This is a genomic window from Pseudomonas sp. LBUM1678 (genome assembly GCF_059695575.1).
Genome location: NZ_CP166775.1, coordinates 6,229,169 through 6,286,839, shown reverse-complemented (window position 1 = coordinate 6,286,839; position 57,671 = coordinate 6,229,169). Strand labels below are relative to the sequence as shown.

50 protein-coding genes (2 of these 50 running past the window's edge) are annotated in these 57,671 nt (G+C 60.1%); 29 read left to right on the top strand and 21 right to left on the bottom strand.

All coding sequences use genetic code 11. The annotated features are described in order from the left end of the window. Positions 1-472: the 5' portion of an SDR family oxidoreductase gene (locus ACA070_RS28670; RefSeq protein ID WP_497449236.1), read on the bottom strand. 353 nt of this gene lie to the left of the window's left edge; 472 of the gene's 825 nt are visible here — the first part of the coding sequence; its start codon is at positions 470-472; its stop codon lies beyond the left edge, outside the window. Positions 473-713: 241 nt separating this feature from the next. Further along, positions 714-1,754, bottom strand: coding sequence for a threonine aldolase family protein (locus tag ACA070_RS28665; protein WP_010467030.1), 1,041 nt, complete (start codon positions 1,752-1,754; stop codon positions 714-716). Between the two features lie 133 nt (positions 1,755-1,887). Between ACA070_RS28665 and ACA070_RS28660 the strand changes: the two genes are divergently transcribed. The 9 genes from ACA070_RS28660 to ACA070_RS28620 all read left to right on the top strand — a co-directional run bounded on the left by ACA070_RS28660 (position 1,888) and on the right by ACA070_RS28620 (position 12,896). Further along, entirely contained in the window at positions 1,888-2,604 is a 717-nt protein-coding gene (locus ACA070_RS28660; RefSeq protein ID WP_497449235.1) for a TraX family protein, read from the top strand. Between the two features lie 284 nt (positions 2,605-2,888). Beyond that, positions 2,889-4,142, top strand: a complete 1,254-nt coding sequence (gene glyA, locus ACA070_RS28655; RefSeq protein ID WP_497449234.1) for a serine hydroxymethyltransferase — start codon at positions 2,889-2,891, stop codon at positions 4,140-4,142. Positions 4,143-4,165: 23 nt separating this feature from the next. Continuing rightward, on the top strand, positions 4,166-5,416 hold the full coding sequence (locus ACA070_RS28650) for a sarcosine oxidase subunit beta (RefSeq protein ID WP_007947735.1): 1,251 nt from the start codon (positions 4,166-4,168) through the stop codon (positions 5,414-5,416). A 14-nt stretch (positions 5,417-5,430) separates the two neighbouring features. Beyond that, positions 5,431-5,760: a sarcosine oxidase subunit delta gene (locus ACA070_RS28645; RefSeq protein WP_131060659.1), complete on the top strand. Its 330-nt coding sequence runs from the start codon at positions 5,431-5,433 to the stop codon at positions 5,758-5,760. After that, positions 5,757-8,774, top strand: a complete 3,018-nt coding sequence (locus ACA070_RS28640) for a sarcosine oxidase subunit alpha (RefSeq protein ID WP_497449233.1) — start codon at positions 5,757-5,759, stop codon at positions 8,772-8,774. The genes ACA070_RS28645 and ACA070_RS28640 overlap by 4 nt, the downstream gene beginning before the upstream one ends. A gap of 150 nt (positions 8,775-8,924) precedes the next feature. Continuing rightward, positions 8,925-9,557, top strand: coding sequence for a sarcosine oxidase subunit gamma (locus tag ACA070_RS28635; RefSeq protein ID WP_497449232.1), 633 nt, complete (start codon positions 8,925-8,927; stop codon positions 9,555-9,557). A 205-nt stretch (positions 9,558-9,762) separates the two neighbouring features. Next, the gene (purU, locus tag ACA070_RS28630; protein ID WP_497449231.1) at positions 9,763-10,620 is read left to right on the top strand and encodes a formyltetrahydrofolate deformylase; all 858 of its coding nucleotides are present in this window, start codon (positions 9,763-9,765) and stop codon (positions 10,618-10,620) included. A 203-nt stretch (positions 10,621-10,823) separates the two neighbouring features. After that, positions 10,824-12,023 (top strand): formaldehyde dehydrogenase, glutathione-independent, encoded by a 1,200-nt coding sequence (gene fdhA / locus ACA070_RS28625; RefSeq protein WP_007947729.1) that lies wholly within the window; start codon positions 10,824-10,826, stop codon positions 12,021-12,023. Between the two features lie 318 nt (positions 12,024-12,341). Beyond that, complete coding sequence (locus ACA070_RS28620; protein WP_497449230.1) at positions 12,342-12,896, top strand: DUF2780 domain-containing protein; 555 nt, start codon at positions 12,342-12,344, stop codon at positions 12,894-12,896. A 1-nt stretch (position 12,897) separates the two neighbouring features. On the opposite strand, the gene yihG is transcribed toward ACA070_RS28620, so the two are convergent. Beyond that, entirely contained in the window at positions 12,898-13,785 is an 888-nt protein-coding gene (gene yihG, locus ACA070_RS28615; RefSeq protein WP_497449229.1) for a 1-acylglycerol-3-phosphate O-acyltransferase, YihG family, read from the bottom strand. 336 nt (positions 13,786-14,121) lie between these two features. Between yihG and rloA2 the strand changes: the two genes are divergently transcribed. The 4 genes from rloA2 (at position 14,122) to creD (ending at position 18,360) form a co-directional block, all read left to right on the top strand. Beyond that, a complete protein-coding gene (gene rloA2 / locus ACA070_RS28610) occupies positions 14,122-14,628 on the top strand; it encodes a retropepsin-like aspartic peptidase RloA2 (RefSeq protein WP_176457736.1) in 507 nt (168 codons plus the stop codon). Positions 14,629-14,687: 59 nt separating this feature from the next. Then, positions 14,688-15,368 (top strand): two-component system response regulator CreB, encoded by a 681-nt coding sequence (creB, locus tag ACA070_RS28605; protein WP_497449228.1) that lies wholly within the window; start codon positions 14,688-14,690, stop codon positions 15,366-15,368. Next, on the top strand, positions 15,368-16,786 hold the full coding sequence (creC, locus tag ACA070_RS28600) for a two-component system sensor histidine kinase CreC (RefSeq protein WP_497449227.1): 1,419 nt from the start codon (positions 15,368-15,370) through the stop codon (positions 16,784-16,786). Before creB ends, creC begins: the two co-directional genes overlap by 1 nt. Before the next feature lie 203 nt (positions 16,787-16,989). Then, positions 16,990-18,360: a cell envelope integrity protein CreD gene (creD, locus tag ACA070_RS28595; RefSeq protein ID WP_497449226.1), complete on the top strand. Its 1,371-nt coding sequence runs from the start codon at positions 16,990-16,992 to the stop codon at positions 18,358-18,360. Between the two features lie 210 nt (positions 18,361-18,570). Here creD and ACA070_RS28590 read toward each other — a convergent pair whose 3' ends face one another. The 8 genes from ACA070_RS28590 to ACA070_RS28555 form a co-directional block, all read right to left on the bottom strand. Further along, positions 18,571-19,200: a glutathione S-transferase gene (locus ACA070_RS28590; RefSeq protein ID WP_497449225.1), complete on the bottom strand. Its 630-nt coding sequence runs from the start codon at positions 19,198-19,200 to the stop codon at positions 18,571-18,573. Positions 19,201-19,479: 279 nt separating this feature from the next. Further along, positions 19,480-19,659 (bottom strand): hypothetical protein, encoded by a 180-nt coding sequence (locus ACA070_RS28585; RefSeq protein WP_497449224.1) that lies wholly within the window; start codon positions 19,657-19,659, stop codon positions 19,480-19,482. Further along, on the bottom strand, positions 19,656-20,786 hold the full coding sequence (locus ACA070_RS28580) for a PepSY-associated TM helix domain-containing protein (RefSeq protein WP_497449223.1): 1,131 nt from the start codon (positions 20,784-20,786) through the stop codon (positions 19,656-19,658). Before ACA070_RS28580 ends, ACA070_RS28585 begins: the two co-directional genes overlap by 4 nt. Before the next feature lie 73 nt (positions 20,787-20,859). Next, entirely contained in the window at positions 20,860-23,286 is a 2,427-nt protein-coding gene (locus tag ACA070_RS28575; RefSeq protein ID WP_497449222.1) for a TonB-dependent siderophore receptor, read from the bottom strand. Between the two features lie 272 nt (positions 23,287-23,558). After that, positions 23,559-24,530: a FecR domain-containing protein gene (locus ACA070_RS28570; RefSeq protein ID WP_497449221.1), complete on the bottom strand. Its 972-nt coding sequence runs from the start codon at positions 24,528-24,530 to the stop codon at positions 23,559-23,561. Continuing rightward, entirely contained in the window at positions 24,527-25,045 is a 519-nt protein-coding gene (locus tag ACA070_RS28565; RefSeq protein ID WP_497449220.1) for an RNA polymerase sigma factor, read from the bottom strand. The genes ACA070_RS28570 and ACA070_RS28565 overlap by 4 nt, the downstream gene beginning before the upstream one ends. 225 nt (positions 25,046-25,270) lie before the next feature. Then, positions 25,271-25,978: a 3'-5' exonuclease gene (locus tag ACA070_RS28560; protein ID WP_497449219.1), complete on the bottom strand. Its 708-nt coding sequence runs from the start codon at positions 25,976-25,978 to the stop codon at positions 25,271-25,273. Continuing rightward, positions 25,975-27,915 (bottom strand): putative nucleotidyltransferase substrate binding domain-containing protein, encoded by a 1,941-nt coding sequence (locus ACA070_RS28555; protein ID WP_497449218.1) that lies wholly within the window; start codon positions 27,913-27,915, stop codon positions 25,975-25,977. The genes ACA070_RS28560 and ACA070_RS28555 overlap by 4 nt, the downstream gene beginning before the upstream one ends. Positions 27,916-28,170: 255 nt before the next feature. Between ACA070_RS28555 and ACA070_RS28550 the strand changes: the two genes are divergently transcribed. Then, a complete protein-coding gene (locus ACA070_RS28550) occupies positions 28,171-28,632 on the top strand; it encodes a response regulator (protein WP_497449217.1) in 462 nt (153 codons plus the stop codon). 58 nt (positions 28,633-28,690) lie between these two features. Here ACA070_RS28550 and ACA070_RS28545 read toward each other — a convergent pair whose 3' ends face one another. Continuing rightward, complete coding sequence (locus ACA070_RS28545; protein WP_497449216.1) at positions 28,691-30,868, bottom strand: malate synthase G; 2,178 nt, start codon at positions 30,866-30,868, stop codon at positions 28,691-28,693. 602 nt (positions 30,869-31,470) lie between these two features. Here ACA070_RS28545 and ACA070_RS28540 point away from each other — a divergent pair. Continuing rightward, entirely contained in the window at positions 31,471-31,989 is a 519-nt protein-coding gene (locus ACA070_RS28540; protein ID WP_497449215.1) for a glycine cleavage system transcriptional repressor, read from the top strand. 215 nt (positions 31,990-32,204) lie between these two features. Here the strand turns inward: ACA070_RS28540 and rarD are convergent, their stop codons facing one another. The 5 genes from rarD to ACA070_RS28515 form a co-directional block, all read right to left on the bottom strand. After that, positions 32,205-33,092 carry an EamA family transporter RarD gene (rarD, locus tag ACA070_RS28535; RefSeq protein ID WP_497449214.1) on the bottom strand — a complete coding sequence of 296 codons (888 nt, stop codon included), beginning with the start codon at positions 33,090-33,092 and terminating at the stop codon, positions 32,205-32,207. Positions 33,093-33,295: 203 nt separating this feature from the next. Then, positions 33,296-34,270, bottom strand: a complete 975-nt coding sequence (locus ACA070_RS28530; RefSeq protein ID WP_109635384.1) for a serine/threonine protein kinase — start codon at positions 34,268-34,270, stop codon at positions 33,296-33,298. Positions 34,271-34,452: 182 nt separating this feature from the next. After that, complete coding sequence (locus ACA070_RS28525) at positions 34,453-36,354, bottom strand: PhoX family protein (protein WP_497449213.1); 1,902 nt, start codon at positions 36,352-36,354, stop codon at positions 34,453-34,455. A 57-nt stretch (positions 36,355-36,411) separates the two neighbouring features. Continuing rightward, the gene (locus ACA070_RS28520; RefSeq protein WP_497449212.1) at positions 36,412-37,176 is read right to left on the bottom strand and encodes a TOBE domain-containing protein; all 765 of its coding nucleotides are present in this window, start codon (positions 37,174-37,176) and stop codon (positions 36,412-36,414) included. 187 nt (positions 37,177-37,363) lie between these two features. Then, complete coding sequence (locus ACA070_RS28515) at positions 37,364-38,104, bottom strand: ComF family protein (RefSeq protein WP_497449211.1); 741 nt, start codon at positions 38,102-38,104, stop codon at positions 37,364-37,366. A gap of 94 nt (positions 38,105-38,198) precedes the next feature. On the opposite strand from ACA070_RS28515, the gene bioB reads away from it, so the two are divergent. From bioB to ACA070_RS28465, 10 genes are all read left to right on the top strand, one after another. Then, on the top strand, positions 38,199-39,254 hold the full coding sequence (gene bioB, locus ACA070_RS28510) for a biotin synthase BioB (protein ID WP_131060957.1): 1,056 nt from the start codon (positions 38,199-38,201) through the stop codon (positions 39,252-39,254). Positions 39,255-39,374: 120 nt separating this feature from the next. Next, a complete protein-coding gene (gene bioF, locus ACA070_RS28505; RefSeq protein ID WP_497449210.1) occupies positions 39,375-40,553 on the top strand; it encodes an 8-amino-7-oxononanoate synthase in 1,179 nt (392 codons plus the stop codon). After that, positions 40,546-41,277 carry an alpha/beta fold hydrolase gene (locus tag ACA070_RS28500; RefSeq protein ID WP_497449209.1) on the top strand — a complete coding sequence of 244 codons (732 nt, stop codon included), beginning with the start codon at positions 40,546-40,548 and terminating at the stop codon, positions 41,275-41,277. The genes bioF and ACA070_RS28500 overlap by 8 nt, the downstream gene beginning before the upstream one ends. After that, positions 41,270-42,082 (top strand): malonyl-ACP O-methyltransferase BioC, encoded by an 813-nt coding sequence (gene bioC / locus ACA070_RS28495; RefSeq protein ID WP_497449208.1) that lies wholly within the window; start codon positions 41,270-41,272, stop codon positions 42,080-42,082. The genes ACA070_RS28500 and bioC overlap by 8 nt, the downstream gene beginning before the upstream one ends. Beyond that, positions 42,079-42,759 carry a dethiobiotin synthase gene (gene bioD / locus ACA070_RS28490; protein WP_497449207.1) on the top strand — a complete coding sequence of 227 codons (681 nt, stop codon included), beginning with the start codon at positions 42,079-42,081 and terminating at the stop codon, positions 42,757-42,759. Before bioC ends, bioD begins: the two co-directional genes overlap by 4 nt. A gap of 107 nt (positions 42,760-42,866) precedes the next feature. Beyond that, positions 42,867-43,163, top strand: a complete 297-nt coding sequence (locus ACA070_RS28485; protein ID WP_497449206.1) for a pyrroloquinoline quinone biosynthesis protein PqqE — start codon at positions 42,867-42,869, stop codon at positions 43,161-43,163. 278 nt (positions 43,164-43,441) lie between these two features. After that, positions 43,442-45,247, top strand: coding sequence for a phenylacyl-CoA dehydrogenase (locus ACA070_RS28480; RefSeq protein WP_497449205.1), 1,806 nt, complete (start codon positions 43,442-43,444; stop codon positions 45,245-45,247). Between the two features lie 240 nt (positions 45,248-45,487). Further along, positions 45,488-46,777 carry a GGDEF domain-containing protein gene (locus tag ACA070_RS28475; protein ID WP_497449204.1) on the top strand — a complete coding sequence of 430 codons (1,290 nt, stop codon included), beginning with the start codon at positions 45,488-45,490 and terminating at the stop codon, positions 46,775-46,777. A 90-nt stretch (positions 46,778-46,867) separates the two neighbouring features. Continuing rightward, positions 46,868-48,664, top strand: a complete 1,797-nt coding sequence (locus tag ACA070_RS28470) for an acyl-CoA dehydrogenase C-terminal domain-containing protein (RefSeq protein WP_497449203.1) — start codon at positions 46,868-46,870, stop codon at positions 48,662-48,664. Positions 48,665-48,850: 186 nt separating this feature from the next. Further along, positions 48,851-50,629 carry an acyl-CoA dehydrogenase C-terminal domain-containing protein gene (locus ACA070_RS28465; protein ID WP_497449202.1) on the top strand — a complete coding sequence of 593 codons (1,779 nt, stop codon included), beginning with the start codon at positions 48,851-48,853 and terminating at the stop codon, positions 50,627-50,629. Positions 50,630-50,855: 226 nt separating this feature from the next. Here ACA070_RS28465 and ACA070_RS28460 read toward each other — a convergent pair whose 3' ends face one another. Further along, complete coding sequence (locus ACA070_RS28460) at positions 50,856-51,785, bottom strand: LysR family transcriptional regulator (RefSeq protein WP_497449201.1); 930 nt, start codon at positions 51,783-51,785, stop codon at positions 50,856-50,858. Positions 51,786-51,954: 169 nt separating this feature from the next. Between ACA070_RS28460 and ACA070_RS28455 the strand changes: the two genes are divergently transcribed. The 4 genes from ACA070_RS28455 to ACA070_RS28440 all read left to right on the top strand — a co-directional run bounded on the left by ACA070_RS28455 (position 51,955) and on the right by ACA070_RS28440 (position 54,364). Continuing rightward, positions 51,955-53,196 (top strand): aspartate aminotransferase family protein, encoded by a 1,242-nt coding sequence (locus tag ACA070_RS28455; protein ID WP_497449200.1) that lies wholly within the window; start codon positions 51,955-51,957, stop codon positions 53,194-53,196. Positions 53,197-53,450: 254 nt separating this feature from the next. Next, positions 53,451-53,807 (top strand): type II toxin-antitoxin system RelE/ParE family toxin, encoded by a 357-nt coding sequence (locus ACA070_RS28450; protein ID WP_497452036.1) that lies wholly within the window; start codon positions 53,451-53,453, stop codon positions 53,805-53,807. Beyond that, positions 53,800-54,120: a helix-turn-helix domain-containing protein gene (locus tag ACA070_RS28445; protein WP_497449199.1), complete on the top strand. Its 321-nt coding sequence runs from the start codon at positions 53,800-53,802 to the stop codon at positions 54,118-54,120. The genes ACA070_RS28450 and ACA070_RS28445 overlap by 8 nt, the downstream gene beginning before the upstream one ends. Before the next feature lie 85 nt (positions 54,121-54,205). Beyond that, positions 54,206-54,364, top strand: a complete 159-nt coding sequence (locus ACA070_RS28440) for a YqaE/Pmp3 family membrane protein (RefSeq protein WP_003211049.1) — start codon at positions 54,206-54,208, stop codon at positions 54,362-54,364. Positions 54,365-54,482: 118 nt separating this feature from the next. Here ACA070_RS28440 and ACA070_RS28435 read toward each other — a convergent pair whose 3' ends face one another. The 3 genes in view from ACA070_RS28435 to pqqD are tightly spaced (at most 4 nt apart) and all read right to left on the bottom strand, a layout consistent with a single transcriptional unit that may run on beyond the window. After that, the gene (locus tag ACA070_RS28435; RefSeq protein ID WP_497449198.1) at positions 54,483-56,309 is read right to left on the bottom strand and encodes a S9 family peptidase; all 1,827 of its coding nucleotides are present in this window, start codon (positions 56,307-56,309) and stop codon (positions 54,483-54,485) included. After that, on the bottom strand, positions 56,275-57,417 hold the full coding sequence (pqqE, locus tag ACA070_RS28430) for a pyrroloquinoline quinone biosynthesis protein PqqE (protein WP_497452035.1): 1,143 nt from the start codon (positions 57,415-57,417) through the stop codon (positions 56,275-56,277). Before pqqE ends, ACA070_RS28435 begins: the two co-directional genes overlap by 35 nt. Positions 57,418-57,421: 4 nt before the next feature. Beyond that, on the bottom strand, positions 57,422-57,671 hold the 3' portion of the coding sequence (gene pqqD, locus ACA070_RS28425) for a pyrroloquinoline quinone biosynthesis peptide chaperone PqqD (protein WP_131060972.1). Its footprint extends 26 nt past the window's final position; the window shows 250 of its 276 coding nt (coding positions 27-276); the start codon falls outside the window, past its right edge — the gene reads right to left on this strand; it ends in the stop codon at positions 57,422-57,424.

Below are 57,671 nucleotides of genomic sequence, written 5' to 3'. Positions count from 1 at the left end.
GGGCGAACCACTGGGTCGCCAGATTCAGCGGCGGCGACAGGTTGAGGATGTGGCCGCTGCTCTTCTTCAAGTAAGGCAGCGCCGCCTGGCTGCACAGCAACACGGCGCGGGTGTTGATCTGGTGCATCAGGTCGAAGCGTTTGAGCTCGATGTGTTGCACCCCGATCAACTTGATCGCCCCGGCATTGTTGATCAGCGCATCGATACCGCCGAAATGTTCGTTGGCCTGGGCCAGTGCTTCACGCACCGCAACTTCATCGCGCACATCCACCTGCAAAGCCAGCGCCTTGCCGCCCGCCGTTTCAACTTCCTGCGCCACGCTGAAAATCGTCCCCGGCAATTTGGGATGGGGCTCGGCGCTTTTGGCGGCAATTACAATATTGGCCCCGTCCCGCGCGGCCCGCAGCGCGATCTCACGACCAATCCCACGGCTGGCGCCGGTGATGAACAGGGTTTTGCCTTGTAATGACATGCGTACGCTCCTGATTATTGTTATCTGAGCGGATAGAGCGGCTCGCAAGACAATGTAGACCAAGACGCTGTGATGAGTGGCGAGGGAGCTTTTGTGGCGAGGGAGCTTGCTCCCGCTGGGCTGCGAAGCGGCCCAAAATACTGAGGATGCGGTCTGTCAGGCAGACCGCATTGGCTGGTTTTACGACTGCTGCGCAGCCGAGCGGGAGCAAGCTCCCTCGCCACAGGGGATCGGGTTGCGGCTAGTGGGACATGACTTCGCGGATATCCGCCGCCAATTCACGGACGCGTTCTTCTTCGGTGTCCCACGAGCACATGAAGCGTGCGCCGCCGTTGCCGATGAAGGTGTAGAAGCGCCAGCCTTTGGCGGTCAGTGCGGCGATGGCTGGTTCCGAGAGTTGCAGGAACACGCCGTTGGCCTGCACCGGGAACATCAGCTCTACGCCTGGAATGTCGCTCACCAGTTCAGCCAGCAGCTGCGCGCAGTGGTTGGCGTGGCGGGCGTATTTGAGCCAGGCGTCGTTTTCCAGGATCCCGACCCACGGTGCGGAGAGGAAGCGCATCTTTGACGCGAGCTGCCCGGCCTGTTTGCAGCGGTAGTCGAAGTCTTCGGCCAGTTTGTGGTTGAAGAACAGAATCGCCTCACCCACCGCCATGCCGTTTTTCGTGCCGCCGAAGCACAGCACGTCGACGCCGGCTTTCCAGGTCAGGTCGGCTGGCGAGCAGCCGAGGAATGCGCAGGCGTTGGAGAAGCGCGCGCCGTCCATGTGCAGGTTCAGGCCCAACTCTTTGCAGGTGGCGCTGATGGCGCGGATTTCTTCCGGGGTGTAGACGCTGCCGACTTCGGTGGCCTGGGTCAGGGTCACGACGCGGGGTTTCGGGTAGTGGATGTCCTGGCGCTTGAGGGCGACTTCGCGGATCGATTCCGGGGTCAGCTTGCCGTTTTCGGTGCGGGCAATCAGCAGCTTGGAGCCGTTGGAGAAGAATTCCGGCGCGCCGCATTCGTCGGTTTCGACGTGGGCGGTTTCCGAGCAGATCACGCTGTGGTAACTCTGGCACAGCGACGACAGGGCCAGCGAGTTGGCCGCGGTGCCGTTGAAGGCGAAGAACACTTCGCAGTCGGTTTCGAACAGTTTGCGGAAATCATCGGACGCGCGAGCGGTCCATTCATCGTCGCCGTAAGCGCGCTGGTGGCCGTGGTTGGCCTGTTCCATGGCCGCCCAGGCTTCAGGGCAGATACCGGAATAGTTGTCGCTGGCGAATTGTTGGCTCTTATCGGTCATGGCCCTGCTTTCCGTGGTCGGGACGCTTATGGTGAAGCGTCTCGTGGTCAATGATGGTGCGCACTTTACCGAAGATCATCCGGGGAGCACACGGGATGCGTCTGACAGAACAATACAAAGACGACGGGCAATTATGCACATGACGCAAAGGGATGGGGCACTGGATCTGCTCAAGTGGCTGGCGCTATTGAGCATGGTGCTCGATCACCTGCGATATGTCGGTTATTCCGTCGATCTGCTGTATGTGCCAGGGCGGATGGCGTTTCCGTGGTTCTGCTTGGCGATGGCCGCCAACTTGTCGCGCACCCGGACGGTGTCGACCGACGGCCAGTGGCGATACCTGGTTTGGCTGCTGTTGTTCAGCGCCATCAGCGAAATCCCCTACCGGATGTACATTCCAGATCCCGACACTTTGAACGTGATGCCTACGTTGGCGCTGGGGTTGTTGGTGGCGCGTGGCTGGCAGGACAAGGCGCTGCAATCGCGACTGCTCGCGGTCGGCGCCCTGGTGTTGGCGGCACTGTTTCCGGAGTGGCTGATGTTTGGTTTCTTCGGCGTGCTGCTGCCGCTGGCGATGTTGCTGGTGATCAAGCGGCCCTGGTATTACAGCCTGTTGCCGGGGTTGGTGTGCCTGGCGGCGAATCAATGGGAAGTGCTGTTTTACTCGGCTCGACTCGGTAACAGTGCAGCCATCCTTGGGATCGCCACTTGTCTGATTGCGCCATTGCTGGGAGTGGTCTTGTTGCGACATGCCCGGTCTCTCAAGCCACCACCGATGCGCCGTTGGGCGTATGCCTTGTATCCGCTGCATTTTCTACTACTGCTCGCAGTGCGACAGACAATCGCCTGACCCCTGTGGGAGCTAGCCTGCTAGCGATGAGGCAGTCCCAGCCGGCATTGAGGTTGCCTGACCCAACGCTATCGCGAGCAGGCTCGCTCCCACAGGGGGTCTTCGCTGATTTAAGGAGTGTGTTCGGCATGCCATTTCCCGCCATGTCGTAAACGCACCTTTGCGTGGCGTCCGTAGGCATTTGACCTGTCTGCGCCGGTCATACCATCGCATCAAAGGGCACTGTCGAAACACCGGTGCCTTACCGAGACGAATGGCGCATAGATGCCGCTGGGAGAGACGCGATGTTCAGCAAGCAAGACCAGATCCAGGGTTACGACGATGCACTGCTGGCGGCGATGAATGCCGAGGAGCAACGCCAGGAAGATCACATCGAGCTGATCGCGTCAGAGAACTACACCAGCAAACGCGTCATGGAAGCGCAAGGCAGCGGCCTGACCAACAAATACGCCGAAGGCTATCCGGGCAAGCGCTACTACGGTGGCTGCGAGCACGTCGATAAAGTTGAAGCGCTGGCCATCGAACGCGCCAAGCAGCTGTTCGGTGCTGATTACGCCAACGTCCAACCGCACTCCGGTTCCTCGGCCAACAGCGCCGTGTACCTGGCCCTGCTGCAAGCCGGCGACACCATTCTCGGCATGAGCCTGGCCCACGGTGGTCACCTGACCCACGGTGCCAAGGTGTCGTCCTCGGGCAAGCTGTACAACGCCGTGCAGTACGGCATTGACACCAAAACCGGGCTGATCGACTACGACGAAGTCGAGCGCCTGGCCGTCGAGTGCAAGCCGAAGATGATCGTTGCCGGCTTCTCGGCTTACTCCAAGACCCTCGACTTTCCGCGCTTCCGTCAGATCGCCGACAAGGTCGGTGCGTTGCTGTTCGTCGACATGGCCCACGTGGCCGGTCTGGTCGCTGCCGGCCTGTACCCGAACCCGCTGCCGTACGCCGATGTGGTCACCACCACCACCCACAAGACCCTGCGCGGTCCGCGTGGCGGCCTGATCCTGTGCAAGTCCAACGAAGAAATCGAGAAGAAGCTCAACTCGGCAGTCTTCCCGGGTGCCCAGGGCGGCCCGCTGATGCACGTGATCGCCGGTAAGGCCGTGTGCTTCAAGGAAGCGCTGGAGCCTGGTTTCAAGGCTTACCAACAACAAGTGATCGACAACGCCCAGGCCATGGCCGGCGTGTTTATCAAACGCGGCTACGATGTAGTGTCCGGCGGCACCGATAACCACCTGTTCCTGGTCAGCCTGATCCGTCAGGGCCTCACCGGCAAAGAGGCGGATGCAGCACTCGGTCGCTCGCACATCACCGTGAACAAGAACGCTGTCCCGAACGATCCACAGTCGCCGTTCGTGACCTCCGGCCTGCGCATCGGCACCCCGGCGGTGACCACTCGCGGCTTCAAGGTTACCCAGTGCGTCACGCTGGCCGGCTGGATCTGCGACATCCTCGACAACCTCGGCGACGCCGATGTCGAGGCCAATGTCGCGCAGCAAGTGTCGGCACTGTGCGCGGACTTCCCGGTTTATCGCTGAGCGCGGTTTTGGAGTAAATGACTATGCAACGCTACTCAGGCTTCGGCCTCTTCAAACACTCCCTCAGCCATCACGAAAACTGGCAGAAAATGTGGCGCACGCCGACCCCTAAAAAGGTCTATGACGTGGTCATCGTCGGCGGTGGCGGGCATGGTCTGGCGACCGCCTATTACCTGGCCAAGGAACACGGCATCACCAACGTGGCCGTGGTCGAGAAAGGCTGGCTGGGCGGCGGTAACACCGCGCGCAACACCACCATCGTTCGCTCCAACTACCTGTGGGACGAGTCGGCGCACCTGTATGAACACGCGATGAAATTGTGGGAAGGCCTGTCCCAGGACCTGAACTACAACGTGATGTTCTCCCAGCGCGGCGTTTACAACCTGTGCCACACCCTGCAAGACATTCGTGATTCCGAGCGTCGGGTCAGCGCCAACCGCCTCAACGGCGTGGACGGCGAACTGCTCGATGCCAAACAGGTAGCCGACGAGATTCCGTACCTCGACTGCTCGAAGAACACCCGCTACCCGGTGATGGGCGCAACCGTCCAGCGTCGCGGCGGCGTGGCCCGTCACGATGCCGTGGCGTGGGGCTTTGCCCGTGCCGCTGACGCACTGGGCGTAGATTTGATTCAACAGACCGAAGTGATCGGTTTCCGCAAGGAAAACGGCGTGTGCATCGGCGTTGAAACCAACAAGGGTTTTATCGGCGCCAAACGCGTCGGTGTCGTGACCGCCGGTAACTCCGGGCACATGGCCAAACTCGCCGGTTTCCGTCTGCCGATCGAATCCCACCCGCTGCAAGCGCTGGTGTCCGAGCCGATCAAGCCGATTATCGACAGCGTGATCATGTCCAACGCCGTACACGGTTACATCAGCCAGTCCGACAAGGGCGACCTGGTGATCGGTGCCGGTATCGACGGCTACAACGGCTACGGCCAGCGTGGTTCGTACCCGGTGATCGAACACACCATCCAGGCCATCGTCGAGATGTTCCCGGTGTTGTCCCGCGTACGCATGAACCGGCAGTGGGGCGGCATCGTCGACACCACGCCGGATGCCTGCCCGATCATTTCGAAAACCCCGGTCCCGAACATGTTCTTCAACTGCGGTTGGGGCACCGGTGGCTTCAAGGCAACACCTGGCTCGGGCAACGTGTTTGCCGCGAGTCTGGCCAAGGGTGAAATGCACCCATTGGCTGCACCTTTCTCCATCGACCGTTTCCACAACGGTGCGTTGATCGATGAACACGGCGCTGCTGCGGTTGCCCACTAACAGGAGAAATCCCCATGTTGCATATCTTCTGTCCTCACTGCGGCGAGCTGCGCTCCGAAGAGGAATTCCACGCATCCGGCCAGGCGCATATCCCGCGTCCACTGGATCCGACGACCTGCACCGACGAGGAGTGGGGCGACTACATGTTCTTCCGCGATAACCCTCGCGGTCTGCACCACGAGCTGTGGGATCACGTCGCCGGTTGCCGTCAGTACTTCAACGCCACCCGCGACACCGTGACCTACGAGATTCTCGAGACCTACAAGATCGGCGCCAAGCCGCAGTTCACCGACAAGACCGATAGCCCGAAAGCGGCCACGACGGCTCTGGGAGAGAAGGTATGAGCCAGATCAATCGCCTGTCCAACGGCGGACGGATCGACCGCAACAAAGTGCTGAGCTTCACCTTCAACGGCCAGGTCTACAAAGGCTTTGAAGGCGATTCTCTGGCCGCGGCCTTGCTGGCCAACGGCGTCGACATCATCGGTCGCAGCTTCAAATATTCCCGTCCGCGCGGCATCTATGCTGCGGGCGCCGAAGAGCCGAACGCCGTGCTGCAGATCGGCGCGACCGAAGCCACGCAAATCCCGAACGTGCGCGCCACACAACAAGCGCTGTATCAAGGTTTGGTCGCCACCAGCACCAACGGCTGGCCGAGCGTGAACAACGACATGATGGGGATTCTCGGCAAGGTCGGCGGCAAGCTGATGCCGCCGGGCTTCTACTACAAAACCTTCATGTACCCGCAATCGTTCTGGATGACTTACGAGAAGTACATTCGTAAGGCAGCAGGTCTTGGCCGTTCGCCGACCGAGAACGATCCGGACACCTACGACTACATGAACCAGCACTGCGACGTGCTGATCGTCGGCGGTGGCCCTGCTGGCCTGGCCGCCGCACTGGCAGCAGCTCGCAGCGGTGCCCGCGTGATCCTCGCCGATGAGCAGGAAGAGTTCGGCGGCAGCCTGCTCGACTCCCGCGAAAGCCTCGACGGCAAGCCGGCTACCGAGTGGGTCGCCAGCGTCATCGCCGAACTGAAGGACACCCCGGACGTGCTGCTGTTGCCGCGCGCCACGGTCAACGGTTACCACGACCATAACTTCCTGACCATTCACGAACGCCTGACCGATCACCTCGGCGACCGCGCACCGATTGGCCAGGTGCGTCAGCGCATCCACCGGGTTCGCGCCAAGCGTGTGGTGCTGGCGACCGGCGCTCACGAGCGTCCACTGGTTTACGGCAACAACGACGTGCCGGGCAACATGCTCGCCGGCGCTGTGTCGACTTACGTTCGTCGTTATGGCGTGGCACCGGGCAAAAAACTGGTGCTGTCGACCAACAATGACCACGCCTACCGCGTCGCGCTGGATTGGCTCGACGCCAGCCTGCAGGTCGTGGCCATCGCCGATGCACGCAGCAATCCGCGCGGTGCGCTGGTTGAAGAAGCACGCGCCAAAGGCATTCGTATCCTGACCGGCAGCGCCGTGATCGAGGCCCGTGGCAGCAAGCACGTGACCGCCGCTCGCGTGGCCGCGATCGATGTCAAGGCACACGCTGTGACCAGCCCTGGCGAGTGGCTGGATTGCGACCTGGTCGCCACTTCCGGCGGTTACAGCCCGGTGGTTCACCTGGCTTCGCATTTGGGCGGCAAGCCGATCTGGCGTGAAGACATCCTCGGTTTCGTACCGGGCGAAGCACCGCAGAAACGCGTGTGCGTCGGTGGCATCAACGGCGTCTATGGCCTCGGCGATTCGTTGGCCGATGGTTTTGAAGGCGGCGCTCGCGCAGCCAGCGAAGCCGGTTTCAGTGTGGTCGAAGGCACGTTGCCGAAAGCCCTGAGCCGTCTCGAAGAGCCAACCTTGGCGCTGTTTCAGGTGCCGCACGAAAAAGGCACGACACGCGGACCGAAGCAATTCGTCGATCTGCAGAACGACGTCACTGCGGCCGGCATCGAACTGGCGACCCGCGAAGGCTTCGAGTCGGTTGAACACGTCAAACGCTACACCGCACTGGGCTTCGGCACCGACCAGGGCAAGCTCGGCAACGTCAACGGCCTGGCCATTGCCGCCCGTTCGCTTAACGTGACCATCCCGCAAATGGGCACCACGATGTTCCGTCCGAACTACACGCCGGTCACCTTCGGCGCCGTGGCCGGCCGTCACTGTGGGCACATCTTCGAACCTGTGCGTCACACTGCGCTGCATCACTGGCACGTAAAGAATGGTGCCGAGTTTGAAGACGTCGGTCAGTGGAAGCGTCCTTGGTACTTCCCGAAAAACGGTGAAGACATTCACACCGCCGTCAAACGCGAATGCAAAGCCGTGCGCGACAGCGTGGGCCTGCTGGACGCATCGACGCTCGGCAAGATCGACATCCAGGGCCCGGATGCGCGTGAGTTCCTCAACCGCATCTACACTAACGCCTGGACCAAGCTCGACGTGGGCAAGGCCCGTTACGGCCTGATGTGTAAAGAAGACGGCATGGTCTTCGACGATGGCGTAACCGCCTGTCTCGCCGACAACCACTTCGTGATGACCACCACCACGGGCGGCGCGGCACGCGTGCTGCAATGGCTGGAAATCTACTCCCAGACCGAATGGCCAGAACTGAAGGTGTACTTCACGTCCGTGACGGATCACTGGGCAACCATGACCCTGTCCGGGCCGAACAGCCGCAAGCTGCTCAGCGAAGTCACCGACATCGACCTGAGCAACGAAGCCTTCCCGTTCATGACCTGGAAAGAAGGTCTGGTCGGCGGTGTGCCGGCGCGGGTATTCCGGATTTCGTTTACCGGTGAGCTGTCGTACGAAGTCAACGTGCAGGCCGACTATGCGATGGGTGTGCTCGAGAAAATCGTCGAGGCCGGCAAGCAATACAACCTGACCCCGTATGGCACTGAAACCATGCACATTCTGCGGGCCGAGAAGGGCTTCATCATCGTCGGTCAGGACACCGACGGCTCGATGACCCCGGACGACCTGAACATGGGCTGGTGTGTCGGTCGCACCAAACCGTTCTCGTGGATCGGCCAGCGAGGCATGAACCGTGAAGACTGCGTGCGTGACCAGCGCAAACAGCTGGTGGGCCTGAAGCCGATCGATCCGACCAAATGGCTGCCGGAAGGTGCGCAACTGGTGTTCAACACCAAGCAGACGATTCCGATGACCATGGTCGGTCACGTCACCTCCAGCTACCTGCACAACTCCCTCGGCTATTCGTTTGCCATGGGCGTGGTGAAGGGCGGTTTGAAGCGCATCGGTGAGCGTGTGTTCGCACCGCTGGCGGATGGCAGCGTGATCGAGGCGGAAATCGTTTCTTCGGTGTTCTTCGATCCGAAAGGTGATCGCCAGAACGTTTAAGGGCCTCGGGTCCTGTGGAGAGTCTGCTACCGCTATCGCGAGCAGGCTCGCTCCCACAGGGGAACGCGGTCGAATGTGGGAGCTAGCCTGCTAGCGATGACGGCAGTGCAGCCACCACAGGAACCAACAGAATTCAGGAACAGGTGCTTTATGACCGCAGCCAATGTTTATCAACAACGCCCAACCACCGGCGCCAAGGCCGAGTCGTCGCTGCATCACGCAGGCCTGCCAAGCCTGGTGGGCAAGGGCCGCAAAAGCGCCGGCGTGATCGTGCGTGAGAAAAAACTCCTCGGCCACCTCACCATCCGTGGCGATGGCCACGATGCTGCGTTCGCCGCTGGCGTGCACAAAGCCCTCGGTATCGAACTGCCGGCGGCGCTGACCGTCGTCGTCAAAGGCGAAACCAGCCTGCAATGGATGGGGCCGGATGAATGGCTGCTGATCGTGCCGACCGGTGAAGAATTCGCCGCCGAACAAAAGCTGCGTGAAGCGCTGGGCGATCTGCACATCGCAATCACCAACGTCAGCGGCGGCCAGCAGCTCCTCGAACTGAGCGGTCCGAACGTGCGCCAGGTGCTGATGAAGTCCACAAGCTACGACGTGCACCCAAATAGCTTCCCGGTGGGCAAGGCTGTGGGTACTGTGTTTGCGAAGTCGCAACTGGTGATCCGCCATACCGCCGAAGACACCTGGGAACTGCTGATCCGTCGCAGCTTCTCGGATTACTGGTGGTTGTGGTTGCAGGATGCGGCGGCCGAGTACGGGCTTAGCGTTCAGGCGTAACACGGTGCTGTAGTCAGGACTGCTTTTGTGGCGAGGGAGCTTGCTCCCGCTCGGCTGCGAAGCAGTCGTAAAACCTGAGTCCGCGTTTCTCCTGAAGAAACGCGGTTGCTGATTTTGGGGTCGCTTCGCAACCCAGCGGGAGCAAGCTCCCTCGCCACAGGTCTTCGCAGTCGCGTAGGTATTTTCGAACAGGAGTCACCGCACTATGAGCCGCGCCCCAGACACATGGATTCTGACCGCCGACTGCCCAAGCGTCCTCGGCACCGTGGACGCGGTGACCCGCTTTCTGTTCGAGCAGGGCTGCTACGTCACCGAGCACCATTCCTTCGATGATCGGCTCTCGGGCCGTTTCTTCATTCGGGTGGAATTCCGTCAGCCCGACGGCTTCGACGAACAAGCCTTCCGCGCAGGCCTGGAAGAGCGTGGCCAAGCCTTCGGAATGATCTTCGAACTGACTGAGCCGAACTACCGGCCAAAAGTGGTGATCATGGTCTCCAAGGCCGATCACTGCCTCAACGACTTGCTCTACCGCCAGCGCATCGGCCAATTGTCGATGGACGTGGCCGCCGTGGTCTCCAACCACCCGGACCTGAAACCGTTGGCCGACTGGCACCAGATTCCGTATTACCACTTCCCGCTGGACCCGAACGACAAGCCGTCCCAGGAGCGTCAGGTGTTGCGGGTGATCGAGGAGTCCGGCGCCGAACTGGTGATTCTTGCCCGTTACATGCAAGTCCTGTCGCCCGAGCTGTGCCGCAAACTCGACGGCAAGGCGATCAACATCCATCACTCCCTGCTGCCGGGTTTCAAGGGCGCCAAGCCTTATCACCAGGCCTACAACAAGGGCGTGAAACTGGTCGGCGCCACGGCGCACTACATCAACAACGACCTGGACGAAGGACCGATCATCGCCCAAGGCGTAGAGGTCGTGGACCACAGTCATTACCCGGAAGACCTGATCGCCAAGGGGCGGGATATCGAAGGGCTGACCCTGGCGCGGGCGGTTGGTTATCACATTGAAAGACGAGTGTTTTTGAACGCCAATAGAACCGTCGTTCTTTAGGTCGCCATCGCTAGCAGGCTAGCACCCACAGGGTTTTGGGTTGTTCACAAATCCTGTGCTCACCCGAATCACTGTGGGAGCTAGCCTGCTAGCGATGAGGCCATTACAAGCAACACATAAACAGCATCTGTACCCGAGCAATCAACGCGCCGCCGCTCCATGGCGACGCGACCGCTACATAAAAACAACAGCGAGGTGAAAGCATGTCTGGCAATCGTGGTGTGGTGTATCTCGGCAATGGCAAGGTCGAAATACAGAAAATCGACTATCCGAAAATGCAGGACCCGCGCGGCAGGAAGATCAACCATGCTGTCATCCTGCGCGTGGTTTCCACCAACATCTGTGGTTCCGACCAGCACATGGTGCGCGGTCGTACTACCGCCCAGACCGGCCTGGTACTGGGCCACGAAATCACCGGTGAAGTGATCGAGAAGGGCAGCGACGTCGAGAACCTGCAGATCGGCGATCTGGTTTCTGTTCCGTTCAACGTGGCTTGCGGGCGCTGCCGTTCCTGCAAGGAAATGCACACCGGCGTTTGCCTGAGCGTTAACCCGGCGCGTCCGGGCGGTGCTTACGGTTATGTCGACATGGGCGACTGGACCGGCGGCCAGGCCGAATACGCGATGGTGCCGTACGCTGACTTCAACCTGCTGAAACTGCCTGATCGCGACCGCGCGATGGAAAAAATCCGCGACCTGACCTGCCTCTCCGACATCCTGCCCACCGGCTACCATGGCGCAGTCACCGCCGGCGTTGGCCCAGGCAGCACCGTGTACATCGCAGGTGCCGGCCCGGTCGGCCTGGCCGCTGCCGCTTCCGCTCGCCTGCTGGGCGCGGCGGTGGTGATCATCGGCGACGTCAACACCGTTCGCCTGGCACACGCCAAGGCACAGGGTTTCGAAATCGCCGACCTGTCCCTGGACACCCCGTTGCACGAACAAATCGCTGCACTGCTGGGCGAGCCAGAAGTGGATTGCGCCGTCGACGCCGTAGGCTTCGAAGCGCGTGGCCACGGCCATGACGGCGTGAAACACGAGGCTCCAGCCACCGTGCTCAACTCGCTGATGGGCGTAGTGCGGGTTGCCGGCAAAATCGGTATCCCGGGCCTGTACGTGACCGAAGATCCAGGTGCAGTCGATGCCGCCGCAAAAATGGGCAGCCTGAGCATCCGCTTCGGTCTGGGCTGGGCCAAATCCCACAGCTTCCACACTGGCCAGACGCCCGTGATGAAGTACAACCGCCAGCTGATGCAGGCGATCATGTGGGACCGCATTCACATTGCCGACATCGTTGGCGTGGAAGTCATCAGCCTGGATGATGCGCCACGTGGGTATGGCGAGTTCGATGCGGGCGTGCCGAAGAAGTTTGTGATTGATCCGCATAAGTTGTTTAGTGCGGCGTAAGACTTCACGCAAAGCAAAACGGCGACCCGAGGGTCGCCGTTTTTGTTTGTGTTTTATATCAACCTTGTGGCGAGGGAGCTTGCTCCCGTTGGGCGGCGAAGCGGCCCCGAACGCTGCGATTTCGATCTGTAAGACACAGCGTGTCTGACGGTTTCGCGACAGCTTAGTCGCCAAACGGGAGCAAGCCCCTCGCCACAGGTGCGTGAACGGGGTAAAAATGCCTGCGGCAGCAAGGAACAATGCCCAGCAAACCCCGGTCAAACCGGCAGTTTTCCCGTCCGCACACGGGCGGTTTTCATGGCGCAAGAGGATGTCTGGATGAAGATTTCACGCGGTTTTGCACTGGCTTCGCTAATGAGTCTGGCGGCCAGCCCGGTCTTCGCCGGTTTCAGCCTGGAAGATGTGACCAAAGCGGCCTCGAGCATGCAGGGCGGAAATGCGGCCGCAGCAGCTGCGCCAACTTCAGAAACAGCTGGTTTGCTGAGCGCGCTAAGCCAATTGAACGTAACGCCACAACAGGCCGTTGGCGGGACCGGGGCGATGCTGGGGCTGGCAAAAAATCAATTGAGCTCGACCGATTACTCTGAACTGGCCAAAAGCGTTCCGGGGATCGACAAGTTGTCCGGCGGCGGTGAGCTGGGCGCTCTGGCGGGCTTGCTCGGTTCTTCCGGCAAGGCGGCGGGTCTGGACAATGCCTTGGGCGCCGTAAAGAACACCAACGATCTGAACAACGCTTTCAGCGCGTTGGGCATGGACAGCGGCATGATCGGCCAGTTTGCCCCGGTGCTTTTGCAATACCTGGGTCAGCAGGGCGTCGGCGGTTCGCTGCTGGAAAGCCTGGGCGGGATCTGGGGCGCTGGCACCGGTAGCTGATTCAACGGCGCTCGGCGCGCAAAGCGTCGATGCGTTGATCCTTCTCGATCCAGAGCTGGTTGACCCAGTTCTGGATTGTTCCGCGAAACTCCGGATCGTTTTCGTAATCTCCCTGCCACAGCGCCGGGTCGAGTTCACGGGTCTTGATGTCGATGATGACCCTCGGCACGGTGCCGCTGATCAAGTCCCAAAACCCCGGAATCTTCTGCTGCGGATACACCACCGTCACATCGAGAACAGCGTCCAGCTGTTCGCCCATCGCCGCCAATACAAACGCCACGCCGCCGGCCTTAGGCTTGAGCAAGTGAGTGAACGGTGATTGCTGTTGAGCGCTTTTCGCCGCGGTGTATCGGGTGCCTTCCAGGTAGTTGACCACGGTCACCGGCTGACGCTTGTACAACTCGCACGCCGCTTTGGTGATTTCCAGATCCTTGCCGGCCAGCTCAGGGTGCTTCGCCAGGAATGCCTTGGTGTAGCGCTTCATGAACGGATAGTCCAAGGCCCACCACGCCAGCCCCAGGAACGGCACCCAGATCAGTTCTTTCTTGAGGAAGAACTTGAAGAACGGCGTGCGGCGGTTCAGCGTCTGGATCAGCGCCGGGATATCGACCCAGGATTGATGGTTGCTGATCACCAGATACGACGTGTCGCGGCGCAGATCATCGCCGCCGCGGATGTCCCATTGGGTGGGGATGCACAGGCGGAAGATCAGCTTGTCGATTTCGGCCCAGGTTTCGGCGATCCACATCACCACCCACGAGGCGTAGTCGCGGAAACGGATGGGCAGGATCAGTTTGAGCAGGGCAAACACCATCAGCGGCCCGAACAGGACCAAGGTGTTGAGCAACAGCAGAAGGGTAACGAAACAGCCGGTGAGCAGGCGGCGCATAAGTAACTCTTGAAAGCATTTGGGCGCGCCATGATAAGCAGCTTCGGGCGACAGGCCAAATCGGTGACGACGAATGTTTCACCTTTACATCGTTATGCTGGCAGCCTGATGAGATCCCTGTGGCGAGGGAGCTTGCTCCCGTTGGGCTGCGAAGCGGCCCTTGAACCATAGGACGCAGTGTTTCTGTTACACCGTATGAACCGGGTTTACGGCGGCTTCGCCGCCGAGCGGGAGCAAGCTCCCTCGCCACAAAGGTATGTGGTCGTCCAACTATCGTTGTTGTTTGCGGTCTAGAATTCGGCCACTGCGCCCCAATTCCCAAAGGATGCCCATTACGTGAAATCCCTCCTTGCACTGCTTTCCCTCGTGGCCCTGCCGGTCCTGGCCGCTGAGCCAACGCTGTACGGGCGTTACGAATACATTGCGCTGCCGGAAATCGGCGGCGAAGTCCTTAAAGCCAAAATGGACACCGGCGCCCTGACGGCATCGCTGTCGGCCAAGGACATCGAAACCTTCACCCGTGACGGCGACGAGTGGGTGCGTTTCCGCCTCGCCACCAAAGACGCGAGCAACAAGGTCTACGAGCACAAGGTCGCGCGGATCAGCAAGATCAAGACCCGATCCGAAGAAGACGAGGATGACAAGGAAGCCATCGAGCCCACCAAGCGTCCGGTGGTCGATCTGGAGCTGTGCCTGGGCAACGTCAAGCGCACCGTCGAGGTCAATCTCACCGACCGCAGCAGCTTCAATTATCCGTTGTTGATCGGCGCCAAGGCCTTGCGTGAATTCGGCGCGGCGGTAAACCCGGCGCGTCGTTTCACAGCCGACAAACCCGACTGCTGATTGACGGAATGTGAGGCTTGGGGCACCGTTCGCCCACTTAACTGCCGGGCTCGGACGCCATGCCTCATATCCTGATAGTCGAAGACGAAGCGGCGATTGCCGACACCCTGATATTCGCGTTGCAGGGCGAGGGGTTCACCACCACCTGGTTGAGCCTTGGCGCGGCTGCGCTGGAGCATCAGCGCCAGACCCCGGCCGACCTGATCATTCTCGACATTGGCCTGCCGGACATCAGTGGCTTCGAGACATGCAAGCAACTGCGGCGTTTCAGCGAAGTGCCGGTGATCTTCCTCAGCGCCCGTGATGCGGAAATCGACCGCGTGGTGGGCCTGGAAATAGGCGCCGACGACTACGTGGTCAAGCCGTTCAGCCCCCGGGAAGTCGCGGCGCGGGTCCGGGCGATTCTCAAGCGCATGGCGCCGCGACCGGTGGCCGAAGTCTCATCGACGCTGTTTCGGATCGACAGCGAACGCGTGCAGATCAGCTATCGCAATCAGTCATTGAGCCTTACGCGGCACGAATTCCGTCTGCTGCAATGCCTGCTGGAACAACCCGAACGGGTCTTCAGTCGCGAGCAATTACTCGATGCGCTGGGGGTCGCCGCTGATGCCGGTTACGAGCGCAGCATCGACAGCCACATCAAAAGCGTGCGCGCCAAATTGCGTCTGGTGAAGGCCGACGCCGAGCCGATCCAGACCCATCGCGGCCTCGGCTACAGCTACAGCCCGGGGCACAGCTGATGCCGCTGGGGATCCGGATTTTCCTGGTCTACGTGCTGTTCATCGGCCTGACCGGTTACTTCGTGCTCAACACTGTGATGGAAGAAATCCGCCCCGGTGTGCGTCAGTCCACGGAAGAAACCCTGGTCGACACCGCCAACCTGATGGCCGAGATCCTGCGAGACGACTTCAAGGCCGGCACCCTCAACCAGAACCGCTGGCCCGAGCTGCTCAAGGCCTACGGCGAACGGCAGCCAAAGGCAAGCATCTGGGGCTTACCGAAGAACCAGGTGAATCACCGCATCTACGTCACCGACGCCAAAGGCATCGTGGTGCTGGATTCCAGTGGCGCGGCGGTGGGGCAGGATTACTCGCGCTGGAACGATGTCTACCTTACGTTGCGCGGTGAATACGGCGCGCGTTCCACCCGCAGCGATCCAGACGATGCGAACTCCTCGGTAATGCACGTCGGCGCGCCGATTCGCGACAACGGCCAGATCATCGGCGTGGTCACCGTGGCAAAACCCAACAGTTCGCTGCAGCCTTACGTGGATCGCACCGAACGTCGATTGCTTGCCTATGGCGCGGGTCTGATCGGACTGGGTCTGCTGTTCGGCGCGCTGTTGTCGTGGTGGCTGAGCGCTGCGCTGCGACGCTTGACGGCCTATGCGCAGGCGGTAAGTGAAGGTCGGCGTGTCGAGGTGCCGCATTACCGCGGCGGTGAGCTGGAGCAACTGGCGACAGCGGTGGAGCAGATGCGAACGCAGCTGGAAGGCAAAGCCTACGTCGAACGTTATGTGCACACCCTGACCCATGAATTGAAGAGCCCGCTGGCGGCGATTCGTGGTGCGGCGGAGTTGCTGCAAGGTGACATGCCGTTGGCTCAGCAGCAGCGTTTCGTCAGCAACATCGACAGCGAAAGTGTGCGCATGCAGCAGTTGATTGAGCGGCTGCTGAACCTGGCCCAGGTTGAACAGCGCCAAGGGCTGGAGGAGCGGGTCACGGTACCGTTGGCCAGTTTGGTGGATGAGTTGCTCAACGCCCAGGCTGCGCGGATCGAAGGCAAGAAATTGCGCGTGGAACAGCGGATTGCGCCGGACATGAATCTGCATGGCGAGCCGTTTCTGTTGCGTCAGGCGTTAGGGAATCTGTTGGAGAATGCTTTGGATTTCACTCCGCCTCAGGGTGTGCTGCGGTTCAGCGCCGAGCGTGTCGGTGAGCAGATCGAGTTCAGGCTGTTCAATCAGGCTGAGGCGATTCCTGACTATGCGTTGCCGCGTTTAAGTGAACGTTTCTACTCGCTGCCGCGACCGGACAGTGGGCGCAAGAGTACCGGGTTGGGGCTTAACTTTGTGGAAGAAGTGGTCAAGTTGCATGGCGGGTCATTGAGCATTGGTAATGTCGCGGGCGGTGTTGAAGTCAGGTTGCGCCTGGCTTAGGACCGAGTTGCCGCCATCGCGAGCAGGCTCGCTCCCACAAAAGGATCTATGGTGAACACAAAAATTGTGAACACCACAGATCCTTGTGGGAGCGGGCTTGCCCGCGAAGAGGCCGGTCCAGTCTTCACACACTCTCCATATTCCCCCCATAAATCCCCCACACACCCATTCCAGACTCTGCCCATCCAAACAGGGAGAGTCCCATGAACCGCAGCCTGACCATAAAACTCGGGGCCATTGCCCTTCTGATTCTGTTATTGCTCATCCCGTTGCTGATGATCAACGGCGTCATCCAGGACCGCCAACAACTGCGCGACGGCGTGCTCGAAGACATTGCCCGCAGTTCCAGCTACAGCCAGCAATTGAGCGGGCCGCTGATGGTGGTGCCGTACCGCAAAGTGGTGCGCACCTGGAAACTCAACGAAAAAACCAACGAGCGCTACCAGGAAGTCGGTGAAGAACGCGGGCGTCTGTATTTCCTTCCGGAGCGCTTCGAGCTCGACGGCCAGGTGCAGACCGAACTGCGTTCCCGAGGCATTTATGAGGCGCGACTATTCCACGCCGACAACCGCATCAGCGGGCATTTCTCCGTCCCGGCGCAACTGGGCATCAAGGAAGACTTCGCCAATTACCAGTTCGATCAACCGTTTCTGGCCGTCGGCATCAGCGACATTCGCGGCATCGAAAACGCCCTGAAACTGGAACTCAATGATCAGCGTCTGGACTTTGTTCCAGGCACTCAGGTGGGCTGGTTAGGCGAAGGTGTACACGTGACGCTGCCGGCGCTGGATGCCAGACAAGCGACGGAATTGACCTTCGGTTTCGACCTGCGGCTGCAAGGCACCGGTCAGTTGCAGATCCTTCCGGTTGGCAAGACCAGCAAAGTGTCGCTGACTGCCAACTGGCCGCACCCAAGCTTCATCGGCAATTACCTGCCGGCCCAGCGTGAAGTTACCGATCAAGGTTTTACCGCCAACTGGCAGACCTCGTTTTTCTCCACCAACCTGCAAGAAGCGCTGAGCAGTTGTGTGTCCGGTGGTGGTTGCGAGGCGTACAACGGCCGCAGCTTTGGCGTGAGTTTCATCGACCCGGTGGACCAGTACCTGAAGAGCGATCGGGCAATCAAATATGCGCTGCTGTTCATCGTCCTGACCTTCGCCGGATTCTTCCTCTTCGAAGTGCTGAAAAGCCTCGCGGTGCACCCGGTGCAATATGCATTGGTGGGCGTGGCGCTGGCGTTCTTCTACCTGTTGCTGCTTTCGCTGTCGGAGCATATTGGTTTTGCCCTGGCGTATCTGTTGTCGGCGGGTGGCTGCGTGTTACTGATCGGGTTCTATGTCTGCCATGTGCTGCGCAGCGTGCGGCACGGCTTGAGCTTTTCGGCAGGATTGGCAGCGTTGTATGGCTTGCTCTACGGCTTGTTGAGTGCCGAGGATTACGCGCTGTTGATGGGCTCGTTGTTGCTGTTCGGCTTGCTCGGCGTGTTCATGGTGCTGACCCGCAAGCTGGATTGGTACGGGATCGGGCAAAAATCGGCCAAGCCGTTGGCGTTTGATATCGGGGCGGTGGAATGAGCCGGTCGCTGGGGTTGCGCGAGGATCAGCGGGAAGGGGAGGTGTTGGCGACGCTGATTGCGGTGTTGTTTCCGGTGGATCCGGTGTGGTGCCATCGCGAGCAGGCTCGCTCCCACAAAGGGTCTCCAGTGAACACAAAATTCATGCACACCAAAGATCAACTGTGGGAGCGGCCCTGCTCGCGATGAGGCCGGTACAGCCGGCGAAGATTTAAACCTTCGGCATCGTCGCCACCATCGAAGGCCGCTGACTCACCTCGAAATACCAGGCCGCCAGCTGCGGATTCACCTCGCGCCATTCCAGGTCCGGATGGCGCAAGTCGACGTAACCCAGCGCACACGCCACGCTGATAGCCGCGACATCAAAATGGCTGGTCAGCTCGGCAATCGCATCCTTCTCCAACAGTGCCAGCGCACGACGAATCTTGTCGCGCTGGCCGTCGAGCCATTCGTCCCAATGCTTCTCGGGCGCGCGCAGGACCACTTCATAACGAACCATCACCGAAGCATCCATGATCCCGTCGGCCAGGGAGGCCAGGGTCAAACGGCGCCAGCGGGCCGAGCCTTCGCGGGGGATCAGCGGGTTGCCGACGTGTTGATGGTCGAGGTAATCGAGGATCACCCGGCTGTCATGGATGACGTTGCCGTCGGCCAGACGCAGGGCCGGGATCTTGCCCAGCGGGTTGTCTTCGTTGAGCGTCTGATCCGGGCTCACCGGCGTGAGCACGCAGTCTTGCAACGCCACGCGGTCGGTCTGACCGGTTTCGTGCAACAGCACCATGACTTTGCGAACGAAGGGCGATAACGAATTGTGGAACAGGGTCATGCTGGGGGTGGACATGGCAGCGTCTCGGAGTTGGGCAGTGCTGGGCAGCATAGCGCGTTGGTCCGGGAGCTCAAGCGGATGGAGGTCAAACCCCAAGCGCCTGCCCTCATGTGACGCCAATGACTTGTAGCAGCTGCCGAGCAGCGCGAGGCTGCGTTCGGCTGCGTAGCGGCCGCAGCCCGACAGACGCGGAGTGCCTGACACATCAATACAGCAGGATTTGCGGCCGCTGCGCAGCCGGACGCAGCCTCGCGTTGCTCGGCAGCTGCTACAGGATGCTCCAGTGAGTTCAAATCAGCGGCGTTGCAGCAGGCCGCGCAGGGCAAGCACGGCGGGGGCGCCCAGGCCGAGCCAGCTCAAGGCGTCCCACACGCCATCACCCAGCAACGCGGCGAACAACCCCGCTGCGCTGAGCAGGGCTATAACGGTGGGCGTGGCGAAGACCTTCCAGAAGTTCGACTGTCGCGGCCTCATGCTTGAGCCTCCGCTTGTTCGAGCACAGGTTTCGCTGCCTTGCGCCGCACCACCCAAAGATAAACCCCACTGCCCAGCACGATGATGGTCAGTAAATCCAGGGTCGCCCAGAGGATTTTCATCGGCATGCCGCCGTAGTCACCGAAGTGCAGGGGTTGCGACATGCCCATGGCGTCCATGTACCACGGTCGTTCGGCCACCGCCGTGACTTGCAGGGTACTGGCGTCGATCAACACCGGGGTCAGTAGGTGCGAAGTCAGGTGGGTGCTGCCTTTCATGAACACCGAGTAATGGTGTTCGCTGGAAAACCGTGTGCCGGGGAAGGCAATGAAATCGGGCTGCATACCCGGTGCGACTTCCTTGGCGATATCGAGCAAACGAGTCGCCGGCGCCAGGTGCGTCAGCGGTGGTGCATCGCGATACGGCGCGATCATCGCGCTCAGGGTGTCGTTGCGCCATGCGGCAATCAGCAGGTCGGCGCAGGCACTGATCACGCCGGTCACTCCGACCACCAGCGCCCAGGTCAGGGTGACTACGCCGATCAGGTTATGCAGGTCTAGCCAGCGCAGGCGAGTGGATTTGTCCTGGCGCACGGTGGCGAATTTCAAGCGGCGCATGAACGGCAGGTACAGTACCGTCCCGGAAACAATGGCCGCGACAAACATCAACCCCATGAACGCCAGCAGCAATTTGCCAGGCAGGCCGGCGAACATGTCCACGTGCAGGCGCAGCATCACCATCATGAAACCGCCGTTGGCCGACGGCATTTCCAGCGCTTCGCCGGTGCGGGCGTCGAGCATGAAGGTGTGCGACGAATTGGGCTCGGTACCGGCGGTGGCCGCCATGATTGTGATCGCGGCGTTGGGCTCTTCCTCGTCAAAACCGAAATACTGCATGACTTCGCCGGGGCGATGTTTTTCAGCCGCCTGCACCAACTGCTGCAAATTCAGTTGCGGGGTGTCCGCCGGCATTTGCTTCAACTCGGCGGCATCGCCCAGCAAGTGGTCGATCTCGTGGTGAAAGATCAACGGCAGGCCGGTCAGCGCCAGCATCAGCAGGAACACCGTGCAGATCAGGCTGGTCCAGGTGTGGACGAAGGACCAGCGGCGAATTGTTTTGCTTTTCATTTCATGGCCTTTAGAAATACCAAAGCCGTCCTCGAAGGACGGCTTGGGTTTTGGAGCGTTTCAGCTCAGGCAATTACCACTTGTAAGTTGCACTGGCGACGACGCTGCGCTGGTCGCCGTAGTAGCAGTAGAAACTGTCACAGGTGGAAATGTAATCCTTGTCCAGCAGGTTGGTGGCGTTAAGCGCCAACGACGCACCTTTGAGGCTGTTGTCCAGCCGGCCGAGGTCGTAATGGACGGCGGCATCGAACACGGTGTAGGCATCGGCCTTGCCCAGCCAAGTGTTGGCCTGATCGCCGTAGGTGTTGCCGGTGTAGCGAGCGCCGGCACCAACGCCGAAGCCGTCCAGCACGCCGGCGTGCCAGGTGTAATCGGCCCACAGCGACGCCTGCTGGTTAGGCATCAATTGCAGCCGGTTGCCCTTGTTGTCGCCTTTCTGCACTTCGGACTTGGCCAGGGTGTAGGCAGCAATGATCTTCAGGTTTTCGGTGACGTCGGACACCGCTTCCAGCTCCAGACCCTTGACCTTCACTTCGCCGGTCTGGCTGGTGATCGGTGTGGCGCCGACAGTGGTGGTGACCGAGACGTTTTTCTGGGTCAAGTCATACACCGCCGCGCTGAGCAGGGTGTTGCTGCCAGGTGGCTGGTACTTGATACCCAATTCCCACTGTTTGCCTTCGGTAGGCTTGAACGATTCGGTGCTCGAGGCTGATGCGCCGGTGGTGGGCTGGAAGGATTCGGCATACGACAGGTACGGCACGAAGCCCGAGTCAAACACATAGCTGATCGCCGCGTTGCCGCTGAAGGCCTTGTCGCGTTCAGTGTTGGTGGCGTCGCCCTTGTTGAAGAACTCGGTGCTGGTGTGGACCCAATCTTCACGTCCGCCGACGGTCAGGCGCCATTGGTCGAGAGCCATCTGATCCTGCACGTAAAGGCCAGTCTGGTAGGTCTTCTGGTTGTAGTCGTAGAACGCGGTGGAGCGCGGCGGACGAACAATTGGCTGGCCATAAATCGGGTTGTTGACGTTGGTGGTCAACCCGTCGCCGAAAATCGAGGTGTAGTTGGTGTTGCTGCGCTGGTGGTCGAGACCCAGCAGCAGGGTGTGACGGACATCGCCGGTGGCGAAGTCGGCCTGGAAATTGTTATCCACGGCGAACTGGCTGATGTCTTCATCGACGATGGTGCTGGTGCGCCCGACGTTGCCTTCGTTATCCACCTGGGTGAACGGATACGAGCCGACAGTGAGCCCCTGGAACGACAGATCGGATTTGGTGTAACGCAGGTTCTGCTTGAACTGCCAGACGTCGTTCAGGCGATGTTCAAACGCATAGCCCAGCGCGTAGTAGGTGCGGTCGTAGTATTCCCAGTCCGGGTCGCCGAGGTTCTTGTGATGAGAAACCTTGCCGAACGGCATGTCGATCTTGGTGCCTTGCACCGGCAGGAACTGGCTGGTGATGCCAGTATCGTCACGGGTGAATTGCGTGAGCAAGGTGAACCTGGTGTCTTCGTCGATGTTCCAGGTCAGGCTCGGCGCAATGTTGTAGCGCTTATTGTCGACGTGGTCGATCTGCGTGCCGCTGTCGCGCACCACGCCGCTGAGGCTGTAGAGAAACTGGCCTTCGTCATCGATCTTGCCGGTGTTGGCGAAGTTGATCTGGCGCTGGTTGTCGCTGCCGTATTGCAGCTGGATCTCATGGCTGTCTTCGGCGGTGGGACGGCGGCTGACCATGTCCAGCAGGCCGCCCGGCGGGGTTTGGCCGTAGACCGACGACGCCGGGCCGCGCAGCAGGGCGAGGCGATCGAGGTTCCAGGTTTCCTGTTTCGGGTTGGCGTACGTGCCTTTTGGCAGAGGCAGGCCATCGAGGAACTGGGTCGGTTCGAAACCCCGTACCCGCAGCCAGTCGGCGCGGGTGTCGCTGCCGTAGCTGCTGGCGACGATGCCGGGCATGTAGCGCACGGCGTCATCGAGGTTCTGCACATTGCGATCTTCCATTTGCTGGCGAGTGGCGATCGAAATCGAGCGCGGCGCTTCCACCAGCGCGGTATCGGTCTTGGTGCCGGCGGCGGTACGCGTGGCGACGTAGCCTTCAACCGGGCCCCAGGCGCTTTCAGTATTTTCGACACCGATGACCGCGGTTTCCGGCAGGGACAGCGTGCCCTCGGGAATGGCGACCAGGCTGTAAGTGCCGGCGCTGCTCTGTTCCAGTTGCAGACCGCTGCCGCGCAAGGCTTCACGCAGGGCGCCGGCCGCGTCGAACTGGCCCTTGACCGGCGCGGAGGTCTTGCCCGCTGCCAGCGATGGATTCAACGAAAGAGCCAGGCCCGCCTGGCTGGCGATCTGGTTCAAGGTGCTGGCCAATGGCGCGGCCGGCAGGTTGTAGGCGCGAACGTTGGACGCTTGTTCAGCGGCGATCAGCTGAGTACTGGCCAAGGGAGTGCAAAAGGCAATGGCGACTGCCAGCAAGCTGGGGCGCAACAAGGTGTCTAGCGAACGGGACATACAGCGGCTCCTGAATGGAAATATTTCTCAATTGCCTAGGTGCCGAACGAGAATCCAAAAGTGATAGGGACTGGATGAAAATAATTTAGATTCAAAAACCTGTGATCCCCCGTCATGCACTTTCGTGGCGAGGGAGCTTGCTCCCGCTGGTCTGCGAAGCAGACCCAAAAACAGTCACCGCGTTTTAACCATCAAGTTGTAGTTGCCGAGTTTACGACTGCTGCGCAGCCGAGCGGGAGCAAGCTCCCTCGCCACAGGGGGGAGATGTAAATTCAGGGCTTGGCTTCGGCCTTCGCCACCGTCACCCACCACGGCGTGTGCTGTTCGATCTGCACGGGCAAGGTTGGCAGCAGCGCGCTCAAGGCCGTGTCGGTGTCGTGCAGCGGGAAGCTGCCGGTGATCCGCAGGTCAGCAACCTCCGGTGCAACGCCCAAATGCCCGCGTCGATAACGACCCAGTTCGTGCACCAAATCTTCCAGTCGGGCGTTGTCCACCACCAGCATGCCGCGGGTCCAGGCATCGGCGCCGAGGTTCAGCGCGACGATGGGTCCCAGGCCATTGCTGCGCATCAGCACTTGCTGGCCCTCACGCAGGATCTGCTCTTCAGGACTCGACTCCGGATGGGCGGCCACCGCTGACTGCAACACGCTCAGGCGCGTGCCGTCATCCTCGCGCTTGACCAGGAACCGCGTGCCCAGCGCGCGCATGCTGCCTTCACGGGTTTCGACGATAAACGGCCGGGCATCGCCGTGACCGGTTTCGACGAGAATCTCGCCTTCCTGAAGGATGATCAGCCGCTGCTTCTCATCGAAGCGCACGTCAACGGCGCTGTGGGTATTGAGGTTGATCAGCGTGCCGTCGGTCAGACGCAGGGTGCGCTGCTCGCCGGTGGCGGTGCGCTGGTCGGCCAGCCAATAGTCGAGGGGCAGATATCGATCACCGGCGAATAGCGCCAGCCCGATCACCGCGACGATGCTGGCCAGGCCACTGCCGAGCTTGCGTACCCGTCGGCGGATGCTTTCGCGCGATTGCATTAAGGCCGTGCGAGCCGGGCCGCTGGCGACGCTGAAGCGCTGGTCGAGCATGCCCAACTGGCGCCAGGCCCGAGCGTGTTCCTCGTGGGCGGCGTGCCATTTGGCGAACTCTTCGCGCTCCACCGGGTTGCCGGAATCCAGGGACAATTGCCAGGCAATCGCGGCATCCAGCACCTGCGCCGACACCGGTTTGGAGCTGACCGGGCTCATACCGGCTCACCGTACAGCGCGATGTAGCACTGACGAATGCCTTGGGCAAGGTATTGGCGAACCCGGGGCACCGACACACCCAGACGCTCGGCGATTTCCGCGTGGCCGAGGCCGTCGAGACGGTTATAGAGAAACGCTGCCCGGGCCTTGCTCGAAAGCTTGCCGAGCAGGCGGTCGATGTTTTTCAGGTCTTCGAGGATCAGCTGCTGTTTTTCCACTGACGGTTGTTCACCTTCGGGGATCAGCATCAATTCGGTGAGGTAGGCCTGTTCCAGCGCTGCGCGACGGAAATAGTCGAACAGTAAACCCTTGGCGATCGCCACCAGAAACGCCCGAGGTTCGCGAGGCTCCTTCAGCTCATCACGGCCGAGCAACCGCACGAAGGTGTCCTGACTGAGGTCTTCAGCCCGTTGCGGACAGGCCACATTGCGTCGCAGCCAAGCCAATAGCCAACCGCGATGGTCGCGATACAACGCACCAACGAGCTCACTTTGGGGGCTTTGGACTGACGACACGCAGCATCACCGATTGGGAAGTGTTAACTAACGAGAATTGTTCGCGATTGTGGCAGAGGCGGGGGAGGTAAGCAATTGGCCACTGGTCAGGTGGGGATAGGATCTATGTAGGAGCTGTCGAGTGAAACGAGGCTGCGATCTTTTGACTTTGTTTCTTATAAAAGCAAGATCAAAAGATCGCAGCCTCGTTTCACTCGACAGCTCCTACAGGGGATTGCGAGGCTGTTAGAAGGACGGCGCCCGCTGCCTGCGTTTCCACTGGCTCAACCGCTGCTGCAAATTCAACGGGCTGTGAATCTGCTGCTGCCGCGCCCGGCTGAACAGAATCAGCGCCAGCTCCGCCGTCGCCAACGCATCGGCACTGGCATTGTGGCGTTCGAAGACCTCAAGCTTGAACCAGTCGATCCACTCATCCAGCCCGGCATCGCGAATGTGCGCCTGAGGACACAGCAGCGGTGCGATGTCCGCCACATCCAGAAACGGATGCTGCAATTTGTAGCCCAAATGGTCCTTCAGCGAGCGCCCAAGCATGTGTTGATCGAACGGCGCATGGAACGCCAGCACCGGACTGTCACCCACGAACTCCATGAAGTCGAGCAGCGCCAGCCCCGGATCGCTGCCAGCGGCAATCTCACTCGGTCCCAGACCGTGAATCAACACGCTGGGCCCCACCTTCATATCGACGCATTGCAGCGTACGTTCGAACTGCTGGCTGAAATCAATCGCTCCGTCCTCGATCACCACCGCCCCGATGGACAACACCCGGTCCTTGTTCAGGTTCAGCCCGGTGGTTTCCAGATCAAGCACCACCCAGCGCTGTTCGCGCAGGCTGCATTCGCTCAACTCGGCTATTGCAGGCAAACGTTGCAGACGTTGTTGAAGTTCGCCGGGAAGGCTCGGACCTGCCGGGCGCAGCCATGAAAACAGGCTCATAGCTGATACCGCAGGGCCAGGCTGCTTTGCAGGCGTTGAGCCTGGCGCAGGGATTCACGCAGGATCCGTCGGTCCAGATGATTGAGGCTGTCCGGATCCACCCGGTTGGAGTAGGGCAAGTTCTCCCGGGTCTGTAGCTGATGTTGCTGCATGCGGGTTTGCTGGATGAAGTGATAAGCCTCTTCATACGCGGCGCCGTCCAGCCGTTCAATGACCTCTTTGGCCACCAATTCACGGAAGCGCTCCAGGGTATTGTTGGTACCGATGCCATGGGCCAGGGCCAGCAGTCGCGCGCCGTCAACGAACGGCGTCAGCCCCTGGACCTTCAAATCCAGCGTGGCTTTCTCGCCATTCTTGCGCGCCAGCACAAACTCACGGAAACGTCCTACGGGCGGACGGTTGCGCAAGGCGTTCTCGGCCATCATCCGTTGGAACAGCCGGTTGTCATTCACCTGATCGAGAATGCCCTGACGCAGCTGATCGCAGCCTTGCTCGTCGCCCCAGACCACGCGCAGGTCGAAATAGATGCTCGAACCCAACAGATTCTCCGGCGTCGCCTCACGAATAAACGCTGCAAAACGCCGCGCCCATTCGGCCCGGGACAAACACAGTTCGGGGTTGCCGGCCATGATGTTGCCCTTGCACAGCGTGAAGCCGCAGAGCGCCAGGCTCTGGTTGATCTGCTGGGCAATGGGCAGCAATTTGCCGCGAATCTCGGCGGCATGGGCCGCGTCCCGGGCTTCGAACAGAATGCCGTTGTCCTGATCGGTGTGCAGCGTCTGTTCGCGACGGCCTTCGCTACCGAAGCACAGCCAACTGAATGGAATGCCGGGGTCACCTTTCTCGGCGAGGGTCAGTTCGATCACCCGGCACACGGTGTGATCGTTGAGCAGCGTGATGATGTGGGTGATCTGGGTCGAAGACGCGCCGTGCGCCAGCATGCGTTCGACCAGTTGGCCAATCTCGCCACGCATCGCCACCAGATTTTCCAGTTTCTGCGCGCTGCGAATGGTCCGCGCCAGGTGCACCAGGTCGACCCGTTGCAGGGAAAACAGATCCCGCTCGGACACCACGCCGCACAGACGATGGTCTTTCACCAGGCAGACGTGGGCGATGTGTCGCTCGGTCATGGCGATCGCCGCATCGAAGGCGCTGTGGTCCGGCGACAGGAAAAACGGCGCCTGGGTCATGTGGCGCTCGATCGCTTCGTTGAAGTCGTTAGTGCCCTCGGCCACCACATGGCGCAGGTCGCGCAGGGTGAAAATGCCCAGCGGGGCTTTCTGCTCGTCGACAATCACGATGCTGCCGACCTGCTGCTCGTGCATCTGGGTCACGGCTTCACGCAACGGCGTGGCGGGGCTGCATGTCACCGGATGGCGCATGGCCAATTCGCCCAGTCGCGTATTCAGCGAGTATTGGGTGCCGAGGGTTTCCACGGCTTTTTGCTGGACTTGCTGATTGACCTGATCCAGCAGGCTGCTGACACCGCGTAGGGCAAAGTCGCGAAACGTGGTGGAAAGTGCGAACAGTTTGATGAACGCCAGCTTGTTCAGCTGTAGGCAAAAGGTGTCTTCGGCGGCCAGGTGTTCGGTGCGGGTCGCGCGCTCGCCCAGCAGCGCGGCGAGGGGGAAACACTCGCCGGTGGTGATTTCGAAGGTGGTTTCGGTGCCGCCCTTGGCCGTATGCGGGCGCTCACCCACGACCCGGCCTTGTTTGACGATGTAGAAATGCTCAACTGGCCCATCGGCAGGTTTGATGATGCTCTCGCCGGGGGCGTAGAAACGCATCTGACATTGTTCAACCAGGTACGCCAGGTGCGCGTGTTCCATTTGATTGAAGGGCGGGAAGCGCTGGAGGAATTGCAAAGTGCCCTGGATGTTCTGCAACACCGCGGTTTTCCCTGCCTGTGTGAAGGCGTCCGCTTTACTCATAACCATGACCGCAGTCTTTTTTTGAATTGTTGTTGTCGGATGACTCAGCCATGGTCGGCCCCTGCGGGCAGGGTGCCCATTGGACGTAAGTCTAGGTCGGGCCGTTCAGGCGTCGGAAGTTAGGAAATGTCTGACGCAAATGCGGGAAAAACCTCCTACATTGGCTATAGGAAAACTTTCCGACGAAGTGCACCCTGAAGGTCTGCTGGGTGATGTCACACGGAAGTGATAGGCAATTGAAATGAAAACGTAGAGTAAGCCATGTCCGACCACGATATTTTGAGTGACGCCGAGCGCGAGGCGCTGAGTGCCGTCATGCTCGAACCTGACCTGCCACCGCAGCGGGTGCTGATCGTCGATGACGATAAAGATGCGCGGGAGTTGCTGTCGGAGATTCTTGCGCTGGACGGTATTCGTTGCATGACGGCTGCCAGTGGTGAAACCGCACTCAAAATGGTGATCGAGAAACCAACGATTGGCCTGGTGATTACCGATTTGCGAATGGGGCACATCGATGGCCTGGACCTGATCCGCCAGGTGCGTGAGTCAGTTCGGGCGGCGATGCCGTTCATCATTGTTTCCGGGGACGCCGACGTAAAAGATGCAATCGCCGCGATGCATTTAAGCGTGGTGGACTTCCTGCTCAAACCTGTCGATACCGGCAAGCTGTTGGAACTGGTCAAACATGAGTTGGGAATAATGGATGAGCAAAAACCGATTTGAAACAAAAAGGCCCTGATCTTTCGATCAGGGCCTTTTTTTGTCCGGCGCCAGCGTTTAGTTACAGGCCATTGGCAGCCTTGAACTCGCGGCGACGGCGGTGCAGGACCGGCTCGGTGTAGCCGTTCGGCTGCTTGGTGCCTTCGACCACCAGTTCGACCGCCGCCTGGAAAGCGATGTTGCTGTCGAAGTTTGGTGCCAGAGGACGGTACAGCGAGTCGTTGGCGTTCTGACGGTCAACCACCGGCGCCATGCGCTTGAGGCTTTCCATGACCTGATCTTCAGTGACGATGCCATGACGCAGCCAGTTGGCGATGTGCTGGCTGGAAATACGCAGCGTCGCACGGTCTTCCATCAGGCCGACGTCGTTGATGTCCGGCACTTTCGAGCAACCGACGCCCTGGTCGATCCAGCGCACCACGTAGCCAAGAATGCCCTGAGCGTTGTTGTCCAGTTCGTTCTTGATCTGTTCCGCGGTCCAGCTCGGGTTCACGGCCAACGGGATGGTCAGGATGTCGTCAACCGAAGCGCGAGTACGCTTGGCCAGCTCGGCCTGACGGGCGAACACGTCGACCTTGTGGTAGTGCAGCGCGTGCAGCGCGGCGGCAGTCGGCGATGGAACCCAAGCGGTGTTGGCACCGGCCAGCGGGTGAGCGATTTTCTGTTCGAGCATCGCGGCCATCAGGTCGGGCATCGCCCACATGCCTTTACCGATCTGGGCGCGACCTTGCAGGCCGGTGCTCAAACCGATATCGACGTTCCAGTTTTCGTAGGCGCCGATCCACTTCTCAGCCTTCATGTCGGCCTTGCGCACCATCGGGCCGGCTTCCATGGAGGTGTGGATTTCATCGCCGGTACGGTCAAGGAAACCGGTGTTAATGAACACCACGCGATCGCTGGCTGCCTTGATGCATGCCTTCAAGTTGACCGTGGTCCGGCGCTCCTCGTCCATGATCCCGACTTTCAACGTGTTGCGCGGCAGACCGAGCACTTCTTCGATGCGACCGAATAGCTCGTTGGTGAACGCGGCTTCTTCCGGGCCGTGCATTTTCGGCTTCACGATGTAGACAGAACCGGTACGGCTGTTCTTGCGCGAGCTGTTGCCGTTGAGGCTGTGGATCGCCGCAAGGCTGGTGATCAGGCCGTCGAGAATGCCTTCCGGCACTTCGTTGCCGTCTTTGTCGAGGATTGCGTCGATGGTCATCAGGTGACCAACGTTACGCACGAACAATAACGAACGACCGTGCAGGCTCAGTTCTTTTCCGTCGACACCGGTGTAGGTGCGATCGGCGTTCATGGTGCGGGTAAAGGTCTGACCGCCCTTGGAGACTTCTTCCGACAGGTCGCCCTTCATCAGGCCGAGCCAGTTGCGGTAAATCACCACTTTGTCATCGGCATCGACGGCGGCGACGGAGTCTTCGCAGTCCATGATGGTGGTCAGCGCGGCTTCCATCAGGATGTCTTTGATACCGGCAGCGTCGGTCTGACCGACCGGGGTGCTGGCGTCGACCTGGATTTCGAAGTGCAGGCCGTTGTTTTTCAGCAGGATCGCGGTCGGTGCAGCGGCATCGCCGTGGAAACCGATCAGCTGGGCATCGTCGCGCAGGCCAGTGTTGCTGCCGCCTTTCAGGGCGACGACCAATTTGCCGTCAACGATCTTGTAGCTGGTGGAGTCGACGTGGGAGCCGGCCGCCAATGGCGCGGCTTCATCGAGAAAGGCGCGGGCGAAGGCGATAACCTTGTCGCCGCGAACCTTGTTGTAGCCTTTGCCTTTTTCCGCGCCGTCAGCCTCGCTGATGGCGTCGGTGCCGTAGAGCGCGTCATACAGCGAACCCCAGCGGGCGTTCGAGGCGTTGAGCGCGAAACGGGCATTCATCACCGGTACCACGAGCTGTGGACCGGCCATGCGGGCGATTTCGTCATCGACGTTTTGCGTCGTTGCCTGGAAATCAGCCGCTTCTGGCAGCAGATAACCGATGTCTTGCAAGAAGGCTTTATAGGCCACGGCGTCGTGCGCCTGGCCGGCACGGGATTGGTGCCAGCCATCGATACGAGCCTGGAAATCATCGCGTTTGGCGAGTAGGGCTTTGTTCTTCGGCGCCAGGTCATGAATGACCTTGTCGGCACCGGCCCAGAACTTATCGGCGGTGAGGCCGGTACCGGGAATGGCTTCGTTGTTCACGAAGTCGAACAGGACTTTGGCGACCTGCAGGCCACCGACTTGAACGTGTTCAGTCATTGCTTGCCTCACTCTGCTCAGCTATTTCGCTTTTCAGCTCTTCAAATTAACAATGAAGCCTCTGGCTATTTAAACCACAAACCCCCTCCACCAGTACATGCCATTTCGGGCGGCTGGAATGGAACCGATCAACGGCGTTGAGGCCTTGCTGACAGGGCTTTCAGGGCTGCGACTGTGCCGGTGGCAGACATCGATCCAACGTTATGTAGTGCGCGCTGCGGCATACTACATGATGAATTGCGCTTGTGAAAATTAGACTAATTACGTCGTTCTGCGACCCCATGACGCATTGCGGTCACGTCGGGGATGGGGATGTTCTCAAAAAAGTATGAGATTGTTCCAGTTAAATATATGAAGTTGTACACATAATCTTTTATGCACTGCTATGGCGCTTGGCTTTTGTGGCGAGGGAGCTTGCTCCCGCTCGGCTGCGAAGCAGTCGTAAAATAGGTCAATGCGGTTTGTCTGGATTATGCAGGGGGCCGCTCCGCGCCCCAGCGGGAGCAAGCTCCCTCGCCACAAAAAAGCAGTGCCGGGCTGATTCCGGTCCCTTGCCTATACTTGCTTTTCTATAACAAAAGTCATGACTAGAGGGCTGCGCCATGGACCACCTCGTACTCACTGTATTCGCTCCGGACAAGCCAGGGCAGGTCGAGCGCATTGCCGAATGCATTGCCGAGCATGGTGGCAACTGGCTGGAGAGCCGCATGTCGCGCATGGCGGGTCAGTTCGCCGGGATTCTTCGGGTGGGCGTGCCGGCCGAGGCCTACGATGAGTTGGTTGATGCGCTGAAGGCGTTGTCCGCCCACGGAATTCGCGTGCTGATCGCCGAAAGCGGCATCGAGCAATCCTGCACCTGGAAACCGATTGCCATGGAATTGGTGGGCAATGATCGCCCCGGGATCGTCCGTGACATCACTCGGCTGTTGAGTGAACAAGGGGTGAACCTGGAGCGTCTGGTGACGGAAGTGCGTCCGGCGCCGATGAGCAGCGAACCGCTGTTCCATGCTGAAGCGATTCTGGCGGTGCCGCTCACCCTGTCTCTGGACGTGCTGCAATCACGCCTGGAAACCCTGGCCGACGATCTGATGGTCGAATTGGTGCTGCGTAGCGAGCCGTGACAGGGTTATCCAAGTTATACGTGCACCTGCCTGTGGATAACCTGTAGAGACAGCCCGCCAGCCCACGCCGGCTGGGCTTCTTCAGGATCTGATCAAAAAACCATCAGTTTCAACAAGTTGCGCACAAACGGCGGGGATCACGTTGTGGATAACCTTGGGAAGGATCAATGCAGGCCACGAAGGACGTGGCCTGTATGGTTTTGTGCGTTTTTTGATCAGCTGCGGCGACGCAGACTTATCCACGCATCAACGCTGTAAACCGCGAGACCTGCCCAGATAAAGATAAACGCTACCAATGTGCTGGAAGACAAATGCTCGCCAAACAGCAGAACGGCTTGCAACAGCACCAGCGTTGGCGCCAGGTATTGGAGGAATCCCAGCGTTGTATAGGGCAAATGCCGTGCGGCGGCGTTGAAACACACCAGCGGCACCAGCGTCACCGGTCCGGCCGCCACCAGCCACCAGGCTTCGGATGTGGTCCAGAACTCAGGCTGAGCGCTTGTGGCCGTCTGATTGAAAAGCAGCCAGGCAATGGCAATCGGCACCAGCATCCAGGTTTCCACTACAAGACCGGGCAGTGCCTTGACCGGTGCTTGCTTGCGGATCAGACCGTAGAAGCCAAACGTCAGTGCCAGCACCAGCGACACCCACGGCAGACTGCCGACCTGCCAGACCTGTTGCGCCACACCGACCGCCGCCAGCCCCACCGCGATCCACTGCATGCGCCTCAGCCGTTCGCCGAGGATCAACATCCCCAGCAGCACGTTTATCAGTGGGTTGATGTAGTAACCGAGGCTGGCCTCGAGCATGCGTCCGTTGTTCACCGACCAGACGTAGGTCAGCCAGTTGGCCGCAATCAGCGTGCCGCTCAGGGCTAGAATCGCCAGCCGGCGCGGGTTCTCCCGCAGCTCGCGCCACCAGCCGGGATGCTTCCATACCATCAGCAGCAAGGCGCCGAACAGCGCCGACCAGAGCACGCGGTGGATGATGATCTCCACGGCGGGCACGTTGGCGATGGCTTTGAAGTAGATCGGGAACAGGCCCCAGATGATGTAGGCACTCAGGCCCAGGATGTACCCGCGACGCGGGTTGGCAGCTTGCATGCAGAATCCTTGCTTAGGCAGCTAACAAAGAGGGGGATTGTAAGGAGATTTGTCTACGGATGTCCCACCTGATTAGGTTGGGCAAATGTGAACACAGTCCTTGTGGGAGCGAGCCTGCTCGCGATGGCGGTGTATCAGACAAAAATCAGTGACTGACAGATCGCCATCGCGAGCAGGCTCGCTCCCACAGGGGGGTGTGTTTGTCAGAAGAGCTTCAGAGGTTCTTCGTTGAGCGCAGCCAGTTGCTCGCGCAACGCCAACACCTGATCACCCCAATACCGTTCACTGCCGAACCACGGAAAACTGTGCGGGAACGCCGGGTCGTCCCAGCGGCGGGCGAGCCAGGCGCTGTAGTGCATCAGGCGCAAGGCGCGCAGCGGTTCGATCAGCGCCAATTCCCTTGGGTCGAAGTCGTGGAACTCGTTGTAGCCGTCCATCAATTCCGACAACTGACCGAGACATTCCTGACGATCCCCCGCCAGCATCATCCAGATGTCCTGCACCGCCGGACCCATGCGACAGTCGTCGAGGTCGACGATGTGGAACATCTCGTCGCGACACATCATGTTGCCGGGGTGGCAATCGCCGTGCATGCGGATGTTCTGATGCGGCGTGGCCTTGTAGACCTCTTCCACCCGCTTGAGCAGGTCGCGGGCCACGGACTCGTAGGCCGGCAGCAGGCTTTTGGGCACAAAATTGCCTTCAAGCAAGGTGGTCAGGGAATCGTGACCGAAATTCTTCACGCCCAGCGCTTCACGGTGTTCGAACGGTTTGGTCGCGCCGACGGCGTGCAGGCGACCGAGCAATTGGCCCAGGCGATACAACTGGTCGAGATTGCCCGGCTCCGGCGCACGGCCGCCACGGCGGGGAAACAGGGTGAATCGGAAACCGGCATGTTCGTGCAGGCTGGCGCCGTTGTGAATCATCGGCGCGACCACGGGGACGTCGCACTCGGCGAGCTCGAAGGTGAACTGGTGTTCTTCGAGAATTGCTTCGTTGGTCCAGCGCTGCGGACGGTAGAACTTGGCGATCAACGGCTCGGAGTCTTCGATGCCGACTTGGTAGACGCGGTTCTCGTAGCTGTTGAGCGCCAGAATGCGCGCGTCGCTGAGAAAGCCGATGCTTTCGACGGCATCGAGCACGAGGTCTGGGGTGAGGGTTGCAAACGGGTGGGCCATGCTGACTCCTGCGCGCAGCAGGCTGCCGCGTCCGGCCAAGCATGGTAGCGCAGACGGGCCGTCTTTAGTGTTAAGGCTTGAGATCAGTGGTGTTGCCATCGCTAGCAGGCTAGCTCCCACAGGGGATTTGCGGTGTGTCGCAGATCCAGTGTGGGAGCTAGCCTGCTAGCGATGGGGCCCAATCAGGCACCGACGATCCCGCCGTCTTCACGGGAAATCGCCATCACCGAAGACCGCGGCTTGCCATTCGGCAGATGCTCAGGGAACGTCGATCCACCGTTTTCCCCCGGATGCTGAATCCCCACAAACAAGGTCTTCTGATCCGGCGAAAAGCTGATCCCCGTGACCTCGCAACCCACCGGCCCGACCATGAAGCGGCGAATCTCCCCGCTCACCGGATCGGCACACAGCATCTGGTTATTGCCCATGCCCGCGAAGTCGCCCGCGTTGCTCGAATCGCCATCGGTGAGTATCCACAACCGCCCAGCGTTGTCGAAGCCCAGGCCATCCGGGCTGTTGAACATGTTCTGTGGCGTGATGTTCGACGAACCGCCCTTCGGCGTGCCGGCGTGGACACCTGGATTGCCGGCGACCACAAACAGATCCCAGGCAAAGCTTTTCGAGCCATGATCGTCTCGGTCGGTGCGCCAGCGCAGAATCTGCCCGTAGACGTTCTTCTCGCGCGGGTTCGGCCCGCCCACGGGTTGGCCGTCTTCGCCACGCTTGGCGTTGTTGGTCAGTGTGCAATAGACCTGGCCGTCCATTGGGCTGACGACGATCCATTCCGGACGGTCCATGCGCGTGGCTTTCACCACGCTGGCCGCGAGGCGCGCGTGGATCAGTACTTCGGCTTGATCGGCAAAACCGCTGCTGGCGTCGATGCCGTTTTTACCGTGGCTTAGTTCGATCCACTCGCCCTGGCCTTTGGGGTGATCGACGTTGCTGTCGCCCGCATCGAAGCGCGCCACGTACAAGGTGCCGTGGTCCAGCAGATCGCGGTTGGCCTTGGGGTTTTTGTGGTTGATCTTGTCGCGGCTGACGAATTTGTAGATGAATTCGCCGCGCTCATCGTCGCCCATGTACACCACGGCGTGGCCGTCGTTGGTTTCAGCCAGAGCCGCGTTTTCATGTTTGAAGCGACCCAGCGCGGTGCGCTTTACTGGAGTCGATTGCGGATCGAACGGGTCGATTTCCACAACCCAGCCGTGACGGTTGAGCTCGTTCGGATTCTTCGCCAGGTCGAACCGCTCATCGTGTTGATGCCAGTTGATCTCTTTGCTGGCGGCCACCGCACCATAGCGCTTCTGCGCGGCATCGAACTTCTGCTCGGCATTGTTGCTGCCAAAGCAGTCGGTGAAGTTCTCTTCGCAGGTCAGGTAAGTGCCCCACGGCGTCTTGCCGTTGGCGCAGTTCTGAAAGGTGCCGAGCACATTCTTGCCGTGGGGGTCGGCGCCGGTTTTCACCAAGGCGTGACCAGCGGCCGGGCCGCTGAGGCTGATCGGCGCGTTGCCGTGAATGCGCCGGTTGTAGCGCGAGCCCTGAACGAATTGCCACTGCCCGTTCTTGCGCTGCACTTCGATCACCGACACACCTTCGCAAGCCAAGGCTTTGTGCACGTCATCGGCCGATTGCGGCATGCCGCCGTGGGGGTAGAGGTAGCGATAGTTGGTGTATTCGTTGTTGATCGCCATCAGCGCCCGGTCTTTTTCACCGGGAAATTCGAACAGGCTCATGCCGTCGTTGTTGTCGCCGAACTGGACTTCCTGCTGCGCGGCGGTGCCGTTGCCACTCGGGTCGAACGCCGGGCCGTTTTTCTGCAACGGCTGGCCCCAGCTGATCAACACCGAGGACTTGTAGCCCGGCGGCAGGCTGATGGCGTCACTGGTGGCGGCGGGAATGCTGTCAAAACCCAACAGTTTGCTGGAGCCTGCGCTGACACTGGCCGCGAGCACGCTGCGGCTCAGCAGGTTGCCGCCGAGGAACATGGCCGCACCGCAGAGGGCGCCGGCGCTGATGAAGCCGCGACGGCTGAGGCCGACCATTTTCTCGAGGTCGGTGGACTGGTTTTCTTCTAATAGGCTCACATCGGGCTCCCTGCTGGTTTTGCAGCCACCTTAAAGAGCGTCGATGAAGCTTTTGTTTCAGAGCGGGGTGCCGAGCAAAACGTTGGACGGCGCGAACTGCACCAGCACCGGTTTGTCGGCGGCAAGACCCAGGGTTCGCAAGTGCAGCGGCTCGGCCAATGCGCAGAGAGTCTGGCCGTTGGGAAGGCCGATGCGCACTTCGCTGGGGCCGTCTTCGGCGTCGAGAATGGCTTCGATGATGCCCTTGAGGCAGTTGTTGCCGGGTGTTGCTTGTAGGTCGATGCCCAGCAATTCCAGCCAACCGGCCTTGATCAGGGCCACGACTTCGGTGCCGGTGTCCAGCTCCAGGCGCAGGGTGCTGTCGTGGGTGATTTGCGCATCGAGGGTCAAGCCTTCGGCCAGTTCAAGGCGGACTAAATCATTGTGCCCCTGGTTGTCGATCGCCACGACCTTGCCGTGCAACTGATTGCGCGCGCTGGTCCTGAGCATCAGTCGACCGAGCAGATCCAGGTCGCTGGCATCTTCGGCGGCTTCCAGCACCTGGGCCTGCAAGGTTTGCAGCTTTTGATACAGGCGCAGCACGCGCAAGCCTTCTTCGGAGAGCTTGGCGCCACCGCCGCCCTTGCCGCCGACGCTGCGTTCCACCAGCGGTTTCTGTGCGAGGTTGTTCAACTCATCAATGGCGTCCCACGCAGCCTTGTAACTCAGCCCCGCACTTTTCGCGGCGCGGGTGATCGAGCCCTGTTCGGCGATGTGCTGCAGCAACGCGATGCGCTGCGGGCGACGGACGATGTGCTGGGACAACAAGGTGGGCAGGGACATGGTGAGAGGCTTTGGGTTGTGGCGATGGGGAGGACGTTGGCCGCTGGGAGCCTGGGAGTCAAGTCATGCGCAATCCCTGTGGGAGCGAGCCTGCTCGCGATGGCGGCGTGTCAGGTAACACAAATGTCGACTGACACTCCGCCATCGCGAGCAGGCTCGCTCCCACAGGTTTTGTGTGTGGTTTTAGTCAGGCTGTGTCGCCGGGTTTGGGGGTTCGGGCCAGGCAATAGACGTCGACCCGCGCGGCACCGGCGTTCATCATCAGGCGAGCCAAGGCCTGGGCGGTGGCGCCGGTGGTCAGCACGTCGTCCACGATCGCCAGGTGCCGACCCTTGATCTGTGCATCGGGCACCAGGGCAAAAGCGTTGCGCAGGTTCTTTTTGCGCGCGTCGGCATTCAGGTCCTGCTGCGCGCTGGTGTCTTGAATCCTCAGCAGCAGTTTTTCATCGCAAGGAATGTCGAGGCTGTCGCTGAGCCAGCGCGCAAGCATTGCGGCCTGGTTGAAACCCCGTTGGCGCAGGCGTTTGGCGGCCAGCGGAACAGGGACCAGGGCGTCGGGACGATCAAGATCCTCATCGAAGCGATGTTGCAGGAACTGAGCGAGAAGTTCGGCGAGCAGGCGGCCAAACGGCCACTTGGCGCTGTGCTTGAAGCGTGTGATCAACGTGTCCACGGGGAAACTGTAGGACCAGGGCGCGGCGACCCGTTCAAAGGTCGGCGGCCGCTTCAAACATTGGCCACAGGTCAGGTCCGCCGCAGGCAAGGGCAGGGCGCAGGTCTGGCAGTGATCGCCCAGCCAGGGCAGGTCGGTTTCGCAGGCCATGCAGATGGGCCTGACTTCTTCAGTCGCTTCGCTGCAGAGTAAGCAGTGCTGGTTATTATTTAACCAGATGTAAACCGGTCCGTCGTATCGTGGTTGACAGCGCATCGCTCTTCCTTAAATATGCCGAACATCCGTGTCGCGCCTGTGGGTATTCCATTCCCCCAAGCCGCTTGCCAAGCATAAAACAAAGGAAACGCCCATGAGCGCCAGCACCTCTGCAACCCTGCGTCATGACTGGTCTTTGGCCGAAGTCAAAGCACTCTTCGTACAGCCATTCAACGACCTGTTGTTCCAGGCACAGACGGTGCACCGCGCGCATTTCGACGCCAACCGCGTCCAGGTTTCCACCCTGCTGTCGATCAAAACCGGCGCCTGCCCGGAAGATTGCAAATATTGTCCGCAGTCCGGTCACTACAACACCGGCCTGGAAAAAGAAAAGCTGATGGAAGTGCAGAAGGTCCTCGAAGAGGCCGCTCGCGCCAAGGCCATCGGTTCGACCCGTTTCTGCATGGGCGCGGCGTGGAAACACCCGTCGGCCAAAGACATGCCGTACGTGCTGCAGATGGTCAAAGGCGTGAAAGCCATGGGCCTGGAAACCTGCATGACCCTGGGTCGCCTCGATCAGGACCAGACCGAAGCGCTGGCCCAGGCCGGTCTCGATTACTACAACCACAACCTCGACACCTCGCCGGAGTTCTACGGCAGCATCATCACCACCCGCACCTACAGCGAGCGCCTGCAAACCCTGGCCTACGTGCGTGATTCGGGGATGAAAATCTGCTCCGGCGGCATCCTCGGCATGGGCGAGTCCCTCGATGACCGCGCCAATCTGCTGATCCAGCTGGCCAACCTGCCGGAGCACCCGGAGTCGGTGCCAATCAACATGCTGGTGAAAGTCGCCGGCACGCCGCTGGAAAATGCCGAAGACATCGACCCGTTCGATTTCATCCGCATGCTCGCCGTCGCGCGCATCCTGATGCCGCAATCCCACGTGCGCCTGTCCGCCGGCCGCGAAGCGATGAACGAGCAGATGCAGGCCCTGGCGTTCTTCGCCGGCGCCAACTCGATTTTCTACGGCGACAAATTGCTGACCACCGCCAACCCGCAGGCCGACAAGGACATGCAACTGTTCTCGCGCCTGGGGATCCTGCCGGAAGCGCGCGAAGAGCACGCGGACGAAGTGCATCAGGCCGCGATCGAACAAGCCCTGGTTGAGCAGAAGAGCAGCGAGCAGTTCTATAACGCCGCCGTCTGATCACCGCGAAACCCTGTAGGAGCCGGCTTGCTGGCGATGGCATCACTGCGGTCTGTCTGAATACCGAGGAGATGCTATCGCCAGCAAGCCGGCTCCTACAATCTGACCTTCGAGGCCTGCATGTCTTTCGATCTCGCCGCACGCCTTGCTGCCCGTCGTGCTGAAAACCTCTACCGCCAGCGCCCCCTGCTCGAAAGCCCTCAAGGCCCGGAAGTGGTGGTCGACGGCCAGCCGTTGCTGGCGTTCTGCAACAACGACTACCTGGGCCTGGCCAATCACCCGCAAGTGATTGAAGCCTGGCGCGCCGGTGCTGCTCGCTGGGGCGTCGGTGGCGGGGCGTCGCACTTGGTCATCGGCCACAGCACGCCGCATCACGCGCTGGAAGAAGCCTTGGCCGACCTGACCGGTCGCCCGCGCGCGCTGCTGTTCACCACCGGTTACATGGCCAACCTTGGCGCGGTCACCGCGTTGATCGGACAGGGCGATACGGTGCTGGAAGACCGCCTCAATCATGCCTCGTTGCTGGATGCCGGCTTGTTGTCCGGCGCGCGCTTCAATCGTTATCTGCACAACGACGCGGCAAGTCTGGCCAAGCGTCTAGAGAAGGCGACCGGCAATACGCTTGTGGTCACCGACGGCGTGTTCAGCATGGACGGCGATATCGCCGACTTGCCGGCGTTGGCCCGGGAAGCCAAGGCCAAAGGTGCTTGGTTGATGGTCGATGACGCCCATGGCTTTGGTCCGCTGGGTGCCAATGGCGGCGGGATCGTCGAGCATTTCGGCATGAGCCAGGAAGACGTGCCGGTCTTGGTCGGCACCCTCGGCAAGGCGTTCGGTACGGCAGGTGCCTTCGTGGCTGGCAGCGAAGAGCTGATCGAAAGCCTGATCCAGTTTGCCCGCCCCTACATCTACACCACCAGCCAACCACCGGCCTTGGCCTGCGCGACGCTGAAAAGCCTTGAGCTGCTGCGCACTGAGCACTGGCGACGCGAGCATCTGAAAACCTTGATCCGCCAGTTCCGTCATGGCGCCGAGCAGATCGGCCTGGAGTTGATGGACAGCTTCACGCCGATCCAGCCGATCATGATTGGCGATGCCGGGCGTGCGGTTCGACTGTCGCAGATGCTGCGCGAGCGCGGTCTGATGGTCACCGCGATTCGACCGCCGACCGTGCCCGCGGGCAGCGCCCGTCTGCGCGTGACCCTGACCGCTGCGCACAGCGAGGCGCAGGTGCGACTATTGTTGAATGGACTGGCCGATTGTTTCCAACAACTTGGACCGGAGCCAAACCATGCGTGATCGACTGATTCTGCTGCCCGGATGGGGCCTCGGAATTTCACCGCTGGAGCCTTTGGCGGCCGCCTTGCAGGGGCTGGATGAGCATCTGCGGGTCGAGATCGAGCCGTTGCCGGAACTGGATTCGAGCGATCTTGAAGAATGGCTCGATGAGCTGGATTCGACGATCCCGCAAGACGCCTGGCTCGGTGGCTGGTCCCTGGGCGGCATGCTCGCGTCTGAGCTGGCGGCGCGGCGTGGTGATCGTTGCTGCGGTTTGCTGACCCTGGCCAGTAATCCGTCTTTTGTCGCCCATGAGCAGTGGCCGAGCGCGATGCCCGGCGAAACCTTCGACGCGTTTCTGGCCGGTTGCCAGGCCGATCCGCGGATGACGTTGAAGCGCTTTTCACTCCTTTGCGCCCAAGGCTCGGAGGATCCTCGCGGGCTGTCGCGGTTATTGCTCGGTGGGGCGCCGCATACCTCTGAAGCAGTGCTGATGAGCGGTCTGGAAGTGCTCGCACAACTGGATACTCGCCAGGCGTTGCAGGCATTTCGTGGCCCACAATTACATTTGTTTGCCGGGCTCGACGGCCTGGTCCCGGCCGAAGCGGCCGGAGAGCTTCTGGCCTTGCTGCCGGATGTCGAAATCGGTCTGATTGAACAGGCCAGCCATGCGTTTCTTCTGGAAGACCCCCACGGTGTGGCGGGGGCGATTCAGGCCTTTTTGCACGAGTCCGGTGATGACTGATTTATCCCTTCCCAATTTGCCCGGCGGCTTGCCCGACAAACGCCAGGTGGCGGCCTCCTTTTCCCGCGCGGCAGCGAGCTACGACAGCGTGGCCGAATTGCAGCGCGATGTCGGCAGCCAGTTATTGAGCCGTTTGCCGGCTGATTTTGTGCCGGGTGTGTGGCTGGACCTGGGTTGCGGTACCGGGCATTTCAGCCGGGCATTGGGCGAGCGATTTCCTGCAGGTAGCGGACTCGCAATGGACATCGCTGAAGGCATGCTCGATCACGCTCGGCCATTGGGTGGCGCCAGCCATTTCATCGCCGGGGACGCGGAGCGTTTGCCGCTGCAGGATTCGACCTGTGATTTGATCTTCTCCAGCCTGGCGGTGCAGTGGTGCGCGGATTTCGAATCGGTGCTCAGTGAGGCGTATCGGGCCCTGAAACCGGGCGGGATTTTCGCGTTTGCTAGTCTGTGCGTAGGAACGTTGTTTGAGTTGCGTGATAGCTGGCGTCAGGTGGATGGCATGGTGCACGTCAATCGCTTCCGCGAGTTGGGTGTTTATCAACAGCTGTGCGCGTCCAGCGGCTTGAAGGTTGTCAGCCTGCAAACCCGTCCCCATGTGTTGCATTACCCGGACGTGCGCAGCCTGACGCATGAACTCAAGGCGTTGGGTGCGCACAACTTGAACCCTGGTCGGCCGGGGGGATTGACCGGCCGGGCGCGGATCCTCGGCTTGATCGAGGCGTATGAGCAGTTTCGTCAGGCAGAAGGATTGCCAGCGACTTATCAGGTGGTCTACGCCGTGTTGGAGAAACCCGTATGAGCGCAGCCTATTTCATCACCGGCACCGACACTGATGTCGGCAAGACCACCATTGCTGCAGGCTTGTTGCATGCCGCGCGGTCGGCGGGCATGAGTACGGCGGCGGGAAAACCGGTCGCTTCCGGCTGTGATGTGACGCCCAAGGGGTTGCGTAATTCCGATGCACTGGCGTTGTTGGCCGAGTGCTCGTTGCCTTTGACTTATGCCCAGGTCAACCCGGTGGCCTTCGAACCGCCGATCGCTCCGCACCTGGCCGCGCGGGAGGCGGGCGTGGCGCTGACGGTGCAATCATTGTTGACACCGATGCTCGAGATTCTCGACATGCAGGCGGATTTCACCTTGATCGAAGGTGCCGGCGGCTGGCGTGTGCCGTTGGCGGATCAGGACAATTTGTCGGATCTGGCGATGGCGCTGGGCCTGCCGGTGATCCTGGTGGTTGGGGTGCGCCTGGGTTGCATCAATCATGCATTGCTGACCGCCGAGGCGATTGCGCAGGACGGTTTGCAGCTGGCGGGTTGGGTGGCCAATATCATTGATCCGAAGACCTCGCGTCTGGAAGAGAACCTCGCGACTCTTGCCGAGCGGATTCCTGCGCCTTGTCTTGGACGAGTGCCAAAGCTCAAATCAGTCACGGCAGAAGCGGTAGCTGAACATCTGCAACTGGATCTGCTGGATTGAGATTTTGCCTATGACAAGGCACTGTGCCATTAGTGTTTTTGTCGGGCCTTTTGCCATCAGGTCTGTTTCAATGGCCGCCATTGAACCTTTGCAGGACGAGTTCCCCTATGGAAATCTCAGGAAACACCGCTTTTTATGCCGGTCTGAGCACTATTCAGACCGGGCAGAACCGTGTCGATCAGGCTTCTAGCCAGATCGCCAGCAGCACCATCGAACGTTCGGTGACCAGCCAGTCTTCCGAAGTCCAGGTCGATCGCCTGCGTTCGGTAGACCGCAGCCAGCAATCGGACCTGGCCAGCAACATGGTCGAGATGGCGCAGGGCAAGTTTCAGGTTGAGGCTGGCGCCAAAGTCGCCAAGGCTTCCGATGAAATGCTTGGCACGTTAATCGATACCTTCGCTTGATCCCCCGCTGAATCCGCCCTACAAACGCCGCGACTATTCGCGGCGTTTTTGTGCGTAAGTCCTTCTCCCTCAACTAATCTTTCCTGCATGGCCTGTTGCGTTGTCAACGGCGGCCTCGCGGCTGCGTGTCTGGCATTTGCGTGTCGTGATGACGAACGGCAAAAGATCGGCGCTTGACAAGATTTGGTCGTAAACGTATGTTTCAAACAACTGTTTGACCGTCACAACAAATCAACACGGTCGCTCATTCCCGGTTACATCAGCAGAGGTTTATCGCTATGCCTGACTACAAGGCCCCCTTGCGTGATATTCGCTTCGTTCGTGACGAACTGCTCGGCTACGAAGCGCACTATCAGAGCCTTCCGGCTTGTGCAGACGCAACTCCAGACATGGTTGACGCCATTCTCGAAGAAGGCGCCAAGTTTTGTGAGCAGGTGCTGGCTCCGCTGAACCGCGTGGGTGACACCGAAGGCTGCACCTGGAGCGAGTCCGGCGTTAAAACCCCGACTGGCTTCAAAGAAGCCTACAAGCAATTCGTTGAAGGCGGCTGGCCAAGCCTGGCCCACGACGTAGAGCACGGCGGCCAGGGCCTGCCGGAGTCCCTGGGTCTGGCGGTCAGCGAAATGGTTGGCGAAGCCAACTGGTCGTGGGGCATGTACCCGGGCCTGTCGCATGGCGCGATGAACACTATTTCCGAGCACGGCACGCCTGAGCAGCAAGAGGCTTACCTGACCAAACTGGTGTCCGGCGAATGGACCGGCACCATGTGCCTGACCGAACCGCACTGCGGCACCGACCTGGGCATGCTGCGCACCAAGGCCGAACCTCAGGCCGACGGTTCCTACAAAGTCTCCGGCACCAAGATCTTCATCTCGGCCGGTGAACACGACATGGCCGACAACATCGTCCACATCGTGCTGGCACGTCTGCCGGATGCACCGGCCGGCACCAAGGGTATTTCGCTGTTTATCGTTCCCAAGTTCATGCCGAACGCTGACGGTTCGATCGGCGCTCGCAACGCTGTGACCTGTGGTTCCCTGGAACACAAAATGGGCATCCACGGTAACGCCACCTGCGTGATGAACTTCGACGCGGCCACCGGTTTCCTGATCGGCCCGGCGAACAAAGGCCTGAACTGCATGTTCACCTTTATGAACACCGCACGTCTGGGTACTGCGCTGCAAGGTCTGGCCCACGCCGAGATCGGCTTCCAGGGCGGCCTGAAATACGCTCGCGATCGTCTGCAAATGCGTTCGCTGACTGGCCCTAAAGCGCCGGAAAAAGCCGCTGACCCGATCATCGTTCACCCTGACGTACGTCGCATGCTGTTGACCATGAAAGCGTTCGCCGAAGGCAACCGCGCGATGGTTTACTTCACCGCCAAGCAAGTCGACGTCGTCAAATACGGCGTGGACGAAGAAGAGAAGAAGAAAGCCGACGCACTGCTGGCCTTCATGACCCCAATCGCCAAAGCCTTCATGACTGAAGTCGGCTTTGAATCCGCTAACCACGGCGTGCAAATCTACGGCGGCCACGGCTTCATCGCCGAGTGGGGCATGGAGCAGAACGTTCGCGACAGCCGCATTTCGATGCTGTACGAAGGCACCACCGGTATCCAGGCACTCGACCTGCTGGGCCGTAAAGTGCTGATGACACAAGGCGAAGCCCTGAAAGGCTTCACCAAGATCGTCCACAAGTTCTGCCAGACCAACGAAGGCAACGAAGCTGTCCAAGAGTTCGTAACACCGCTGGCTGCACTGAACAAAGAGTGGGGCGAGCTGACCATGAAGGTCGGTATGGCTGCCATGAAGGATCGCGAAGAAGTCGGCGCGGCGTCCGTGGACTACCTGATGTATTCCGGTTACACCTGCCTGGCCTACTTCTGGGCTGACATGGCGCGCCTGGCTGCCGAGAAACTGGCTGCGGGCACTTCCGAGGAGGCGTTCTATACCGCCAAGCTGCAGACTGCACGCTTCTACTTCCAGCGCATCCTGCCGCGTACCCGCACTCACGTTGCAACCATGCTGTCGGGTGCCAGCAACTTGATGGACATGAAAGAAGAGAACTTCGCGCTGGGCTACTAAGCCTTAACGCAGTTCTTCACAAAGCCGCTATCCCTTCGGGGGTAGCGGCTTTTTGTTCTTTGGAAAAGCAAAAGCAGTTGCCCGCGATCGTAGATGGGATTCAGGTACTGCCCATCCGGTCTATAGCCACTGACGCACCCGATAAAAAAACCTGACAATTGACTCAGTAAGTCGACATTTTTGCCGTTACAGTAGGTGGGCACAATGCCATCTATTGTCATGACGGTCGGAGCTTTACCCTTGCCGCGTTCTTCCGCTGTACGTTTCAGCCATTTCCTACCATCGTTACTGCTTTTACTTGCGGGGCTTGCGGCCGCCTACATCAAGGAACTCAACGTCTTCTTCACCTCGCTGTTCAACGTGCTGCCAACCCTGGTGCTGTTGCTCGGCGGTGCGTACTGCGCGGTTTACCGACGTCAGCGCGAGCTGTTTCTGATGGTGACGGTGTACATCGCCTACTTCCTGCTTGATGCCCAGACCGACTATTACCGTGACAACGGCAAGGTCCGTGATGATGCGGCTGTGGTTTTCCATCTGTGTTGCCTGTTGCTGCCGCTGCTTTTCGGCGTGTTCGCTGCGTGGCAGGAACGCACGCACTTGTTTCAAGACATGGTGGCGCGCTTCGCGGTGTTGCTGGCCGTCGGCAGTGTTGCGTTGGGGCTGGAGCAAAGTTACCCACAGGCCTTGCTGATGTGGCTGTCGGAAATCCGCTGGCCAGCGCTGCATGGCGCCTGGATGAGTCTGATCCAGCTGTCCTATCCGGTGTTCATCGCGTCGTTCCTGCTGCTGAGCTGGCAATACTGGCGTAACCCGAGACCTTTGCACGCCGCACAACTGGTGGGTTTGCTCGGGTTGTTCTGGGCGTTGCCGAAAACCTTCATCCTGCCGTTCACCCTGAACATCATGTGCAGTCAGGTGATGTTGATGATTGCTGCAGCGGTCGCCCACGAAGCTTATCAAATGGCCTTCCGCGACGAGCTCACCGGTCTGCCGGGTCGTCGCGCCTTGAATGAGCGGATGCAACGCTTGGGGCGCAATTACGTGCTGGCCATGAGCGACGTCGATCACTTCAAGAAATTCAACGACACCCACGGTCACGATGTGGGTGACCAGGTGCTGCGCCTTGTCGCCAGCAAGCTGTCGAAAATCGGCGGAGGCGGTAGGGCGTATCGCTACGGCGGTGAGGAATTTGCGTTGGTGTTCGCAGGCAAAACCCTCGAAGAGTGCATGCCGCACCTGGAAGTCATCCGCGAATCCATCGCGACGTACAACATTCAATTGCGCAACCAAGACGCTCGCCCGCAGGACGACCAGCAAGGTCGCCAGCGTCGCGCGGGCCCGGGCGCTTCAAGTGTGTCGGTTACCGTGAGCATCGGTGTCGCCGAGCGCGTGGAGCAACGAACTCCCGAAAAAGTGCTCAAGTCCGCTGACGAAGCGCTCTACAGCGCCAAGGGCGCCGGGCGAAATTGTGTGGTGGCCTTCGGTCAGACTCGCCGTGGCGCGGTGCGCATGGACGGCGCTGCGGGTTGAGTGATGATGGCGCATTCAGCGTCTGGACTGTGATTGTGAGGCAGGGTGGGCGGCAGTAGGTTTGAACGATCTGCTGACGGAGAAACGACCATGCCTGAGTACAAAGCCCCCCTGCGCGACATGCGCTTTCTGATCGACCACGTCTTCGACTTCCACACCATCTACGCAGCGCTGGGTGCCACCGACGCCAGCGCGGACATGGTCAATGCGATCCTCGAAGAAGGCGCGAAGTTCTGTGAGAACGTTCTGGCGCCGCTGAATCGCAGCGGCGACGAAGAAGGCTGCCATTTCGACAATGGCGTGGTGACAACGCCTACAGGCTTCAAGCAAGCCTTCGCACAATACGTGGAAGGCGGCTGGCACGGTCTGGCGGCTGATCCGGCGTATGGCGGCCAGGGTTTGCCAAGCTCCCTGGGCCTGGTCATCAGTGAAATGGTCGGCTCCAGCAATACCTCGTGGGGCATGTACCCCGGCCTGACCCACGGCGCGATGTCGGCCATCCACGCCCACGGCACCGAAGCGCAGAAGAACACCTACTTGAGCAAGCTGACGGCCGGCCAATGGACCGGCACCATGTGCCTGACCGAGGCTCATTGCGGCACGGACCTGGGCATCATCAAAACCCGCGCCGTCCCTTCAGCCGACGGCAGCTACGCGATTTCCGGCAGCAAGATCTTCATCTCGGCCGGCGAACACGACATGAGCGACAACATCATTCATTTGGTGTTGGCGAAACTGCCAGACGCCCCGGCCGGCACCCGGGGTATTTCCCTGTTCATCGTTCCCAAGTTCCTACCCGATACCGAGGGCGAAGCCGGCGAGCGCAACGACGTTTCCTGCGGCTCGATCGAACATAAAATGGGCATCAAGGCCTCGGCCACCTGCGTGCTGAACTTCGACGAGGCCAAGGGCTTCTTGATCGGCGAGCCGAACAAGGGCTTGAACTGCATGTTCACCATGATGAACCACGCACGGCTCGGCACCGGCATGCAGGGGTTGTGTCTGGGTGAGGCGAGTTTCCAAGGGGCGATCAAGTACGCCAACGATCGCCTGCAAATGCGCTCCCTCACCGGCCCGAAAGCGCCGGAAAAAGCCGCCGACCCGATCATCGTTCATCCTGACGTGCGCAGGATGTTGCTGACCATGAAAGCCTTCAACGAAGGCAACCGCGCGCTGACGTATTTCACCGCGCAGCTGCTGGATGTGGCGCATCTGAGCGCGGATGAGACGGCGCGCCAGGACGCCGAAGACCTGCTGGCGTTCCTGACGCCGATCTGCAAAGCCTTCATGACCGACACCGGTCTGGAAGTCACCAACCACGGGATGCAGGTGTTTGGCGGTCACGGCTTCATCCGTGAATGGGGCATGGAGCAGCTGGTTCGTGACTGCCGTATCGCGCCGATCTACGAGGGGACCAATGGCATTCAGGCACTGGATTTGCTCGGGCGCAAAGTGCTTGGCAGCCAGGGCAAACTGCTGCGTGGCTTCACCAAAATCGTCCACAAATTCTGCGCGACGAATGCCGAGCACCCACAACTTGCCACCTACGTGGCGCAACTCAATGGCCTGAATCAGCAATGGGGCGAGTTGACCACCAAAGTCGGCATGGCCGCGATGAAGAATCCGGACGAAGTCGGTGCTGCTTCTGTCGATTACTTGATGTACAGCGGCTACATCATCCTCGCCTATCTGTGGCTGCGCATGGCGTTGGTGGCCCAGGCACAACTCGACGCGGGCAGCGGAGATGCGGATTACTGCCGGGGCAAACTGGCAACCAGCGAGTTTTACTTCAAGCGATTGTTGCCGCGCACTGCCGCTCATCGGGCGGCTATCGAAGCGGGGAGTGATTGCTTGATGCAGCTGCCGGCGGAGTTGTTTGCGCTCTAGTCTTTAAAACCAGCAAAAAAGGAGCCCGCGTTATTGCGGGCTTTTTTATGACTGAAAAGTCAGTGACTAAACATTACAAAACGGTCACTGGCTGACCCTATGTGTCGTAAAAGTTGTTGGGTTACACTCGGCCCCAACGAAAACACCATCCCTACGAATTACCTGTTTAGATCTGCGAGGTTTGCCATGGCTGACTACAAAGCGCCCCTGCGCGATATGCGCTTCATCCTCAATGAAGTTTTCGAGGTCGCCAAACTCTGGGCCGAGCTGCCGGCGCTGGCCGAGACTGTCGATGCGGAAACGGTCGAAGCCATTCTCGAAGAAGCCGGCAAGGTCACCAGCAAAAGCATCGCGCCCCTGAGCCGTGCGGCTGACGAAGAAGGTTGCCATTGGGCGGACGGTGCCGTCACCACGCCGGCAGGTTTCCCACAGGCTTATCAGACTTATGCCGAAGGCGGTTGGGTCGGTGTCGGTGGCGATCCGGCCTACGGCGGCATGGGCATGCCCAAGGCTGTTTCGGCTCAGGTCGAAGAAATGGTCAACTCCGCCAGCCTGTCGTTTGGTCTGTATCCGATGCTGACCGCTGGCGCCTGCCTGTCGATCAACGCCCACGCCAGCGAAGCGCTGAAAGCCGCGTACCTGCCGAACATGTACGCCGGGGTCTGGGCCGGTTCCATGTGCCTGACCGAGCCGCACGCTGGCACCGACCTGGGGATCATCCGCACCAAGGCTGAACCTCAGGCCGACGGTTCCTACAAGGTCAGCGGCACCAAGATCTTCATCACCGGCGGCGAACACGACCTGACCGAGAACATCATTCACCTGGTGCTGGCGAAGCTGCCGGACGCGCCGGCGGGGCCGAAAGGCATTTCGCTGTTCCTGGTGCCCAAGTTTATGGTCAATGCCGATGGCAGCCTGGGCGCGCGTAACCCTGCGAACTGTGGGTCGATCGAGCACAAAATGGGCATCCAGGCGTCCGCAACCTGCGTGATGAACTTCGACGAAGCCGTGGGTTACCTGGTTGGCGAGCCGAACAAAGGCCTGGCGGCGATGTTCACCATGATGAACTACGAGCGTCTGGGCGTCGGTATCCAAGGCCTGGCCACCGGCGAGCGCTCGTACCAGAACGCCGTCGAATACGCCCGCGATCGCCTGCAAAGCCGTTCGCCGACCGGCGCGCAGAACAAGGACAAGGTCGCCGACCCGATCATCGTCCACCCCGACGTGCGTCGCATGCTGCTGACCATGAAAGCCTCGAACGAAGGCGGCCGTGCCTTCTCAACCTACGTGGCCATGCAACTGGACACCGCCAAGTTCAGCGAAGACGCGACCACCCGCAAACGTGCGGAAGATCTGGTTGCACTGCTGACCCCAGTGGCCAAGGCCTTCCTGACCGACCTCGGTCTGGAAACCACCGTTCACGGTCAGCAGGTTTTCGGCGGCCACGGTTACATCCGTGAGTGGGGTCAGGAGCAACTGGTTCGCGACGTGCGCATCACTCAGATCTACGAAGGCACCAACGGCATTCAGGCGCTGGACCTTGTAGGACGCAAGATCGTCGGTACCGGCGGCGCGTTCTACAACCTGTTCGCTGACGAGATCCGTCATTTCACCGCCACCGCCAGCGCTGATCTGGCTGAGTTCACCAAGCCGCTGAACGATGCCGTGACCACCCTCGACGAACTGACCTCTTGGTTGCTGGACCGGGCGAAAAACAACCCGAACGAAATCGGCGCCGCCTCGGTCGAGTACCTGCAAGCCTTCGGTTACGTGGCGTACGCCTACATGTGGGCGTTGATGGCCAAGGCCGCGTTCGGCAAAGAAGCGCAGGACGACTTCTACGCGAGCAAGCTGGGCACGGCGCGGTTCTATTTCGCACGTCTGCTGCCGCGTATTCACTCGTTGAGTGCGTCGGTGAAGGCGGGTAGCGAGTCGCTGTTCCTGCTGGACGCTGCACAGTTCTGAGGAAGTCGCGTCATGTAAGCATTCTCTTACATGACGTGCTGCTGTTTTCCCATAGGCGTCGATTGGATCCAGAGCTAATCTACTTCACATGGACGTCGCGCAGGAAGCGCAAAGCAACAACATGGACACGTAGGATTCTGCCAGGACGGCGGAGTGAAATGGATGTCAGGGAAACAGTCTGCAAAGCCCCGCTTCGGCGGGGTTTTCTTTGCCTGCAGAAAAGTAGTCAGCTCAGCCTGTCGAGCGTATTCGAGCTGTTCAAGCGGTCGTCCGGCCCGTTCATCACTTCCTCCAGCAGCGTGCGCAATAAGGCCAGCGAGGCTTGTTGCCGTTGCACATCCCGACAGACCAATCCGACTTTCAGCGGCACTCGCGGCTCGGTCAGCGGTTTCCAAAGCAGCTCGTTATTGCCGAGCGCCTTTTGTGAACGCCCGGGCAGGACGGTGGCCAGCCGGGTGTGGGGCAGACTGTCGAGAATCCCCGCCATGTTGTTCAGTTCCGCCTGTACCTGCGGGCGTCGTCCCAGATTGGCCAATTGTGTTTGCCAGATCTGCCGTATCTGGAACTCTTCACCCAGCAACAACATGGGCAACTCGGCGGCCTGACTCATCGAGACTTTCTTGAATTCGCGCAGCGGGTGGTCCGCCGGGATGACCAGGGTCAGTTCATCTTCGTACAGCATGACGCCATGCAAGCCCGGCTGGCGGGGTGGCAGATAGCTGATGCCGATGTCGAGGGAGCCATTGAGCAGCCGCCGCTCGATCTCCAGGCCAGTCAGTTCATAGATCTGCACCACCAGATGCGGCTGCGCCTTGCGCACGCGTTCGAGCATCTGCGGCACCAGACTGGTGTGAACTGTCTGCAACACTCCGATGGCCAAGGTGCGTAAAGCCTGGCCCTTGAAGTTGCCCAACGCCTCACGTGCCCGTTGCAGGCCATCGAGCAAGGGCAGGGCGTGGTTGTACAAAGTATGAGCGGCCAGAGTGGGCAGCAGGCGCTTGCTGCTGCGTTCGAACAGGCTCACATCGAGGTTTTGTTCGAGCTGGCGGATCTGCTGGGACAGTGCCGGTTGGGAGATTGACAGTCGCTCCGCCGCCCGGCCTACGTGGCCTTCTTCGTAGACCGCGACGAAATAACGCAGTTGCTTGAAATCCATAAGGTGCGCTTATCGAAAATGCTGGGAAATCGAAATGGCTCAGCGCCGTGCCCGAGCCTAGTCTAACCGCATTCACAAGGCTTACAGGGCCAGAGCGCACGATGAATACCGTTTACGTCGATGGTGTTTACATAGGTAGGGCAAAAAACCTCAAACGAGAGTTGGCCCGATGAATCTGTTCAACTTGCGTCGCAATCCACCGAGCCTCGATGACTTGGTCGCAGATACTTTCCAGTCGTCGAGAAGCGACAACCTTTCCAGCGAGTGCCTGATGCCCAGTGTCGAGCGGCCGAAACAGATTTTCGTCCGCGGCCAAGGTTCATGGTTATGGGACAGCGATGACCGCGCTTACCTGGATTTCTCACAGGGTGGCGGTGCCAATAGCCTGGGCCACAGCCCTTCGGTATTGGTCAATGCGATCTCGGAACAGGCTCAGTCGCTGATCAACCCCGGTTTTGGTCTGCATAACCGCGGGATGCTCAACCTTGCCGAGCGGCTCTGCACAAGTACCGGCAGTGATCAGGCGTACCTGCTCAACAGTGGCACCGAAGCTTGTGAAGCCACGATAAAACTGGCTCGTAAATGGGGTCAACGACATCGCGGCGGGGCTTCACGGATCATCGTTGCAAGTCACGGCTGCCATGGCCGTGGTCTCGGGACGATTTCAGTGTCGGACTTCCACCACGTTCCCTTCAATGATCTTGCGGCGATGCACGCAGCGGTCGATGCCCGGACCGTGGCAATCATGCTCGAGCCGATCCAGAGCGAAGCCGGGGTGATTCCGGCCACCGGGTCCTACCTCAAGGGTGTCGAACGCCTGTGCCGGGAACTGGGTATTTTGTTGATCCTTGACGAAGTGCAAACCGGTATCGGTCGCTGCGGCACCTTGCTTGCTGAACAGTCCAGTGGCGTTCGAGCAGATATCGTCGTCCTCGGCAAAGGGCTCGGCGGTGGCGTGCCATTGGCCGCGTTGTTGGCACGAGGCAAGGCCTGCTGTTTCGAGGTGGGCGAACTGACGGGCACTCATCACGGCAATGCACTGATGACGGCTGCCGGTCTTGCCGTTTTCAACACTATTCAAGACAAGGGTTTTCTCGATCATGTGAGTGAAACCGGCCAGCACCTGCGCGAAGGCCTGAGTCGATTGTCCCATCGCTATGGCCACGGCGAGTTGCGTGGGCAAGGGCTGCTTTGGGGACTGACCCTGTCCGACGATTCGGCTGATGCCGTAGTCAAATCAGCGTTGTACGAAGGCTTGTTGCTCAACGCCCCGCAACCCGATTGCCTGCGCTTTACCCCGGCCCTCACCGTCAGCAAAGCCAACGTCGACGAAATGCTCCTGCGCCTGTCCCGCGCCTTTTCCCGCGTACGCACTGCGCAACTGCAGTGCCGCAAAGGGATTGCGGTCTGATCAGACCCTTCCCGCACGAATTCCAGAACCGTCTCGCGGTAATAACGCATCGCCCCACGTTTGATTCTTTTCGCGTGGGGCGTTTTTTTGTCTCTGCGTTTTGCCAAATGCAATCAGCGCTTGAGCGACTGCTGGATCAGTGGCTTTTTAAAAAGAGCCGGCAAGGAGTGCCGGTGCCAACGAACCAACATTGTTGAAGAACTGGCTTTGAAATCTATACCACTGAGTGGTATGTTTTTTTGGAAGGGATGCCGATGTCACCAAGGTTGTTCAAGGCAAAACGCTTTGCGATGCAGGCTGCAAAAGCGTGCATCAGTGACGAAGAGCTTCGGGAGGCATTTACTGAGATGCTCGATGGCCAAGCTACAAATCTCGGAGGAGGGGTTTGGAAGAAGCGTTTGAATGCCAATCGCCATCGTTCCATTGTCTTGGCTAGAGGGGCCAGTTACTGGGTTTATCAGTTTCTCTATGCGAAGAAGGACCAAAGCAATATTTGTCAGACAGACCTGATCGCTTTTCGGAAAATGGCGAAGACCTACGAAGGACTGTCGGATGTGCAAGTCCAGTACTTCCTGGATATCAAGGAGTTTGTGGAGATCCCCTATGAGTAAGAAATTTAGAAGTGAGGCATCGGAATCTGTATACGAGTCTGCCAGTGCCTTGTTTTCCATCGGTGCAATCAGCAAGACTACCTTGCGCGAGTTCGAGGAGCTTTGTCTGGCTCCAGTACCGGGGGCCATTGATGCGGAGCAGATCAAACAGCTGCGCGAGCGCAACAATGTCAGCCAACCAGTGTTCGCGCGTTATCTGAACACCAGCCCTTCGACGGTAAAAAAATGGGAGGCAGGCGATAAACATCCCAGCGGCATGGCGCTCAAGTTGCTGAGCATCGTTCAGAAACACGGTCTAGAGATACTGGCTTGAAGAACCGCGCTGAACCCTGACGAACGGCGCGGGTCGATTAACTGTAGGGCTCACACGAGTCCACCTTCAAATCAGGAGCTGCCCCATGGATATCATTCGCATCATCATTGCCATTCTGTTGCCGCCACTGGGTGTGTTTCTGCAAGTCGGTTTCGCCGGCGCGTTCTGGCTGAATATTCTGCTGACGTTGTGCGGTTACATTCCGGGGATCGTGCATGCGGTGTACATCATCGCCAAGCGCTGAATTCTACGGCGTCAGATAGATCGCTTTCGCGGGCAAGCCTCGCTCCTACAGGTACGGGGTTATTTCTGTAGGAGCGAGCGGGCGGCGATCCGACTTGCCCGCGAAAGGCGCGACGCGGTCAACTTGCTAGTTCGATCACCCGTCGATAAAACAACCACTCCTGCTCCAGCGCATGGGCCTGGTTACCGGCCTTGCGAAAGCCATGGCGTTCGTCCGCGTAGTAATGCGCGTCAACCAGAATGCCGTTGTCCTGTAGCGCCTTGACCATGTCGCGAGTCTGTTGCGGCACCACCACGGCATCCAGCTCGCCCTGAAAGAAAATCACCGGAACACTGATGTTGCTCGCATGCAGCAACGGTGTGCGCGCGGCGTAGCGATCGGCATCTTGTAGCGAATCACCAATCAACCAATCCAGATAATCGCCTTCGAATTTATGGGTCGCCCGGCCCAGTGCAACAGGATCGCTGACACCGTAAAGGCTGGCGCCAGCGCGAAAGACCTGGTGAAAGGCCAGCGCACAAAGAGTGGTGTAACCACCGGCACTGCCACCGCGGATAAACGCCTTGTCGCCGTCGATCAAGCCTCGATCGGCGAGATGCGCGACAACGGCGCAGGCGTCCTCCACGTCGACTTCGCCCCAACTCAAATGCAGCGCCTGGCGGTAAGCCCGGCCATAACCACTGCTGCCGCGGTAGTTGAGATCGGCCACGGCGAAGCCGCGTTGCGCCCAGTACTGAATGCGTGGATCAAGCATCGGGTAGCAGGCCGAGGTCGGGCCGCCGTGGATGAACACCACCAGCGGCGGTTTCGCATCGCCGGTCATCGCTGGATAAAAAAAGCCATGGGCCTCGCCCGCACCGCTAGGGTAGCGCAGGGTTTGCGGGACGCTGATGTGTTCGGCGGGCAACGGTGCAATACCGCCGGCGAGGATTTTGACTTGCCGGGTATCACGCTCGATCGCGATCACCGCCGATGAACTGACGGGAGATGCCGCGATGCAGTAGATAAATTGCTCGTCCAGTGCGAGATGGCGAAAGCGGCTGTAATCGCCGGTGAAATCTTCAGCGGCGTCCCCGCAAAGTCCCAACTTGCCAAACCCGCCTTCGGTCCAACTGGCCAGGTAGCTGCCCTCGCTCAGCGGCAACCAGGTGCTGCCTCCCAGCTGCCACGGCGCTGGGCCATGATCAGCGGCGGCACTCGGCATCGAGCGCAGGCCCTCTGCGGATTCCACCCAAGGCTGCCAGTAGCCTCCGCGATCCGTCAGGCAAAACAAATGGCCGCCGCCATCGAAACGAGGTTGTTGCAGCGACTCCTGAACATCCTCGCCCGCCACACAACGCGGTTGAGCAAAGCTTCCATTGTCCTGGCGTTCGGCAACCATCAGGCGAGTCGCGGTCCAGGGCTGATCCGGGCGGCTCCATTCGATCCACGCCAATCGTTGCGAGTCAGGACTCAAAGTCGGCGCGGCATAGAAATCGGCGCCTTCGGCCAGCAGATGACGCCTGCCGTCAGCCACGTCGATCGCGACCAGACGATGCCGATCACCGTTCTCTTCAACCGCGAGCACCTGGCCGTTGGCAAACTGCAGATCGCCGTAACGGCATTTCCCTGAGGTCAGCACCTCAGGCGTCCCGCCCGCCAGCGATTGCCGATAGAGCCGTTGGTCCGCTTCGTTGACGAAAACAATCCCGTCATCGGTCAGACAAAACGCGCCACCGCCATATTCGTACACGCGGCTGCGCACGCTGAAACCTGCCGGCGTCAGACAACGGGCCTGGCCGTCGCGCCAATGCCAGATCCTGCAGGCGGCATCCTCGGGTCGGTATTCGTTCCAGAACAGGCCATGCTTGCCGACCAGCAGCTCGGCGAAGTCGATACCGGCCGCGACGGCCCGGGAGGCGCTGAAGGGTTCAGCTTTTAGCGATGAGTCGTGAATTTCGTTCATTGCGAAAGGCCAGTTGTTCGATGGTCTGAGTCGCGTGCTCGGCTTCTTCGCGGGCCTTGAGAATCACGCCGTGATAGTCCGACTTGCTGCACACCGGGTCGGCATTGCTCGCGTCACCCGTGAGCATGAACGCCTGGCAGCGGCAGCCGCCGAAGTCTTTTTCTTTCTCGTTGCAGGAGCGGCACGGCTCGGGCATCCAGTCGTAACCGCGAAAGCGGTTGAAGCCGAACGAGTCGTACCAGATGTGCTGCATGCTGTGGTCGCGCACGTTGGGAAATTGCACCGGCATCTGTCGGGCACCGTGACAGGGCAGCGCGGTTCCGTCCGGCGTGACCGTAAGAAAAATGCTGCCCCAGCCGTTCATGCAGGCTTTCGGGCGTTCTTCGTAGTAGTCCGGCGTGACGAAAATCAGCTTGCACGGATGCCCTTCGGCTTCCAGTTTTACGCGGTATTCATTGGTGATGCGTTCGGCACGGACCAACTGTTCCCTGGTCGGCAACAAACCGACCCGATTGAGCTGCGCCCAACCGTAAAACTGGCATGTCGCGAGTTCGACGAAATCGGCCTCAAGGGCGATGCACAGCGCGATGATCCGGTCGATCTTGTCGATGTTGTGCCGATGGGTCACGAAGTTCAGCACCATCGGATAACCGTGGGCTTTCACCGCGCGAGCCATTTCGAGCTTCTGCGCGAAGGCCTTTTTCGAACCAGCCAACAAGTTATTCACTTGCTCGTCGCTGGCCTGAAAACTGATCTGGATATGGTCCAGACCCGCCTTCTTGAAGTCGCTGATTTTCTGCTCGGTCAGACCGATGCCGGAGGTGATCAGGTTGGTGTAAAAACCCAACGTGCGCGCCTCGCTGATCAGCTCGGCGAGGTCCTGGCGCACCAGCGGCTCACCACCGGAAAAGCCCAGCTGTGCAGCACCCATTTCTCGCGCTTCGCGGAACACTTTGATCCACTGTTCGGTGCTCAACTCTTTGCCTTGCTCGGCAAAGTCCAGCGGATTGGAGCAGTACGGGCATTGCAGCGGGCAGCGATAGGTCAGCTCGGCCAGCAGCCACAGCGGCAGACCGATTTCTGGTTTGGGCGGTAACTTGTCTGACACGGAATCAGGCAAGTTCGATCCAGTGCTGAGCACGGGCAACCTCCATGAACTGCTCGATATCTTCACCGAGCTCGGGCACGCCGGGGAACTGTGCATCCAGTTCGGCGATGATCGCCGCGACATCGCGTTCTCCGTCGATCAGACCGCCGATCAGCGCGGCGCTTTCATTGAGTTTGATCATGCCTTCCGGGTAGAGCAGCACGTGGCCTTTCTGCGCCGGTTCGTACTGGTAGCGGTAGCCCTGACGCCAGGTC

Coding starts and splice junctions, on each gene's coding strand:
- ACA070_RS28665 (WP_010467030.1), bottom strand. CDS start 1,754: ATGACCGATAAGAGCCAACAATTCGCCAGCGACAACTATTCCGGTATC.
- ACA070_RS28660 (WP_497449235.1), top strand. CDS start 1,888: ATGCACATGACGCAAAGGGATGGGGCACTGGATCTGCTCAAGTGGCTG.
- glyA (WP_497449234.1), top strand. CDS start 2,889: ATGTTCAGCAAGCAAGACCAGATCCAGGGTTACGACGATGCACTGCTG.
- ACA070_RS28650 (WP_007947735.1), top strand. CDS start 4,166: ATGCAACGCTACTCAGGCTTCGGCCTCTTCAAACACTCCCTCAGCCAT.
- ACA070_RS28645 (WP_131060659.1), top strand. CDS start 5,431: ATGTTGCATATCTTCTGTCCTCACTGCGGCGAGCTGCGCTCCGAAGAG.
- ACA070_RS28640 (WP_497449233.1), top strand. CDS start 5,757: ATGAGCCAGATCAATCGCCTGTCCAACGGCGGACGGATCGACCGCAAC.
- ACA070_RS28635 (WP_497449232.1), top strand. CDS start 8,925: ATGACCGCAGCCAATGTTTATCAACAACGCCCAACCACCGGCGCCAAG.
- purU (WP_497449231.1), top strand. CDS start 9,763: ATGAGCCGCGCCCCAGACACATGGATTCTGACCGCCGACTGCCCAAGC.
- fdhA (WP_007947729.1), top strand. CDS start 10,824: ATGTCTGGCAATCGTGGTGTGGTGTATCTCGGCAATGGCAAGGTCGAA.
- ACA070_RS28620 (WP_497449230.1), top strand. CDS start 12,342: ATGAAGATTTCACGCGGTTTTGCACTGGCTTCGCTAATGAGTCTGGCG.
- yihG (WP_497449229.1), bottom strand. CDS start 13,785: ATGCGCCGCCTGCTCACCGGCTGTTTCGTTACCCTTCTGCTGTTGCTC.
- creB (WP_497449228.1), top strand. CDS start 14,688: ATGCCTCATATCCTGATAGTCGAAGACGAAGCGGCGATTGCCGACACC.
- creC (WP_497449227.1), top strand. CDS start 15,368: ATGCCGCTGGGGATCCGGATTTTCCTGGTCTACGTGCTGTTCATCGGC.
- creD (WP_497449226.1), top strand. CDS start 16,990: ATGAACCGCAGCCTGACCATAAAACTCGGGGCCATTGCCCTTCTGATT.
- ACA070_RS28590 (WP_497449225.1), bottom strand. CDS start 19,200: ATGTCCACCCCCAGCATGACCCTGTTCCACAATTCGTTATCGCCCTTC.
- ACA070_RS28585 (WP_497449224.1), bottom strand. CDS start 19,659: ATGAGGCCGCGACAGTCGAACTTCTGGAAGGTCTTCGCCACGCCCACC.
- ACA070_RS28580 (WP_497449223.1), bottom strand. CDS start 20,786: ATGAAAAGCAAAACAATTCGCCGCTGGTCCTTCGTCCACACCTGGACC.
- ACA070_RS28575 (WP_497449222.1), bottom strand. CDS start 23,286: ATGTCCCGTTCGCTAGACACCTTGTTGCGCCCCAGCTTGCTGGCAGTC.
- ACA070_RS28570 (WP_497449221.1), bottom strand. CDS start 24,530: ATGAGCCCGGTCAGCTCCAAACCGGTGTCGGCGCAGGTGCTGGATGCC.
- ACA070_RS28560 (WP_497449219.1), bottom strand. CDS start 25,978: ATGAGCCTGTTTTCATGGCTGCGCCCGGCAGGTCCGAGCCTTCCCGGC.
- ACA070_RS28555 (WP_497449218.1), bottom strand. CDS start 27,915: ATGGTTATGAGTAAAGCGGACGCCTTCACACAGGCAGGGAAAACCGCG.
- ACA070_RS28550 (WP_497449217.1), top strand. CDS start 28,171: ATGTCCGACCACGATATTTTGAGTGACGCCGAGCGCGAGGCGCTGAGT.
- ACA070_RS28545 (WP_497449216.1), bottom strand. CDS start 30,868: ATGACTGAACACGTTCAAGTCGGTGGCCTGCAGGTCGCCAAAGTCCTG.
- ACA070_RS28540 (WP_497449215.1), top strand. CDS start 31,471: ATGGACCACCTCGTACTCACTGTATTCGCTCCGGACAAGCCAGGGCAG.
- rarD (WP_497449214.1), bottom strand. CDS start 33,092: ATGCAAGCTGCCAACCCGCGTCGCGGGTACATCCTGGGCCTGAGTGCC.
- ACA070_RS28530 (WP_109635384.1), bottom strand. CDS start 34,270: ATGGCCCACCCGTTTGCAACCCTCACCCCAGACCTCGTGCTCGATGCC.
- ACA070_RS28520 (WP_497449212.1), bottom strand. CDS start 37,176: ATGTCCCTGCCCACCTTGTTGTCCCAGCACATCGTCCGTCGCCCGCAG.
- ACA070_RS28515 (WP_497449211.1), bottom strand. CDS start 38,104: ATGCGCTGTCAACCACGATACGACGGACCGGTTTACATCTGGTTAAAT.
- bioB (WP_131060957.1), top strand. CDS start 38,199: ATGAGCGCCAGCACCTCTGCAACCCTGCGTCATGACTGGTCTTTGGCC.
- bioF (WP_497449210.1), top strand. CDS start 39,375: ATGTCTTTCGATCTCGCCGCACGCCTTGCTGCCCGTCGTGCTGAAAAC.
- ACA070_RS28500 (WP_497449209.1), top strand. CDS start 40,546: ATGCGTGATCGACTGATTCTGCTGCCCGGATGGGGCCTCGGAATTTCA.
- bioC (WP_497449208.1), top strand. CDS start 41,270: ATGACTGATTTATCCCTTCCCAATTTGCCCGGCGGCTTGCCCGACAAA.
- bioD (WP_497449207.1), top strand. CDS start 42,079: ATGAGCGCAGCCTATTTCATCACCGGCACCGACACTGATGTCGGCAAG.
- ACA070_RS28485 (WP_497449206.1), top strand. CDS start 42,867: ATGGAAATCTCAGGAAACACCGCTTTTTATGCCGGTCTGAGCACTATT.
- ACA070_RS28480 (WP_497449205.1), top strand. CDS start 43,442: ATGCCTGACTACAAGGCCCCCTTGCGTGATATTCGCTTCGTTCGTGAC.
- ACA070_RS28470 (WP_497449203.1), top strand. CDS start 46,868: ATGCCTGAGTACAAAGCCCCCCTGCGCGACATGCGCTTTCTGATCGAC.
- ACA070_RS28465 (WP_497449202.1), top strand. CDS start 48,851: ATGGCTGACTACAAAGCGCCCCTGCGCGATATGCGCTTCATCCTCAAT.
- ACA070_RS28460 (WP_497449201.1), bottom strand. CDS start 51,785: ATGGATTTCAAGCAACTGCGTTATTTCGTCGCGGTCTACGAAGAAGGC.
- ACA070_RS28455 (WP_497449200.1), top strand. CDS start 51,955: ATGAATCTGTTCAACTTGCGTCGCAATCCACCGAGCCTCGATGACTTG.
- ACA070_RS28450 (WP_497452036.1), top strand. CDS start 53,451: ATGTCACCAAGGTTGTTCAAGGCAAAACGCTTTGCGATGCAGGCTGCA.
- ACA070_RS28445 (WP_497449199.1), top strand. CDS start 53,800: ATGAGTAAGAAATTTAGAAGTGAGGCATCGGAATCTGTATACGAGTCT.
- ACA070_RS28440 (WP_003211049.1), top strand. CDS start 54,206: ATGGATATCATTCGCATCATCATTGCCATTCTGTTGCCGCCACTGGGT.
- ACA070_RS28435 (WP_497449198.1), bottom strand. CDS start 56,309: ATGAACGAAATTCACGACTCATCGCTAAAAGCTGAACCCTTCAGCGCC.